Annotated in this window: 55 protein-coding genes, 1 CRISPR repeat array and 1 riboswitch (1 of these 57 cut by a window edge); of the genes, 31 read left to right on the top strand and 24 right to left on the bottom strand. The window is 62.5% G+C overall.

Going from position 1 to position 54594, the window contains the following annotated elements:
- A protein-coding gene (locus HMPREF2792_RS12340; RefSeq protein ID WP_070533973.1) for a type I polyketide synthase crosses the window boundary here: on the bottom strand, positions 1 to 2450 show its beginning. It extends 6463 nt beyond the left edge of the window; the window shows 2450 of its 8913 coding nt (coding positions 1-2450); the start codon lies at positions 2448 to 2450; its stop codon lies beyond the left edge, outside the window.
- 372 nt (positions 2451 to 2822) lie between these two features.
- Here HMPREF2792_RS12340 and HMPREF2792_RS12335 point away from each other — a divergent pair, with 372 nt between their 5' ends.
- A complete protein-coding gene (locus HMPREF2792_RS12335) occupies positions 2823 to 3749 on the top strand; it encodes a hypothetical protein (RefSeq protein WP_070533971.1) in 927 nt (308 codons plus the stop codon).
- On the opposite strand, the gene HMPREF2792_RS12330 is transcribed toward HMPREF2792_RS12335, so the two are convergent.
- Positions 3746 to 5485 (bottom strand): long-chain-fatty-acid--CoA ligase, encoded by a 1740-nt coding sequence (locus HMPREF2792_RS12330; RefSeq protein WP_070533969.1) that lies wholly within the window; start codon positions 5483 to 5485, stop codon positions 3746 to 3748. The genes HMPREF2792_RS12335 and HMPREF2792_RS12330 overlap by 4 nt on opposite strands.
- A 179-nt stretch (positions 5486 to 5664) precedes the next feature.
- Entirely contained in the window at positions 5665 to 7377 is a 1713-nt protein-coding gene (locus HMPREF2792_RS12325; protein ID WP_070533968.1) for a long-chain-fatty-acid--CoA ligase, read from the bottom strand.
- Positions 7378 to 7453: 76 nt separating this feature from the next.
- Here HMPREF2792_RS12325 and mshA point away from each other — a divergent pair, with 76 nt between their 5' ends.
- The 4 genes from mshA to HMPREF2792_RS12305 all read left to right on the top strand — a co-directional run bounded on the left by mshA (position 7454) and on the right by HMPREF2792_RS12305 (position 11592).
- Positions 7454 to 8719, top strand: a complete 1266-nt coding sequence (mshA, locus tag HMPREF2792_RS12320; RefSeq protein WP_070533967.1) for a D-inositol-3-phosphate glycosyltransferase — start codon at positions 7454 to 7456, stop codon at positions 8717 to 8719.
- Positions 8720 to 8808: 89 nt separating this feature from the next.
- Positions 8809 to 9558: a phosphoglyceromutase gene (locus HMPREF2792_RS12315; protein ID WP_070521289.1), complete on the top strand. Its 750-nt coding sequence runs from the start codon at positions 8809 to 8811 to the stop codon at positions 9556 to 9558.
- Positions 9559 to 9631: 73 nt separating this feature from the next.
- Positions 9632 to 10897, top strand: coding sequence for a sensor histidine kinase (locus tag HMPREF2792_RS12310; RefSeq protein WP_070521124.1), 1266 nt, complete (start codon positions 9632 to 9634; stop codon positions 10895 to 10897).
- A complete protein-coding gene (locus HMPREF2792_RS12305; protein WP_070521121.1) occupies positions 10894 to 11592 on the top strand; it encodes a response regulator transcription factor in 699 nt (232 codons plus the stop codon). The genes HMPREF2792_RS12310 and HMPREF2792_RS12305 overlap by 4 nt, the downstream gene beginning before the upstream one ends.
- Here HMPREF2792_RS12305 and HMPREF2792_RS12300 read toward each other — a convergent pair.
- Positions 11589 to 12470 carry a DUF3109 family protein gene (locus HMPREF2792_RS12300; RefSeq protein WP_070533966.1) on the bottom strand — a complete coding sequence of 294 codons (882 nt, stop codon included), beginning with the start codon at positions 12468 to 12470 and terminating at the stop codon, positions 11589 to 11591. The two genes, HMPREF2792_RS12305 and HMPREF2792_RS12300, sit on opposite strands and share 4 nt — an antisense overlap.
- Positions 12471 to 12503: 33 nt before the next feature.
- On the opposite strand from HMPREF2792_RS12300, the gene HMPREF2792_RS12295 reads away from it, so the two are divergent.
- The 5 genes from HMPREF2792_RS12295 (at position 12504) to HMPREF2792_RS12810 (ending at position 16020) form a co-directional block, all read left to right on the top strand.
- Positions 12504 to 13433, top strand: coding sequence for a Ppx/GppA family phosphatase (locus HMPREF2792_RS12295; RefSeq protein ID WP_083306442.1), 930 nt, complete (start codon positions 12504 to 12506; stop codon positions 13431 to 13433).
- Positions 13434 to 13442: 9 nt separating this feature from the next.
- On the top strand, positions 13443 to 14291 hold the full coding sequence (locus HMPREF2792_RS12290) for a hypothetical protein (protein ID WP_070521111.1): 849 nt from the start codon (positions 13443 to 13445) through the stop codon (positions 14289 to 14291).
- A gap of 202 nt (positions 14292 to 14493) precedes the next feature.
- Positions 14494 to 15285, top strand: a complete 792-nt coding sequence (gene proC, locus HMPREF2792_RS12285) for a pyrroline-5-carboxylate reductase (protein WP_070521108.1) — start codon at positions 14494 to 14496, stop codon at positions 15283 to 15285.
- A gap of 200 nt (positions 15286 to 15485) precedes the next feature.
- Entirely contained in the window at positions 15486 to 15674 is a 189-nt protein-coding gene (locus HMPREF2792_RS12280) for a helix-turn-helix domain-containing protein (protein WP_010189818.1), read from the top strand.
- 244 nt (positions 15675 to 15918) lie between these two features.
- Entirely contained in the window at positions 15919 to 16020 is a 102-nt protein-coding gene (locus tag HMPREF2792_RS12810) for a 30S ribosomal protein bS22 (protein WP_003855542.1), read from the top strand.
- Positions 16021 to 16158: 138 nt separating this feature from the next.
- On the opposite strand, the gene HMPREF2792_RS12275 is transcribed toward HMPREF2792_RS12810, so the two are convergent.
- Entirely contained in the window at positions 16159 to 17394 is a 1236-nt protein-coding gene (locus HMPREF2792_RS12275; RefSeq protein WP_083306441.1) for an HNH endonuclease signature motif containing protein, read from the bottom strand.
- A gap of 195 nt (positions 17395 to 17589) precedes the next feature.
- Between HMPREF2792_RS12275 and HMPREF2792_RS12270 the strand changes: the two genes are divergently transcribed.
- On the top strand, positions 17590 to 18168 hold the full coding sequence (locus HMPREF2792_RS12270; RefSeq protein ID WP_070521105.1) for an LURP-one-related/scramblase family protein: 579 nt from the start codon (positions 17590 to 17592) through the stop codon (positions 18166 to 18168).
- On the opposite strand, the gene HMPREF2792_RS12265 is transcribed toward HMPREF2792_RS12270, so the two are convergent.
- The gene (locus HMPREF2792_RS12265) at positions 18165 to 19220 is read right to left on the bottom strand and encodes an HAD-IB family hydrolase (protein WP_227485605.1); all 1056 of its coding nucleotides are present in this window, start codon (positions 19218 to 19220) and stop codon (positions 18165 to 18167) included. The two genes, HMPREF2792_RS12270 and HMPREF2792_RS12265, sit on opposite strands and share 4 nt — an antisense overlap.
- Positions 19221 to 19286: 66 nt before the next feature.
- On the opposite strand from HMPREF2792_RS12265, the gene HMPREF2792_RS12260 reads away from it, so the two are divergent.
- The 9 genes from HMPREF2792_RS12260 to HMPREF2792_RS12220 all read left to right on the top strand — a co-directional run bounded on the left by HMPREF2792_RS12260 (position 19287) and on the right by HMPREF2792_RS12220 (position 28488).
- Entirely contained in the window at positions 19287 to 19526 is a 240-nt protein-coding gene (locus HMPREF2792_RS12260; protein ID WP_070533963.1) for a glutaredoxin family protein, read from the top strand.
- A gap of 104 nt (positions 19527 to 19630) precedes the next feature.
- Positions 19631 to 21007, top strand: a complete 1377-nt coding sequence (locus HMPREF2792_RS12255; protein ID WP_070533960.1) for a glutamyl-tRNA reductase — start codon at positions 19631 to 19633, stop codon at positions 21005 to 21007.
- Positions 21008 to 21898, top strand: coding sequence for a hydroxymethylbilane synthase (hemC, locus tag HMPREF2792_RS12250; RefSeq protein ID WP_070533958.1), 891 nt, complete (start codon positions 21008 to 21010; stop codon positions 21896 to 21898). It begins immediately after the preceding gene.
- 178 nt (positions 21899 to 22076) lie between these two features.
- On the top strand, positions 22077 to 23783 hold the full coding sequence (locus HMPREF2792_RS12245) for a bifunctional uroporphyrinogen-III C-methyltransferase/uroporphyrinogen-III synthase (RefSeq protein ID WP_070533956.1): 1707 nt from the start codon (positions 22077 to 22079) through the stop codon (positions 23781 to 23783).
- A gap of 62 nt (positions 23784 to 23845) precedes the next feature.
- A complete protein-coding gene (gene hemB, locus HMPREF2792_RS12240) occupies positions 23846 to 24823 on the top strand; it encodes a porphobilinogen synthase (RefSeq protein ID WP_070521091.1) in 978 nt (325 codons plus the stop codon).
- A 10-nt stretch (positions 24824 to 24833) separates the two neighbouring features.
- On the top strand, positions 24834 to 25532 hold the full coding sequence (locus tag HMPREF2792_RS12235) for a hypothetical protein (protein ID WP_070533955.1): 699 nt from the start codon (positions 24834 to 24836) through the stop codon (positions 25530 to 25532).
- A complete protein-coding gene (locus tag HMPREF2792_RS12230; protein WP_070533949.1) occupies positions 25529 to 26026 on the top strand; it encodes a tellurium resistance protein TerC in 498 nt (165 codons plus the stop codon). The genes HMPREF2792_RS12235 and HMPREF2792_RS12230 overlap by 4 nt, the downstream gene beginning before the upstream one ends.
- A gap of 38 nt (positions 26027 to 26064) precedes the next feature.
- On the top strand, positions 26065 to 27105 hold the full coding sequence (hemE, locus tag HMPREF2792_RS12225; RefSeq protein ID WP_070533947.1) for a uroporphyrinogen decarboxylase: 1041 nt from the start codon (positions 26065 to 26067) through the stop codon (positions 27103 to 27105).
- Complete coding sequence (locus HMPREF2792_RS12220) at positions 27106 to 28488, top strand: protoporphyrinogen oxidase (RefSeq protein WP_070533944.1); 1383 nt, start codon at positions 27106 to 27108, stop codon at positions 28486 to 28488.
- A gap of 139 nt (positions 28489 to 28627) precedes the next feature.
- Here HMPREF2792_RS12220 and HMPREF2792_RS12215 read toward each other — a convergent pair whose 3' ends face one another.
- The 3 genes from HMPREF2792_RS12215 to HMPREF2792_RS12205 form a co-directional block, all read right to left on the bottom strand.
- A complete protein-coding gene (locus tag HMPREF2792_RS12215) occupies positions 28628 to 30247 on the bottom strand; it encodes an ATP-binding cassette domain-containing protein (RefSeq protein ID WP_070533941.1) in 1620 nt (539 codons plus the stop codon).
- Between the two features lie 84 nt (positions 30248 to 30331).
- On the bottom strand, positions 30332 to 31348 hold the full coding sequence (locus tag HMPREF2792_RS12210) for an ABC transporter permease (RefSeq protein WP_070533939.1): 1017 nt from the start codon (positions 31346 to 31348) through the stop codon (positions 30332 to 30334).
- On the bottom strand, positions 31348 to 31926 hold the full coding sequence (locus HMPREF2792_RS12205) for an ABC transporter ATP-binding protein (protein WP_070533938.1): 579 nt from the start codon (positions 31924 to 31926) through the stop codon (positions 31348 to 31350). Before HMPREF2792_RS12205 ends, HMPREF2792_RS12210 begins: the two co-directional genes overlap by 1 nt.
- A gap of 383 nt (positions 31927 to 32309) precedes the next feature.
- On the opposite strand from HMPREF2792_RS12205, the gene HMPREF2792_RS12200 reads away from it, so the two are divergent.
- On the top strand, positions 32310 to 32933 hold the full coding sequence (locus HMPREF2792_RS12200) for a Fic/DOC family protein (RefSeq protein ID WP_070533937.1): 624 nt from the start codon (positions 32310 to 32312) through the stop codon (positions 32931 to 32933).
- A 9-nt stretch (positions 32934 to 32942) separates the two neighbouring features.
- Here HMPREF2792_RS12200 and HMPREF2792_RS12195 read toward each other — a convergent pair whose 3' ends face one another.
- Complete coding sequence (locus HMPREF2792_RS12195; protein ID WP_070533936.1) at positions 32943 to 33782, bottom strand: NAD(P)-dependent oxidoreductase; 840 nt, start codon at positions 33780 to 33782, stop codon at positions 32943 to 32945.
- Between the two features lie 25 nt (positions 33783 to 33807).
- Positions 33808 to 33878: riboswitch (guanidine-III (ykkC-III) riboswitch) on the top strand.
- Positions 33879 to 33889: 11 nt separating this feature from the next.
- On the opposite strand from HMPREF2792_RS12195, the gene HMPREF2792_RS12190 reads away from it, so the two are divergent.
- Positions 33890 to 34204 (top strand): DMT family transporter, encoded by a 315-nt coding sequence (locus tag HMPREF2792_RS12190; protein ID WP_070521062.1) that lies wholly within the window; start codon positions 33890 to 33892, stop codon positions 34202 to 34204.
- 163 nt (positions 34205 to 34367) lie between these two features.
- On the opposite strand, the gene HMPREF2792_RS12185 is transcribed toward HMPREF2792_RS12190, so the two are convergent.
- The 4 genes from HMPREF2792_RS12185 to HMPREF2792_RS12170 all read right to left on the bottom strand — a co-directional run bounded on the left by HMPREF2792_RS12185 (position 34368) and on the right by HMPREF2792_RS12170 (position 38638).
- The gene (locus HMPREF2792_RS12185) at positions 34368 to 35663 is read right to left on the bottom strand and encodes an ABC transporter permease (protein ID WP_070521059.1); all 1296 of its coding nucleotides are present in this window, start codon (positions 35661 to 35663) and stop codon (positions 34368 to 34370) included.
- A complete protein-coding gene (locus HMPREF2792_RS12180) occupies positions 35660 to 36334 on the bottom strand; it encodes an ABC transporter ATP-binding protein (protein WP_070521058.1) in 675 nt (224 codons plus the stop codon). The genes HMPREF2792_RS12185 and HMPREF2792_RS12180 overlap by 4 nt, the downstream gene beginning before the upstream one ends.
- Positions 36331 to 37941: a permuted SH3 domain-containing protein gene (locus HMPREF2792_RS12175; RefSeq protein WP_070521055.1), complete on the bottom strand. Its 1611-nt coding sequence runs from the start codon at positions 37939 to 37941 to the stop codon at positions 36331 to 36333. Before HMPREF2792_RS12175 ends, HMPREF2792_RS12180 begins: the two co-directional genes overlap by 4 nt.
- 223 nt (positions 37942 to 38164) lie before the next feature.
- On the bottom strand, positions 38165 to 38638 hold the full coding sequence (locus tag HMPREF2792_RS12170; protein WP_070521052.1) for a hypothetical protein: 474 nt from the start codon (positions 38636 to 38638) through the stop codon (positions 38165 to 38167).
- A gap of 202 nt (positions 38639 to 38840) precedes the next feature.
- Here HMPREF2792_RS12170 and hemL point away from each other — a divergent pair, with 202 nt between their 5' ends.
- The 7 genes from hemL to HMPREF2792_RS12135 all read left to right on the top strand — a co-directional run bounded on the left by hemL (position 38841) and on the right by HMPREF2792_RS12135 (position 45285).
- The gene (gene hemL / locus HMPREF2792_RS12165) at positions 38841 to 40175 is read left to right on the top strand and encodes a glutamate-1-semialdehyde 2,1-aminomutase (protein WP_070533934.1); all 1335 of its coding nucleotides are present in this window, start codon (positions 38841 to 38843) and stop codon (positions 40173 to 40175) included.
- A gap of 33 nt (positions 40176 to 40208) precedes the next feature.
- Positions 40209 to 40817: a histidine phosphatase family protein gene (locus HMPREF2792_RS12160; protein ID WP_070533932.1), complete on the top strand. Its 609-nt coding sequence runs from the start codon at positions 40209 to 40211 to the stop codon at positions 40815 to 40817.
- Positions 40817 to 41422: a TlpA disulfide reductase family protein gene (locus HMPREF2792_RS12155; protein ID WP_070521042.1), complete on the top strand. Its 606-nt coding sequence runs from the start codon at positions 40817 to 40819 to the stop codon at positions 41420 to 41422. The genes HMPREF2792_RS12160 and HMPREF2792_RS12155 overlap by 1 nt, the downstream gene beginning before the upstream one ends.
- Positions 41419 to 42225: a cytochrome c biogenesis CcdA family protein gene (locus HMPREF2792_RS12150; RefSeq protein ID WP_070521038.1), complete on the top strand. Its 807-nt coding sequence runs from the start codon at positions 41419 to 41421 to the stop codon at positions 42223 to 42225. Before HMPREF2792_RS12155 ends, HMPREF2792_RS12150 begins: the two co-directional genes overlap by 4 nt.
- Before the next feature lie 12 nt (positions 42226 to 42237).
- Positions 42238 to 43869, top strand: a complete 1632-nt coding sequence (locus tag HMPREF2792_RS12145) for a cytochrome c biogenesis protein ResB (protein ID WP_070533930.1) — start codon at positions 42238 to 42240, stop codon at positions 43867 to 43869.
- Between the two features lie 141 nt (positions 43870 to 44010).
- Positions 44011 to 45027 (top strand): c-type cytochrome biogenesis protein CcsB, encoded by a 1017-nt coding sequence (ccsB, locus tag HMPREF2792_RS12140; RefSeq protein ID WP_070533928.1) that lies wholly within the window; start codon positions 44011 to 44013, stop codon positions 45025 to 45027.
- On the top strand, positions 45028 to 45285 hold the full coding sequence (locus HMPREF2792_RS12135; RefSeq protein WP_070533927.1) for a helix-turn-helix domain-containing protein: 258 nt from the start codon (positions 45028 to 45030) through the stop codon (positions 45283 to 45285).
- On the opposite strand, the gene HMPREF2792_RS12130 is transcribed toward HMPREF2792_RS12135, so the two are convergent.
- Positions 45282 to 45596, bottom strand: coding sequence for a hypothetical protein (locus HMPREF2792_RS12130; RefSeq protein ID WP_070521026.1), 315 nt, complete (start codon positions 45594 to 45596; stop codon positions 45282 to 45284). The two genes, HMPREF2792_RS12135 and HMPREF2792_RS12130, sit on opposite strands and share 4 nt — an antisense overlap.
- 43 nt (positions 45597 to 45639) lie before the next feature.
- On the opposite strand from HMPREF2792_RS12130, the gene HMPREF2792_RS12125 reads away from it, so the two are divergent.
- On the top strand, positions 45640 to 45981 hold the full coding sequence (locus HMPREF2792_RS12125; RefSeq protein ID WP_070533925.1) for a DUF4229 domain-containing protein: 342 nt from the start codon (positions 45640 to 45642) through the stop codon (positions 45979 to 45981).
- A gap of 8 nt (positions 45982 to 45989) precedes the next feature.
- Here HMPREF2792_RS12125 and HMPREF2792_RS12120 read toward each other — a convergent pair whose 3' ends face one another.
- Genes HMPREF2792_RS12120 through HMPREF2792_RS12100 form a run of 5 tightly spaced genes read right to left on the bottom strand, consistent with a single transcriptional unit; the run spans position 45990 to position 50218 of the window.
- A complete protein-coding gene (locus tag HMPREF2792_RS12120) occupies positions 45990 to 46874 on the bottom strand; it encodes a 1,4-dihydroxy-2-naphthoate polyprenyltransferase (protein ID WP_070534067.1) in 885 nt (294 codons plus the stop codon).
- Between the two features lie 5 nt (positions 46875 to 46879).
- Positions 46880 to 47734, bottom strand: a complete 855-nt coding sequence (locus HMPREF2792_RS12115; protein ID WP_010189755.1) for a metal ABC transporter permease — start codon at positions 47732 to 47734, stop codon at positions 46880 to 46882.
- Positions 47731 to 48585: a metal ABC transporter permease gene (locus HMPREF2792_RS12110; protein WP_010189752.1), complete on the bottom strand. Its 855-nt coding sequence runs from the start codon at positions 48583 to 48585 to the stop codon at positions 47731 to 47733. The genes HMPREF2792_RS12115 and HMPREF2792_RS12110 overlap by 4 nt, the downstream gene beginning before the upstream one ends.
- The gene (locus HMPREF2792_RS12105) at positions 48582 to 49292 is read right to left on the bottom strand and encodes a metal ABC transporter ATP-binding protein (protein ID WP_010189751.1); all 711 of its coding nucleotides are present in this window, start codon (positions 49290 to 49292) and stop codon (positions 48582 to 48584) included. The genes HMPREF2792_RS12110 and HMPREF2792_RS12105 overlap by 4 nt, the downstream gene beginning before the upstream one ends.
- Positions 49292 to 50218: a metal ABC transporter substrate-binding protein gene (locus HMPREF2792_RS12100; protein ID WP_070533922.1), complete on the bottom strand. Its 927-nt coding sequence runs from the start codon at positions 50216 to 50218 to the stop codon at positions 49292 to 49294. The genes HMPREF2792_RS12105 and HMPREF2792_RS12100 overlap by 1 nt, the downstream gene beginning before the upstream one ends.
- A 107-nt stretch (positions 50219 to 50325) precedes the next feature.
- Between HMPREF2792_RS12100 and HMPREF2792_RS12095 the strand changes: the two genes are divergently transcribed.
- On the top strand, positions 50326 to 51015 hold the full coding sequence (locus tag HMPREF2792_RS12095; RefSeq protein ID WP_046647781.1) for a metal-dependent transcriptional regulator: 690 nt from the start codon (positions 50326 to 50328) through the stop codon (positions 51013 to 51015).
- Here the strand turns inward: HMPREF2792_RS12095 and menE are convergent.
- The 4 genes from menE to HMPREF2792_RS12080 all read right to left on the bottom strand — a co-directional run bounded on the left by menE (position 51012) and on the right by HMPREF2792_RS12080 (position 54158).
- Complete coding sequence (gene menE, locus HMPREF2792_RS12090; protein ID WP_070533920.1) at positions 51012 to 52160, bottom strand: o-succinylbenzoate--CoA ligase; 1149 nt, start codon at positions 52158 to 52160, stop codon at positions 51012 to 51014. The two genes, HMPREF2792_RS12095 and menE, sit on opposite strands and share 4 nt — an antisense overlap.
- 11 nt (positions 52161 to 52171) lie before the next feature.
- A complete protein-coding gene (locus tag HMPREF2792_RS13210; RefSeq protein WP_010189743.1) occupies positions 52172 to 52333 on the bottom strand; it encodes a hypothetical protein in 162 nt (53 codons plus the stop codon).
- Between the two features lie 18 nt (positions 52334 to 52351).
- Positions 52352 to 53332 (bottom strand): 1,4-dihydroxy-2-naphthoyl-CoA synthase, encoded by a 981-nt coding sequence (locus HMPREF2792_RS12085; RefSeq protein WP_070533919.1) that lies wholly within the window; start codon positions 53330 to 53332, stop codon positions 52352 to 52354.
- A gap of 364 nt (positions 53333 to 53696) precedes the next feature.
- Positions 53697 to 54158 (bottom strand): DIP1984 family protein, encoded by a 462-nt coding sequence (locus HMPREF2792_RS12080; RefSeq protein ID WP_070516481.1) that lies wholly within the window; start codon positions 54156 to 54158, stop codon positions 53697 to 53699.
- A 151-nt stretch (positions 54159 to 54309) separates the two neighbouring features.
- Positions 54310 to 54594: direct repeats of the CRISPR family, unit length 29 nt; unit sequence GCTGGGGTTCAGTTCTCATTACCCCTGAT.

The following is a 54594-nucleotide window of genomic DNA, read 5'->3' as shown; positions in this document are numbered from 1 at the left end:
GCTACCGGGCCCGGGATGATGCGCACCTGGTCGGCGGTATAGCGTTCATCCTGGGCCTGCCACAACGTGTCCTTGCCAAACCAGCTCTTGAGGTCGCCATCGATGGCGGGCACCCACGGCATGGGCTTGACGTGCTTGTAGTGCAGCGAAATCCACCAGGCGGCATCGCGCGCGGAGACCTCGGTGGTACGTGCGGCGGGGTATTCAGCCAGCAGCTTAGCGACGGCCCGCGGGGCATCGTGGACGTCCTCAACGCTGGTGAAGAAGGTTTCAATCTGGCCGTGGTCCGCCGGGTTCAGGCGGGCTTCGACGCGGTGGAGGAGATCGAGGAAGCGGTCATCCCAGCTGGGATCCACGAACGGGTGGGCCAGCTCCACGAAGCGCTCCAGCCACTCGGCGTAGGTCATGGATTCCACATCGCCGAAGTAGGGTTTGCAGGTCTTGGCCAGGGCATCGATGATCTCCTGGCGGTGCGCCGGGTAGTCCTCGATGCTCAGGGAAGTAATCAGGCGCGAGGCCGCCGCGAAGGAATTATCCAGGTCGTGGATGTCCGCCAGCAGGTGGGACTGGGAGGACGCCACGCCATGCGCTCCGGTTCCGCGGCCGACCCAGCCATCATTGTCCTCTGGGGAAATGCCGGTGGTATTGACCAGCAGGTCCTTCACCGAATCGGTGGCCTTAGCTTCCTTGGTGGCCATGGCGACGGTGCCGATGAAGACGGCGTCGACAGGCATAGCGGGCAGGCCGTGCTTTATCGCCCACTCGCCGGTGAGGTAGGAGGTGGCGCGGTCCGGAGAGGCGATGCCGCCGCCGACTGCCAGGTAGACGTTGGGGTGCTGGCGGATTTCGGCGTAGGTATCCAGCAGCATGTCATCCAGGTTGACCCAGGAGTGGTGGCCGCCGGCGTGGCCGTCCTCGACCTGCATGATGATGCGGTCCTCCGGGTAGGCCGTGGCGATGGCCAGCACATCCCGGATCTGCTTTGCGGTACCGGGCTTGAAGGAGATGAAAGGGAAACCGTCGGCGTGGAGGCGGTCCAGCAGCTCGCCGGCTTCCTCTACCTCCGGAATACCGGCGGAGATGCACACGCCGTTGAAAGCCGCACCGGCCGCGCGGGCCTTGGGCACGATGCGCGCCTGGCCGAAGTGCAGGTTCCACAGGAAGCGGTCGAAGAACATGGTGTTGAACTGTGCCGTGCGTCCGGGGCGCAGGTGCTTTTCCATGGTGGCCAGGTGCGAGCGGAAGACCTCATCGGAGTACATGCCGCCGCCGGCCATCTCCGTCCAGTGTCCGGCGTTGGCCGCCGCGGCCACGATCTCTCCATCAGCAGACGTCGGCGTCATGCCGCCCAGCATGATGGGGGAGAGGCCCGTGAGGTCGGAGAAGCGGGTCTGGGTATAGGTGCGCCCGTTCGGGAGCTCGATGGTGCGCGGGGCGAAGTCGGCGTAGTTCAGAGCCTTGGGCAGTTCAGTGCCTGGTGTGGCCAGCGCATTGACCTCCTGCGGGGTGGCGGCCGAGATCACCGTGACACCCGTTCCCTCCACGACGCGGCGGGTGAGGGTGGTCAGCGCGCGGTCCAGGACAATGAGGTGCTCGGAGTTGAGTGCGGCCAGCGTGGCCGGCCAATCATGTTCGTTGACCAGGATGGCCTCGGCCTGCGCGCGGGCCTCATCCACGTCGAGGCCGCACTTCTGAGCCAGCGCCACGGTGCGCTCGGCCGCCATGGCCAGCACCGGGTTGTGGAAGGGAAGGGCCACGGGCAGCTCATCGAAACGAGGGCTGAGCTCATCGCCGCCGATGGTGCGCTTCTCCAGCTCGGCGTTGAAGCCCTTGACGGCCTCCTCGATGGCGGTGCGGGTGGCGGCCAGGTCCTCCGGGCTGCCGGAAAGTGCGAAGTGGCGGCGGCCGTTGACCACGGCGATGGCGGCGGTGCCGTGCAGATGCTCAGTGACGAAGCCGCGCTCCAGGCCACGGACAGACAGCATCTGGGAGCGCGGATCGGAGCCATTGACCGCACTGGCAGCGGTCCCCATCAGGATGGCCAGGGCGAGGGCGTGCGCCGGCTTGTCGACGGCCAACGCGCCCAAGCTTCCCTGCGAATGCCCAGCGCGCTCATCGATGTCGACGCCTAGGTCACGCAGCTGCTCGATGGCGGCAATCTGGCCCAGGACGATGCCCGGGATGGATACCGCAGGCAGCGAGTCGAGGGTAGTGGACTCGGTGGAACCAGCGATGAGCTGCTCGAGGCGCTCCAGCGCGCCGGGGCAGGTGGAGGCGATGGTGCGTGCGGCGGGGCCGGTGAGGCTGCGGGCTTGGGCGAGGGCCTCACGTAGGGATTCGGCAGTGGCGGCAGTCTGCGCGGCGGTGGCGATGAAACCTTGCCAATCGGAGCCTTGTCCGGCGAAAAGCACGGCCGGGCGGGGCATGGAATGCAGCATAGTTACAGGCATCTTTCCTCTTTTGAGCTGATGGGGAACGGTGTGATGAAGAGCTGCGGGCAGACTTAGTTAGCCCTACAGAACAATCATGATGAGCCACCGTAGTCGAAGCCCTTGCGCATAGGTGTCTCCCGCGCGGAAAATGTGAGGTTTTTCTCACGTTTGGGTTGTGGGGGTACTCGCCGCGTCTCCGCCGCGCGAAGTTGCGCAACCTTTTGTATTCTTGGCCTCACTGCAGCGGCTCGGGGAGGAGCAGGGGTGGCTCAGCATCGGTTCGCGCAGCATGAAAGAAAAGAAAAACAAGGGGGGACTATGTCTCAATCAGCAACCGAGAAAACAAACAAGACACCAGCTCGGCTCAGCAAAAGCCGAGTAATCAAAACTATGACCAAGCTGGCAGGCAAGCTTGAGGAGGATTCCTCAACCGGCTTGCCCACCATCAAGATTGCCGGCGGATTCTTAAGCATCGACGTCAACGAGGAGATGGGCGGCCTCTGCGTGCTCGGGTATTGGGGTGGCGCCGTGTGCTTCGATCCGGACCGGCAGCCTTTGCGCATGGAGGTCAACGATCTCAACGGCGGTGGAATCTCCGGCAACCTCGTGGCCGAGCCCTGTGGAAGCTCCGACATGCACACCCACTTGCGGATCTTTGCACCGCCTTATCTGCCGTCGACGGCCACGAATGCCCAGCTCAAGAGCATTATCGTGGGCTATGCGGCCGAAATGTCGGCGGTCTTCGCGCGCCTGGATGAGCAGTTTCCGGAAGAGCCCTCCAAGCCACGGAAGGGGTCTGGGCTTAAGCCGGTATCGCCCCACTATTTCAGCGAGGCCTATGGGGTTTCAGCGGTGGGGATGTGGCGAGTGTACGAGCGCGCCACGCGCCTGGCAATGATCGGCACGCCCGTTCACGTGGTGGACCACCGGAATGGGGTCGTGAGCATCCTCATCAATGAACACGCGATCACTATTGAATCCGCTCGTGATGGCTCCGGGGATATTGAACTCCGCCTCGTCACGCCCTCCGGCCGCTGTGCGTGCGACCTTGATGCGCTCGTGCGCTGGGCCGAGTTCATGAATGATGATCAATATGTCTACTCCGCGCGCATCGAGGTGGTAAACCTCGATGGCGGCGATGAGCAGGACCTCGTGCTGGTGACCACGGCCCGTATTCCCACGAAGTGGGGCTATACCGATGAGCAGCTGGACTGGCAGCTCAGTGCGTTGGTGAGCCAGCTTGTCGGAGCAGGTGAGGCCTTCTACCGAACCTTCAATCCCACGCGCGTGATGCGCTATATCGACCGGGCTGCCTAGGCCGGTGCTTGTTCTCCGAGCAGCTTCAAAAGGTCCTTCTGCACCTCGCGGCGGCGGACCTTCCCCAGTTGGTCGGAGGCCAGGTGCTCGAAGTGGTAGAAGGTGCGCGGCACCTTGTATCGGGTCAGGCGCTCGCGGCAGTAGTCCTTGAGTCCCTCCGGGTCGAGCACCGCGCCGTCCTCCAGGATGATGCAGGCCACGACGTCCTCGGATCCATCCGCACGCGGACGGCCAACGACGGCCACGTTGGTGACGTCTGGGTGCTGGCGGATCACGTCTTCCACCTCGGCTGGGTAAATGTTAAAGCCGCCGGTAATGATCATTTCCTTGATGCGGGAGACGATCTTGATGAAACCATCGGACTCCATAACTGCCATGTCGCCCGTGCGGTACCAGCCGTCGTGGAAAGCCTGCTCGGTGGCTTCCGGCATGTTGAAATAGCCCTTGAATACCTGCGGTCCGCGCACGAGGAGCTCGCCCGCGGTGCCATCCGGCTGGGTTTCATCGAGGTTGTCCGGGTTGCCGATGCGCACCTCAGTATCCGGGAAGGGGATGCCGATATAGCCGGGGCGGCGATTCTTGTTGAGTGGGTTCGCGGCCACGATCGGCGAGGTTTCCGTGAGCCCGTAGCCTTCTACGAGTAGGCCGCCGGTGACCGTTTCCCATTCCTCAACGATCTCCGCCGGTAGCGCCGCTGCGCCCGACAGGCTGTTCTCGATGCCGTGCAGATCGATGCCCCGTTCCTGGGCCGCTTCCATGACCTTGGCGTAGATCGTGGGCACGCCCGGCATCCAAGTAGGGCGGCGCTTCTTCATGATCTCGAGAAGAAGCGGCACCTTGGGAGCTGGGGTGAGGACGAGCTCACCGCCGATGTGCACGCCGAGGGCGGCGATAAGGGTGAGGCCGTAGACGTGGAAGAGGGGGAGGGCGGCGAGCATGCGCTCGGCCTTGTTGCCCAATTCGGGGACCCATGCTTCCGCCATCTTCATGTTGCAATACAGGTTGGAGTGGGTCAGCTCCGCGCCTTTGGGCCTGCCGGTGGTTCCGGATGTGTAGAGAATAAGTGCGGTGTCATTGAGATCGACCTTCGCATCCTCTAGCTTGTAGCCCTGCCCGCCGATGGCGCGCCCCGTGAGCACGTTCCACGGCACGGTATTGGGAGCGGCAACTGAGAGCTCCGCGCGCTTGTCCTTGATGAAGGGAAGCGGCAAGCGCAACAGCAGCTGCTTGCGGCGCGGCATGGCCTCGATCATGTTGACCGTAACAATCGTTTCGAGCGGTGTGGAATCACGCAGCTTCTCAAAGGTGGGGCTCGCCTTATCCCAGACCACGGCCACGCGGGCGGCGTGATCCTGGAAGAGGGGCTCGAGCTCAGCCGCGGTGTAGAGCGGGTTGTGCTCCACGACGGTCGCCCCCAGTTTCAGGATGGCGTAGAACACCGCCACGTGTTGGGGGCAGTTGGGCAGTGCTACGGCGACGCGATCACCAGGACGGATGCCAAAGGCCTTGAGGCCCGCTGCGGCGGCGCGCACGTGGGTATCGAGTTCGCGGTAGGTCATCTGGTGACCGAAGAACCACGTCGCCGGCCTGTCGCCGAATTCCTCCACGGTCTCTCGGTAGGAGTCCAAAAGCGTTTCGGTGCCGTAGTCCAGATTAGGTTTAGTCCACTCAGGGTAGTACTGGAGCCAGGCTTTCGTCTCAAAGGCGGAAGAGGCCTGAGCAGGGGCTTCGGTCATGTTCGCGAACTCCTTAGGTGGTCAAACTTGTTATGTGTGAAACAGTATAACTAATTTGTGACGGAAGTCTCGCAAATCTTTGCAAAGTTGCTTGCAGTAACGAAATCTTTTCGGGATAAATCAATAGCCCCGGTGATGTGCGTTTATCACGCAGGGATCGGTTCCGGGGCTATGGAGTGCTACTTCTCCGCTTTGAGGCGCTCGAGCAGATCCGCCTGAACCTCGCGGCGGCGAATCTTGCCCAGCTGGTCGGTGGCCAGCTTTTCGAAGTGGTAGAAGGTGCGCGGCACCTTGTAGCGGGTCAGGCGCTCGCGGCAGTAGTCCTTGAGGCCTTCGGGGTCGAGCGCGGCGCCGTCGTTAAGCACGATGCAGGCTACGACGTCCTCCGAACCGTCCGAACGCGGGCGACCCACCACGGCTGCCTCCGCCACGTCTGGGTGATCCAGCAGTGTTTCCTCAACCTCACCGGGGTAGACGTTGAATCCGCCGGTGATGATGATTTCCTTGATGCGGCTGACCAGGCGGATAAAGCCGTCTTCCTCCATCACGCCCATATCGCCGGTGCGGAACCAGCCATTGTGGAAGGCCTTCTCTGTGGCTTCCTCATCGCCGAAGTAGCCCTTAAAGATCTGCGGGCCGCGGGCCAGCACCTCACCTTCTTCGCCATCCGGCATGGTCTCATCAAGGTTGTCCGGGTTGGCAATGCGAATCTCGGTATCCGGGAAGGGGATGCCCACGTAGCCGGGGCGGCGGGCGTCACTCATCGGGTTACCCACGATGATGGGCGAACACTCCGTCAGGCCATAGCCCTCCACGAGCATGCCGCCGGTGTACTTCTCCCACTTCTCCACGGTATTGACCGGCAGGGTCGACGCTCCGGAGAAGGCCGCGCGCACGCCGTCCAGGGAGACGTCATCTTCTTCCGCCTTCGCCACGATGCGCTCGTACAGAGTCGGCACGCCCGGCACCCAGGTCGGGGTGTGCTTCTTCATGAGATCCATGATGAGCGGCATCTGCGGGCTCGGCAGCAGAACCAATTCGCTGGCGATGAGCGGCGCCAAGGTGGCGTTCATGGTCAGGCCGTAGGCGTGGAAGAAAGGGAGCGCAGCGAGCATGCGCTCCGGGGAATCGCCCAGGCCTGGGACCCAGTGCTTGCCCATGAGCAGGTTGGAGAAAAGGTTGCCGTGGGTCAGCTCCGCGCCCTTGGGGCTGCCGGTGGTGCCGGAGGTGTACAGGATGAGCGCGGTGGTGTCCTTGGTGACGTCCTCCGGGGTGAGGACGTCAGAACCATCGCCGCCAATGGCGTTGCCAACGAGGGACTCCCACGGCACCGTGTTCGGTGCCGGGGCGGTGAGCTGATCGCGCTTGGACTTCAGTGGCGGGATAGGCAGGCGCAGGGCCAAGCGCTGCGGAGTCGGCATCGCGTTGATCATGTTGATGGAGACGACGGTCTCCAGGGAGGTCGTCGGGCGCAGCTTCTCCAAGGTGGAGGCCGTCTTATCCCAGGAAATGGCGATGCGTGCGCCGTGGTTCTGGAACAGGCCCTCCAGCTCGTGGGCAGTGTAGAGAGGGTTGTGTAAAACCGCGATGGCGCCCAGCTTGAGCACGGCCCAGAAGGAGGCGATGAACTGCGGGCAGTTGGGGGCGACGATGGCTACGCGGTCCCCCGGGCGCACTCCGAAGGCGCGCAGGCCGGCGGCGGCGCGGCGGACCTGCTTGTCCAGCTCGGCGTAGGTTTGTGTGCGGCCGAAGAAGTAGGTTGCCGGCTTGTCGGGGTGGAGCGCGAGGTTGTTGTCGTAAACGTCGAGAAGCGTGGTGTCCCCGTATTCCAGGCTATGTGGTGTCCACTCTGGGTAGTACTGGAGCCACGCCTTGGACTCGTATGCCGACATCGATTCACCTTTCGGTCGCGTAGGTTAAGGTACGGGCCAGTATAACGCGGGTCGTTTCGGGATACACTGGGAAATTATGCGCATCGCGATGATTTCCATGCATACCTCGCCCCTTGAGCAGCCCGGTTCCGGGGATGCGGGCGGCATGAACGTCTACGTTCTCAATACTGCTCGCCAGCTCGCACGCCGCGGCGTGGAGGTCGATATTTTTACCCGCGCCACGCGCCCCAGCCAGGGTGAGGTGGTGGGCGTCGAGGAGCGCCTGCGCGTCATCAACATTGTGGCGGGGCCCTATGAGGGCTTGAGCAAGGAAGAGCTGCCCACCCAGTTGGCTGCGTTTACGGGCGGGATCTATAACTTCGCGCGCTGTTTTGAGGTGGACTATGACGTCATCCACTCTCACTATTGGCTCTCCGGTCAGGTGGGCTGGTTATTGCGCGATCTGTGGGACATCCCCCTCGTCCACACCGCGCACACGCTGGCCGCGGTGAAGAACGTGCACCGCACGCTCGATGACACCCCAGAGACTGAGGCGCGCCGCATTTGCGAACAGCAGCTGGTGGATAACGCTGACATCCTGGTGGTTAATACAGCCCAGGAGACCCGCGATCTGATCGAGCACTACGATGCATCGCCGGACAATATCGTTGTGGTCTCCCCGGGTGCGGACACGGATCTCTACACCCCGGGCACCGACCGCATGACGGAGCGTGCGCGCCGCCAGCTGGGTATCCCGCTGCACACCAAGGTGGTGGCGTTTGTGGGCCGCCTGCAAAAGTTCAAGGGCCCTGATGTGCTTATTCGCGCAACGGCGGAGCTGATGGAGCGCGATCCGGATCGCCGCCTGCGTGTGGTCGTCTGTGGTGGCGCCTCGGGGGCGAATTCCTCGCCGGATACTTACCACAATCTGGCTCGCGAGCTGGGGGTGGAGCGCGTCGTGCGCTTCCTGAGCCCGCGCCCGCCGCAGGAACTCGTAGCCATCTATCAGGCCGCGGATATTGTTGCGGTGCCCAGCTATAACGAGTCCTTCGGGCTGGTGGCCATGGAAGCGCAGGCCTCCGGAACGCCCGTGGTGGCGGCGGCCGTCGGTGGCTTGCCCATCGCCGTCGCGGATGGTGACACGGGCTTGCTCGTCCACTCCCATTCGGCGCAAGACTGGGCGGATGCGCTGGAGCAGTTGCTTGACGACGACCCCCGCCGCATCGCCATGGGCGAAGCCGCCGTCGATCACGCCCAGCAGTTCAGTTGGGCGGCGGCCGCCGCCCAGTTGGAGAACATCTACGCCGACGCGATGAGTATTGAGATTCCGGACTGCCACGCGCGCCGGGCAATCGGATACTAATCCCACATAAGCGGGCATAAACCCACAGTTAGGGGTGATGTGCTCGGGTTCACAGGCGGGCCGCCGAAAAACGTGGCATGCTGGTGTTTATGAGTAACGGAAAGCTGATTCTACTTCGACACGGACAGTCCGAATGGAACGAGTCCAACCAGTTCACCGGTTGGGTTGATGTCAACCTCACCGCCAAGGGTGAGGGTGAGGCCAAGCGTGGCGGCGAGCTGCTCAAGGAACAGGGCATTCTGCCGACTGTCGTGTATACCTCCCTCCTGCGCCGCGCCATCCGCACGGCCAACATTGCGCTTAATGCCGCAGACCGCCACTGGATTCCGGTCGTGCGCGATTGGCGCCTGAACGAGCGCCACTACGGCGCACTGCAGGGCCTCAACAAGGCCGAGACCAAGGACAAGTACGGCGAGGAACAGTTCATGGCATGGCGCCGCTCCTACGGCACCCCGCCGCCGGAGCTGGAGGACGGCGCCGAGTACTCCCAGGCCGGTGACCCGCGCTACGCCAACCTGGATCAGGTTCCGCGTACGGAGTGCCTGAAGGATGTCGTCGAGCGCTTCGTTCCTTACTTCGAGGAGGAGATCCTCCCGCGCGCCAAGAAGGGTGAGACCGTTCTCATCGCCGCACACGGTAACTCCCTGCGCGCGCTGGTCAAGCACCTGGATCAGATCTCCGATGAGGAGATCGCCGGCCTCAATATCCCGACGGGCATCCCGCTGGTCTACGAGATCGCTGAAGACGGTTCCGTGGTGAACCCGGGTGGCACCTACCTGGATCCGGAGGCTGCCGCTGCTGGTGCAGCCGCCGTGGCCGCGCAGGGTGGCAAGAAGTAGCCGAAAACCGCTACGTGCTGCGCACGAACCCCAAGGAGCCTATACTCCTTGGGGATTCTTTGTAGGGGCGTGAATGATTGTGGAACTGGTACTAGCTTTCCTGGCCGGCGTGGTGGCCTGCGGCCTGGCCATACCGGTGATCACCCGGGTCCGCGAGCGCCTGGTGCGCCGCCGCGTCCGTGATGCGGATGCGAACCAGGTCACCAGCGTTAGCCAGGTCTTGCACCTCGCCGTGTCCGGCTCTCCAGCCGGGATGGCCGTGCTCTCGCGCTCCAAAGAGATCATTTTTTCTAACCCTGCCTCCCATGAGATGTCGATGGTGCACGACCGGGCGGTGAACCCCGATCTGTGGAAGGTTGCGCAAGAGGTTTTCGAGGATAAAGAGACCCGAACGCTGGACCTTTCTATCCCGAAGCGGCGCACCGGAAATCGCGTGATTCAGGTGCGTGCGGTGGTCCAGCCGCTGACGCTGAACGACGATCGCTTCGTCATCGTCTACGGCACCGACGAGTCCGAGTCGGTGCGCATGGAATCCGCTCGCCGTGACTTCGTGGCCAACGTGTCCCACGAGCTGAAAACCCCGGTGGGTGGCATCGCGCTGCTGGCTGAGGCCCTCCTTGAGGACACCGGGAATCCCGAGCACGTCGAGTATTTCGGCAGCAAGGTGCAGAAGGAAGCGGCGCGCATGGCCGACATGGTCAGCGAGCTCATCTCCTTGTCTAAACTGCAGGGCGCGGAGGCGCTCCCGGAAATGGAGCCGCTCGACCTCGATGAGATCATCGATGAGGCCATTACCCGCAACCAGCTTGCCGCCGATTCCCACCACAATCAGCTCACCCGCGGTGATTCCGAGGGGGTCCAGGTCATGGGGGACAAGTCCCTCTTGGTCACGGCGATCTCCAACCTCATCTCAAATGCCATCCACTATTCGCCGGATGAGATGCCGGTGTCGGTTACACAGAAGGTCGTCGGCGGAAAGGTCGTCCACATCCGCGTCACCGACCGTGGCATCGGCATTGCTCCAGAAGACCAGAAGCGGGTCTTTGAGCGCTTCTTCCGCGTGGATAAGGCGCGGTCCCGGCAGACCGGTGGAACCGGCCTTGGTCTGGCCATTGTGAAGCATGTCGTGGCTAATCACGGCGGCAATATCAAACTGTGGTCACGCCCCGGAACTGGCTCGACGTTCACAATCGAGCTCCCTATCTACGCGGAAGAAAAGCCAGCAGATAATCTTATTCATCGGGATAATATAGAAGACGGGGCTGTCAGCTCCGCCGCCCCTGGTTTACAGCGCGCCGTGGCGCGCGTAGCCGCTCGTCGAAAGGATAAAGCGCAATGACCACCATCCTCATCGTTGAAGATGAAGAGTCGCTGGCCGATCCCCTCGCCTTCCTCCTCCGAAAGGAGGGATTCGACGTTCTCCTCGCCCCGGACGGGCCCAGCGCGCTAGAACAGTTCGCAGCGAACCACGTGGACATCGTCTTGCTGGACCTCATGCTGCCGGGTATGTCCGGAACGGACGTGTGCAAGCAACTGCGCGCGACATCCTCCGTGCCGGTGATCATGGTGACCGCGCGCGACTCTGAAATTGACAAGGTCGTGGGGCTAGAGCTGGGCGCAGATGATTACGTAACCAAGCCCTATTCCTCTCGCGAACTCATCGCCCGCATCCGCGCGGTGCTGCGCCGCGGTAACGATGCCTCTTCCGATCACGGTGAGGAGGAGCCCGACGAGCAGATTCTGGAAGGCGGCCGCGTGCGCATGGACGTGGAGCGCCACACCGTGCTTGTCGCCGGCGAGCCGGTTTCCATGCCGCTCAAGGAGTTTGATCTCCTCGAGTACCTGCTGCGCAACTCTGGGCGCGTGCTGACCCGCGGTCAGCTCATCGACCGTATTTGGGGCGCGGACTACGTGGGTGACACAAAGACTCTCGACGTCCACGTCAAGCGCCTCCGCTCCAAGATCGAGGCCGAGCCTTCCCACCCGCAGCAGCTCGTGACGGTGCGCGGCCTGGGATACAAGTTCGAGGCTTAAGCGCCAGGGTCCGCTGGGTGCCGCGGGAACTCGACTCCGGAGCGCGCCCGGGCCTCGCAGTGCTTGGCCAGGATTTCGTAGCACTCCTCGCCGAGTAGCGCGATCAGCTCGGTCTTCTGCGACTTCCACAGCGGTTCTTCCGCGGTGTGGCACGAGGGATCGGCCGAGCAATACCAATCGAAGTCCTCGCCGCCGTTGCCCCATCCGCGGCGGTCGTACTCACCGATGGTGGTGCGTAGGATTTCCTCCCCGTCGGGGCGCTCCTCATAGTCTTCGTGCCGGCGAATCGGCAGCTGCCAGCACACTTCGGGCTTGACCACGGTGAGCTCTTCCCCCGCGTCGAGCGCCCACTGATGGATAGCGCAACCCGCGCCCGTGGGCCAGCCGGCGCGGTTGGCGAAGATGCAGGCGCCGGCGACAAGCGGCGTCTTCAGCGCCGGTTCCGGCTCGCCATCATCGCCGTCGAGTTCATCCCACTCCAGCCACGGTTCCAGCTCCTCGGGTTCACCGTGCTTCAGGAACTCATCTACCCCCTCTGGGCGGTGCTGCCAGAAACGTGCGGGCATGCGGGCGACGGCGTCGCGAAGCTGCTCTCGATCCGTCTCATCGGCCATGTATGCGCCGTGCACGCAGCAGCCGACGTCGGGCTGTTGCTTATCGATGCCGTGGCACCTCTCCGTCCCAAACTGGCAGGCATAGTGCGATTCGAGCCAGGTCAGGTCGATGGAAAAGACGTGGAGTGGATCGTGCGGATCCGTAAATTCGAACCACTCTCTGGGGAAGTCGGGGGCCTTTTCGCGGCCGGCGATAATGGAAGCCGCCGCGGGGGAGGAGGCCGGAAAACCCAGGTAAACTTCTTTTGATTTCGGGCGATTCACACCTACCCACGGTAGACCTACTACTGTAGAGGCGTGCGATTAGGTGTATTAGACGTCGGAAGTAATACCGTCCACCTCGTTGCGGTCGATGCCGCAACCGGTGGGCGGCCTTCGCCGATGAGCGATTGGAAAACCCCGCTGCGTCTGGTGGAACAGCTAGACAAAGACGGCAACATCCATGAGAAGGGCATGAAGAAGCTCATCTCCGCCGTGGGTGAAGCCGCTGAGTTGGGCAACAAGCTGGGCTGTGACGAGTTCATTGCCTTTGCTACTTCTGCCGTGCGCTCGGCCACTAATTCGGCCAAGGTTCTCGACGAAGTTGAGAAACAAACCGGCGTCCGCCTCGAGATCTTGTCGGGCGAGGAGGAAGCTCGGTTGACCTTCCTGGCCGCTCGCCGTTGGTATGGCTGGTCCGCTGGCCGCATTACCAACCTCGACATCGGTGGTGGCTCGCTGGAGCTGTCCACCGGTACCGACGAGCATCCGGAAATGGCTTTCTCCCTCGATTTGGGAGCGGGCCGTCTGACTCACAACTGGTTCGATACCGACCCGCCAGAAAAATCCAAGGTGAACCTGCTGCGGGATTACATCGATGCGGAACTGGCCGGCGTCGCCGATAAAATGCGCGCGCTGGGCCCTGCCGGGTTGGCCGTGGGTACCTCGAAAACCTTCCGCACGCTGGCTCGATTGACCGGTGCTGCACCGTCTTCGGCGGGCCCCTATGTGAAACGCACGCTCACTGCACCGGGCCTGCGTCAGCTGATTTCCTTCATTTCCCGTATGACTGCAGCTGACAGGGCGGACCTTGAGGGTGTAAGTTCTACCCGATCGCATCAGATCGTCGCCGGCGCTTTAGTGGCGGAGGCGAGCATGCGTGCCCTGGGAATCGAAAAGTTGGAGATCTGCCCCTGGGCTCTCCGAGAAGGTGTCATTTTGCGCCGTACCGATAAGGGACTGGAATAGGAAAGAAACGTGGCTGACAAGAAACAGTTGACAGTTGCGGAGCTGCTGGCCCGTAACGCGAAGGACCGATCTGGCGAGGAGAAGAGCTCGCGCCGCCATCGCCGGAGCCTTGACGAAGGCGGCATCTCGGTTGCGGAGCTGACCGGCAATCTCGAAAAGGTCAAGGCAACTCCGGCGGAGGCTAAGCACTCGAGTGTCTCCATCGATGAGCCGGCCCCGGTTATTCCTGCGCCGAAGAAGGAGAAGAAGGAGAAGCCTCAGCAAGAGACACCTCAGCAGGAGGCCCCGCAGAAGGACGCTGATAAGTCTCACTCCGCCGCCCCTGCGGAGAAGCCAACCGAATCTGAGTCCAAGCCTTCCCAGCCCTCTGACGAGGACACGCGCGTAATCCAGAAGGTCAAGGACGAGCCCAAGAAGGCTGAAGACAAGGCCCAGTCAAAGGTCGAGTCAAAGGCTGAGCTGAAGACCGAGGAAAAGGTTGAGCCAAAGGCCAACGACAAAGTCGATGACAAGGCCGAGGATGACACCTTTACCACGGGTGAACTCGAGGCAGTCGACCATGATGTTGAAGAGTACGACGAGGACTATGACGAGGAGGACGAGGGCAAGCTCAACCCCTTCGCCGTCGTCCTGCTCGCCCTCGTGGGCATCGTGCTCGGCGCCATCGTGTTCAAGGGCTTTGAGATTCTCTGGGACCGCTTTGACCGCTTGGTCGTCGTGGTACTCGGTGTTGTTGTCACCGGCGTCATCGTCGGAATCGTCCACGCACTCCGCACGAGCCGCGACGGTTTGTCCATGTTCCTCGCAGCCGTGGCCGGTCTCGTGCTGACCTTTGGCCCGCTGCTCGTGGTGATGTAAGCACCAGCCCAAAAGGCATCTTCTCAAAGGCATCTGCCAGAAGGTATCTTTGCCCCTGAAAACGCCATCTATCCTGCTGTAAATGGCATCTTCAGGGCAGAAAACGCCTTCTGGCAGATGCCTTTTGCATGTGTGAGGATAGCGTGCGAGCAGCCCTGTTGATTGGTGGCCGCGTCCTGGCCTTTCTGGCACCCTGGAAAGCATGACAAAAATTGCAGTACTTGGTGGAGGACAAATCGGCGAAGCCCTCGTTTCTGGGCTGGTGCATGCGGGCTATGATGCCGCGGACATCGTGGTGACCAACCGCCGCACTGAGCGCGGCGAGGAGCTGAAGAGCGCGTACGGCGTCAGCGTCACGAGCGTTAACCCCGCGGCTATCGACGGCGCCGACTACATCTTCGCCTGCGTGAAGCCTTATGCCATCGTGGAGCTTCTTGAGGGCCTCGACATCCCACAGACGGCCGTGGTTGTGTCCATGGCAGCCGGCTTAACTCTCGAGACCCTGGAGAAGGCCGCTGGGGAGGGCGTGCCGGTCGTCCGCGTCATGCCGAACACCCCCATGTTGGTGGGCAAGGGTATGTGCACCTGCGCGGGCGGCACCCACGTGACGGAGGAGCATCTCGACGGCGTGGTCAAGCTCCTGGAGGCTGTCGGCGAGGTTGCTGTCATTGAGGAGAAGCACATCGATGCTGCTACCGCTCTAGCCGGCTCCGCGCCCGCCTACTACTTCCTAGTCACGGAGGCGCTGATCGACGCCGGCGTGCAGCTCGGCCTCACCCGCGATGTTGCCGAGAAGCTAGCCACCCGCACCGCACAAGGCGCCGGAACGATGCTGGCTGAATCCGGCAAGGATCCGGTTGCTTTGCGCGCAGGGGTGACCTCCCCGGGGGGAACCACTGCCGCCGCTCTTCGCGAGCTCGAGGAGTCTGGCCTGCGGGGTGCGTTCTTCCGAGCCGCTGAAGCCTGCACCCAGCGTGCGCAGGAACTTGCCTAAAACTTCCCGTCGCCCTGGGAGCCCTGTGGCACGTGTTGCCACACGGGCTTGAAGGGCAGCAGCGGTGCGAAAGAGGAAAAAATTAGCTCTTGGGTCGCATTAGTCACAGGTTTCACGCTAAGCTGGCAGGAGCGCGTGCGTGATAGTCCTGTGGGAGGGGAAGCCTACAGCGCGTCACGTGCTGAAGGGTTAAATAAACTATGACGAATGAAGATAAGGGAACTTTCCTGACCATCGCCGAAGTTGCGGAGATCATGCGTGTCTCCAAGATGACGGTCTACAGGTTGGTTCATGCAGGTGACATGCCGGCCGTGCGCGTGGGACGCTCGTTCCGCGTTCACGAATCCGCCGTCAAGGAATACCTTGAGGCTTCCGTATACGGAGCCTAGCGTTCACCTCTTTCTGGCAGCGCCCACCACTGCGGACCCCTCGCGGTCCACGGCGGTGGGCGCTGCCCTTAGTTTTGGTGCTGGGCAGGCCGCTAGGTAAGATAGTGAACATTCGTTTCGGCACTGGCATGCCTGCGTCTCCCTGTTTCGCGGGGACCGCCTCGAGTGCACCGTGGGTGGTTTTGTTCCAGGCGTTGCCGGCCGGGTTACGTACGTACTGATACCGAAAGTGAGGAAACCTGCTATGGGTTCTGTCATCAAGAAGCGCCGCAAGCGCATGTCCAAGAAGAAGCACCGCAAGATGCTGCGCCGCACCCGCGTTCAGCGTCGTAAGCTGGGCAAGTAAAGCTTCGCCTGCAACTCCCCGCATGGTCCTTTTTAGGATCGTGGCGGGGAGTTTCTGCTATCTATTCTCCTTTCTATCCGTCATTTCAGACGACCTCTCCGTCGTTTCACACGACGTCGTTTTAGACGACGGAGCCGCTTAGAACGGAATGTCTTCCTGCGGTGCGCTTGGAGTGTGGGGTTCCTTGGCAGCGGCCTGCGCTTCCTTAGCTTCCTGCTGGACAGCTTCCTCTTGGGCGCGCTCGCGGGTGGCCGTGATTTTCTGGGCTACCGTCTGTGCCCAACGCTTCGCTTTCTTTGCCAGCGGGCCGGTCGGCTCCGTCGTTGCCCACGTCCCATCCTCGTAGAGCCACACCATATCCCCGGTGTGTGGGTCCATGATGTAGTGCGCGCGCCCATCAGTCTTCATATTGTGATGGTGTTGGCACAGGCTGGCCAGGTTGCGCGGGTGCGTGGCGCCGCCGTCGGCATAGTTGATGCGGTGGTCCATCTGGCATAGGTAGGCGGGCCGGTTGCAGCCCGGTGCGCGGCAGGTGCCATCGCGGCCTTCCACATATTTGCGGATGAGCTCTGAAGCTATGTAGCTGGCTGATTCCGGCGGCTGGGAGGACAGGTCGCGCGTGCGTGTGGCGGGCATGTCCTGCGATGTCCATCCGTACCCTTGGATGAAGGTGGGAGCGTTGTCGATATCACTGGCTTGGTAGGTGTGCAGAATGATGGTCGCGGGCGGAGAGATGCTGCCGGCGATGAGCTTCTTTAGGGCATCAGCCTGCGAGAGCCCGTTCTCCTTCGCTGCCTGTTTGATGTAGCCATCCAGAATCATCCCCGTGGCACTGTCCGTATTGAGCTCAAGGATGCCGCGCTTGCCAGTATCGGTAAAAGTATAAGAGTCCTTCTTCGGCGAATCGCGGAAGGTAAAAGCTTTATTGATGCTCTTGCAAATATCGCGCACCTTGCGCCCAATCTGCGCCGGTGTAGGGAAGACCTGATTCGGGGAGGTGGGGGTGAAGTAATCGACCAGGGCATCGTCGATAAGCGCGAGCGTTTCCGGAGGTAGCTTGCCGAGCTTCGTCAGGGTGCGGTCGATGGTGATGAGTGCCTTCATGTCCAACAGAAACTGACTGTCCTGCAGGGCCTTGACCTGCGGTAGCTCCGTGAGGCGGTGCACGGCCAGGCAGCATTCACTCACGGTGTAGTCACCGACGCCAAGCTTGGCGACGAGCCTCTGGCACGCAACATCAAAATCCTCATCGAGCTCTGGCATGGCAGCTACCCAAGAGCGATAGTCCGCGCGGCGGGCGGCGCTGCGCTCCACGGCGAGGGCGCAGTCAGGGTTCATATGGGAAAAGTAGGCGGTTTGAGTGGCGGTGTTCACGGTGTCCCCCAGGTTTATGGTGTCGCTTGTATGTTCTACGCGCACTATAAAACACGCCCCGGACATCTACTATGACCTGGGGAATGTAGGTATTTCCTCGAGGTATTTGAGACATACAAGCGCCCTCTTTGCATCAGTGGGGAGTATTGTCTTCCGGCCCCACAGGCGTCCGCTGCGTACGTATGATGGCGAACTATGTTGCCTAGACTCTTGACCCTTGACAACCTGGTTATCTCACAGACAAAGTCCTTCATGCAGGATCAGTTCCTGATCGCCGATGAACAAGGCGTGCCCGTGGGCACCATCGTGCAGTCGTCGAGCATGAAGGACATGTTCTTCAATGCCTCCCGCAGCCTCGAGGTTGCCTTCACGGATGAGCAGGGCAATCCGCAGCAACCGCTCATGGTGATCAAGGATCCGCCGAACTTCGTGCGGGATACATATGAGGTGTATTTGCCGGGCGTCGAGAAGCCCATGGCAGTGGTGACCAAGAAGTTCTCCCTGCTAAAGACGCGCCTGACCTTGGAGATGGAAGGCTTCCCAGAGATTGAAATTGAAGGCGATGTCTGGGATTGGAATATCACGATTACCAGCCAGGGTCAGCCGCTGGCGGAGGTCCGCAACGAATGGTCAGGCGTGGGACGGTTCCTAGCCGGGAAGAATACCTACAAACTCAGCATCGCGCCGGGGCTCGACCCGCAGCAGCATGCGGGGCTCATCGGTGCGGTCATGTGCATGGATATGCTGCGCACCAAGCAGCAGAACAGTAGCTAGCGGCGCACCATGCGCCAGCTTCCATAGGAAAAGAGCGCGGTGGCCAGCGCCGGGAGGCCATAGGTGCGCACGGCCTTGCGCACGGAGCGGTAGTCGCGGATGAGCCAGCCTTTTTCCTCCGCGATATCGCGCAGCTTGGAATCCGGGTTAATGGCCACGGGGGTTCCCACCATGGAGAGCATCGGGACGTCGTTGGAGCTGTCGGAGTAGGCGGTGCAGCGCTCAAGGTCGAGGTTCTCCAAGGTAGCCAGTGCTGCCACGGCGTGCTTCTTGCCCGAGCCGTGGAGGATATCGCCCACGAGGCGGCCGGTGAAGCGGCCATCTTTTACTTCCGCCACGGTGCCGAGCGCGCCCGTGAAACCGAAACGCTGCGCCAGAATCTGCGCTAGCTGCACGGGGGTTGCGGTAACCAGCCATACCTGCTGGCCGGCATCGAGGTGCATCTGCGCCAGCTGTTTTGTGCCCGGGTAGGCCTTGCGTGCCATGGATTGGTCCACGATGCTCTCGCACAGGGCCACCATCTCATCCACCGAGCGGCCCTTGACGAACTCGAGCGCCTGCACGCGCCCGGCGGCTACGTCCGCGGCATTCTCCGAACCGGAGACGCGGAATTTGAGCTGCTTCCATGCGATGGGAAGGATCTCAGAAAGCTTGAAGTAGCGGCGGCGCGCAAGCCCCAGCGCGAAGGCTACGAGCGAGGAGCCTTGGATCAACGTGTTATCCACGTCGAAGAAGGCGGCGGCGCCAACGTCCTGGGGGATGTCCGGGTCGGGCTCAGTGATGGAGCGCGAACCCGCCGATTCGAAGGAGCCCCGGACGGAATCCACGCCAGAGGAAAACGCATCCAGGTCAATGCCAAAGAGATGTTCCACCGCCGCAGCTGCCGACGCCTCACCTGCCGCCCGCTGGTGCTCTTCACCCAGCGGGGCAAAGGCCTGTTGCTCCAAGAAGTTACGTAGGTTTCCCCTGCTTGCGGTCCAGTTGGCAAGGAACTCGCGGGGAGAATCGGGCATACCGGGAGGCAGGGGGAGGGGCACGCGTTCAGCTTTCATAGGGCGGGCAGACTAACGTGTCCATAGTAAACCGCAAACCGTTCTACGTCCTATCGAGGAGTTTCTATGTCCCACGTCGTCGAACTGATGGTGCGTACTACGTGTGGCTCCTGCGCGCGAGTGCTCGAGCAGATTACTCCGGTGGTTCAGCAGGCTGGTGCGGAGCTTAACGTGCGCACGGTGGATGAGGATGCGGAGCTGGCCATGGAATATGGTGATCGCGTCCCCGTTGTAGTGATTGATGGGGAGGAATTCTCCTGTTGGGAAGTGGACAATGAGGAGCTCGCGCAGGCGCTGGCGCAGTAGTTTTCTTTGGCGTTCCCGCGAGTTTCGGAAACAAGCAGAAGGCTAGTAGTCTTTTGGATGATCTATGTCATCCAAAGGGATGATAAACAACTGGAGGGTAGTGCATGAGTGTGCTCGTCGTGGGCATGTCGCATCAGTCGGCGCCGGTGGCGCTGCTGGAAAAGCTGAGCATGGACGAGACCGTGCAGAACCATACGTGCCGGGCCATGGTGTCGGCGGGTTCGCTGAGCGAGGCGATGATTATCTCCACGTGCAACCGCCTGGAGGTCTACACCGTTACCAATTCCTTCCACACAGGCGTGCAGGATGTCGTGCGCAACCTCGCTGAAGTTTCCGGCGTGGGGGAGGAGGAACTGCGCTCCTACCTTTATGTTCGCTATGCCGACGCCGCCGCTGAGCACCTCATGATGGTGGCCTCGGGCTTGGACTCGATGGTGGTAGGTGAGCAGCAAATCATCGGCCAAGTCCGTACCGCCTATCAGTTCGCTGTCGAGCAGGGAACCGTCGGGCCGCGTATCCACGCGCTGGCCCAGTCCGCGCTGCGCACCGGCAAGCGGGTGCATTCCGAAACCGAGATCGATGAGGCGGGATCCTCCATGGTCTCTTTCGCTTTCGATCAGGCCCTGAGCCGCATGGGCACGGAGGATCTCGACGGCAAGCGCGTGCTGATCTTGGGGGCGGGTGCAATGGCCTCGCTAGCGGCAACCCACGCGGGGCGCTTGGGAGCACACCTGGTTATTGCGAACCGCACCCTGGCTCGCGCCCAGCGCGTGGCGGAACATGCCCATGAAGCGGGCGTCTATGCGGACGTCGTTGAGTTCGCGCACCGCGCCCAGGCTTTGCACGATGTGGACATGGCGATTTCTGCCACGGGCGCCCAGGATTTCACCATTTCAGCGGCCGACGTCGAGCGTTACCACGTGGCCGACCGCGAGCTCATGCTCGTGGATCTCTCCTTGCCGCGCGATATCGATGATGCGGTAGCAGATGTCGAGGGGGTCGACCTCGTTAACATCGAGAGGCTGAGTAATTCTTTGCAGGCGGCCGATACTGACCTTGCCGCCGGCACCAGCCCCCACGCGCAGGCGCGGCGCATCGTCAATGAAGAGCTGGAAGCCTATGCTTTCGAGCAGCGCGTCCGCGACGTCGTCCCGGCGGTATCGGCGCTGCGCAAGCGGGCTGCGAACCTGGTTCAGTGCGAGGTAGCGCGGCTGGAGCAGAAGCACCCAGAGTTGGATGAGCGCCAGATGGGAGACATCAACCGTGCTCTCAAGCGCGTTGCAGATAAGCTGCTCCATGAGCCCACGGTTCGTGCGAAGAAGCTCGCAGCCAACTCCGGAACGGTGAGCCACGAGACCGCGCTGCAGGAACTCTTTGGGCTCCAGCTGGAGGGCAGCGGTGTGGCCATTGACGTGGCGGAGCTGCCGGATGCCGCGCAGATGGAAGCCGCGGAAAGCACTAAGGAAGAAAAGGACGCATAGATGTTGACGATCGGCACCCGAGGATCCCTCCTGGCCACCACGCAGTCGGGGCACGTGCAGGAGTGGCTGCAGCAGGCAGGCTATGAGGCAGAGCTGCACATCGTCACCACGCAGGGGGATGTCAACATGGCGCCCGTGGAGCGCATCGGCGTGGGCGTATTTACGCAGGCCCTGCGTGAGGCCGTTGCCCGCGGCGAGTGCGAGATCGCGGTGCACTCCTTCAAGGATCTGCCCACGGCTGCCGACGAACGCTTCGACCTTGTGGTTCCGCAGCGCCAGGACATCCGCGAAGCGCTTATCGCCCGCGATGGCCTGACCCTCAAGGAGCTGCCGGAGGGCGCACGCGTAGGTACCTCCGCGCCGCGCCGCATCAGCCAGTTGCGGGCGCTGCGCCCGGACCTTGACATTCGCCCACTTCGAGGCAATATCGATACCCGCATGGGCAAGGTCACCGGTGGCGAGCTCGACGCCGTCCTCCTGGCCTACGCCGGCCTCGTGCGCGCGGGCTATGCCGATCGCGCCACCGAGGTCTTCGACCCGGAGGTTTTCATGCCCGCCCCGGCACAGGGCGCGCTGGCCATCGAGGCAGTGAAGGGAACGGAGGCTGCACAGGCCATTGCCCTGCTTGCCGACGCCCCCGCCACCGCCGCCACCCGCGCCGAGCGCACCGTGCTCTCCCGGCTAGAAGCCGGCTGCACCGCGCCGGTTGCCGCGGTCTCTCACTGGGAAGGCGAGCAACTGGTCGTGCGCGGCGGAGTCTTCGCCCTCGATGGTTCTCGTCAGCTCATCGCTCAGGCCCAGGGCGAGGCCAGCGAGGCAGAAGAATTGGGGCGCGCGGTCTCCAAGGAGCTCTTCGCGCAGGGAGCTGCAGACCTCCTGGCAGCGGAGTAATCGCACGTAATTTTTGCTTTGGGGCCTTTTCCTTTAGTGTGTATCTAGCACACAATCATTGAGAGCAATGATTTAGGCCCCCTTAACTCGCGAGTGAGGGGCTTTCTTGTCTCCATTTCCCGCGCCCGCCACGCGTGGCGCCGGGGCACTCGGAATCCACAAACTAGAAAAGAACCTTATGAGCAATGCCGTGCCGGATACCCAGCCTGAGCTGGGTAAGTCTGATCTGGGCAAAGTCGTCTTCGTCGGTGCCGGCCCAGGTAACCCCGACCTGCTGACCGTTCGCGCCCGCGAGGTTCTGGAGACGACCGCCAACGTTGTGACCGACGCCGCCGTTTCACAAGGCGTGCGCGACATGGTGGCGCAGCAAGTGCCGGTTCCGCAGGAGCTTCTCGACGCCGCCGAGGAAGAGTACGAGCGTATCTGCGCCGCCGCAAAGGAAGCGGGCGCGCGCCGCAAGCCGCCACGCCCAGCCCCGCCGACGGCGGCGGTGTTTGAGGAGGTCGAGGGGGACGTCGTCAAGCAACTGCGTGCAGCACTCGAGCGCGCAGAGGGCCACGACGTGATCCGCCTGGTCACCGGAAACCCGCTCAACCGCGAGTCCATCAAGGCGGAAATCACCGCCGTGGCCAATGCGGGCATGGAATTCCAGGTGGTCCCGGGCATGTCCCTGCCTTCGACGGTTCCGTCTTTTGCAGGTATTGCTCTCGGTGCGACCTATACCGAGGCCGACATCACCGAAGGTGCGGATTGGGACGCGCTGGCCTCTGCGACGCAGCCGCTGGTTTTGCAGGCCACGGCAGATGACCTGCCGGTGATTTCCGCCGAGCTGGTGGAGCGCGGGATGCCCGCGGAGACGGAAGCCTACGTCACCGTCCACGGAACCACCCGTCTGCAGCGCACCCACGAGACCACTCTGGGCACGCTGGGCAAGCTCGACGCTGAGCTGCCGGGCGAGCTCGTCGTCACGCTGGGCCGCAGCTTTGATGATCGCTCGAAGTACTCCTGGTGGGAGAACCGTTCGCTCTATGGCTGGCGCGTGCTCGTGCCGCGCACGAAGGAGCAGGCCGCGGCGATGAGCGCCCGCCTGGCTGGCCACGGTGCCATTCCGCAGTCGGTGCCCACTATCTCCGTGGAACCGCCGCGCAACCCGGCGCAGATGGATCGCGCCATCAAGGGCATCGTCGAAGGCCGCTACAAGTGGGTCGTGTTCACCTCCGTCAATGCGGTGAGCGCGGTGTGGAAGAAGATTGCGGAACTCGGCCTCGATGCCCGCGACTTCGCCGGTGTGCACCTGGCGGCGGTGGGGCAGAAGACCGCCGATGCGATTCGCGCCAAGGGCATGGTCCCGGAGCTTCTGCCGCCGGCGAGGAAGCAGAATGCCGAGGGCCTCGTGGAGGTCTTCCCCAACTACGTTGAGGACATCGACGCCGTGGGCCGCGTGTTGCTGCCGCGCGCCGATATCGCCGGCGAGACTCTGGTGAACGGCCTGTTGGACTTGGGCTGGGAAGTCGATGACGTGGTGGCCTACCGCCCCGTGCGCGCGGCCCCGCCGGCGGCGGAGATCCGCGACATGATCAAGTCCGGTGGCTTCGATGCGGTGGCCTTTACCTCGCCGTCGACGGTGCGCAACCTCGTCGGCATCGCCGGCAAGCCCCATGCCCGGACCATCATCGCGTGCATCGGCCCCTCCACCAAGGCGGCGGCCGAGGAGGTGGGGCTGCGCGTGGACGTGGTCCCGGAGGTTGCGGATGTGCCGACGCTTGTCGACGCCCTCGCTGACCACGTCGCCGCCCTCCGCGCCGCCGGCAACCTGCCTGCTCCGCGCAAGAAGCGCCGCTCGCGCAAGAAGTCGGCGTCGACCACAGCTGGGAAGGCAGATTAGGGGCGACTAGAGTCGAGAAAGTACTTTTGATTTTCTCGTAGCTCAAAGGAGAGTTTTTACTCATGAGCATTGCTCGCCGCCCCCGCCGCCTGCGTCAGAACCCGGCTTTTAGGGACTTGGTTGCGGAAACGTCGCTGCGCCCCTCTGACCTCATCCTCCCGATGTTCGTCGTCGATGGTCTGGATGAAGCCCGCGAGATCCCCTCCATGCCGGGCGTGGCGCAGCACAGCTTGGATTCCCTCAAGCGCGCCGCCCACGAGGCACTTGACGCCGGCGTGACCTGCGTTGACCTTTTCGGTGTGCCGCGTGAGGAAGACAAGGATGCAACCGGCTCCGTGGCTTGGGACCCGCAGGGCATTCTCAACGTCGCGATTGCCGAGCTGCGCAAAGAGTTCGGCGATGACCTCATCGTGATGGCGGATACCTGCCTCGATGAGTTCACCTCGCACGGTCACTGCGGTGTGATCGATGACAAGGGCCGCGTGCTCAACGATGAAACCGTCGAGCTCTACCAGGACATGGCCCGCTCCCAGGCCCGCGCCGGTGCGCACATGGTCAGCCCCTCCGGCATGATGGACGGCCAGATTGCCGCCATCCGTGAGGCCCTCGACGAGGCCGGCCACGAGGACGTTGCCATCATGGCCTATTCCGCCAAGTACGCCTCCGCCTTCTTCGGCCCCTTCCGCGATGCCGTCGGTTCCTCCCTGGAGGGCGACCGCCGCACCTACCAGCAGGATCCGCGCAACTTCCGCGAGTCCATGCTGGAGGTGGACCTGGACATCGAGGAAGGTGCGGACATCGTCATGGTTAAGCCAGGCCTCCCGTACCTCGACGTGTTGGCCGGTGCCGTGGAGCGCTCCTCCGTGCCGGTAGCCGTGTACCAGGTGTCCGGCGAGTATGCGATGATTCAGGCAGCCGCCCAGAACGGGTGGATCGATGGTGAGGCCGTTATGCTGGAGTCCTTGACCGCGTTCAAGCGCGCGGGCGCGGACCAGATCCTGACGTACTTCGCCACGGACGCCGCCCGCTTGCTCAAGTAAAAGGAGAATCGTGACGTTCAGCCCGAACACGGCTTCGTCGGCGCAGAAGCCGGCGAAGCAGGACAAGGAGCCGGATAAGGAGAAGGCCACTCGCACCGAAGCCGTTTCCCTCATGCTCAAGGTGTGGGCCGTTGCCTTGCTGTTTGAGGTGGTGCACCTAGTCCTGAGCATCGTGCTGACCCTTCTGAACCGGGACGAGCTCTTTGCCCAGGCCCGCACCACCGCGGAGTCCGCAGCGGAAAAGTCTGGGCAGGACGTCAGCGATGCCCTCGTGCAACTCGTGGGCTATGGCTCGGTGGCGTTCAGCTCGCTGATATCGCTCGCCATCGTCGTCCTGCTGGGCATCATGCTGGGCTTGATCCACAAGAACTCCTCGGCGGCCGGCACCGGCCGGCGCCTGTGGTTCGCCTTCTCCCTCTACTTCGCCTTCCGCGTGCTCATCGTCTTCATGAGCAGCCCCGCCGGGGCGAGCGTTCCGGACTGGCTGTTCGTTCTTGATGGCGGCGTGCAGATCCTCGTCGGCGTGGCCGCCGTCATGGGCTTGATCTTCTCCTCCAAGGAAGAAGTTCTTGAGTACACCGGCGAGATGGAACAGATGCGCCAGATGCGCAAGGAGATGGAAGAGCAGCGCCGCCAGGAAAACCTGGAGGAGCGCGAGAAGAAAAACAAGGACAAGGAGAAAGAAAGAGACAAGGACGGCAAGCGATGAATGACCGCCCCGGCCCCGCGGACTATAATCGCCGTCCGCGCCGCCCTAAGAAGCAGGGCGAGCAGGATTTTTCAACTTGGTCTTCCCAGCTGCGCATCTCCTATTGGGTCTTTGTGGTTGCCGCCGTTGTGATGTTGACCGCCGGAATGGTGGGGCTCTTTGGCTCCTATGGCTCGGTGACGAACCCCGAACTCAGCCCAGAGCAGGTGGGCTATATCCGTTTCAATACGCGCTTTGCTGCCATTTCGCATGTGGTGAGCGCTGTCATCATTGCGGCGTGCTCCGCGCAGTTAGCAAACGGTTCGGTGTGGGCGCGCCGCATCATTACCGGGGTTTCCGCCTATGCCATGTTCGTCAGCATTGCGGCGCTGATTGCCGGCGTGGGCGGGCTGCTCTTGTTGCTCATTCCGATGGCGCTCATGGTGGGAATCTTCTTCCTCTTTCATCCAGACTCGACGGCGTTCATTAAGGCCCGTCGGGCGCAGAATTCCTGATTGGCGCCCACTCCAACTTTTGATTCATAATGGACGGTATGTCTCGTCTGTCTGCCGCGCCGCTTATTGAGGCCGCTTCCGGCCGCACCCCGTCCCGTCCGCCCGTCTGGTTCATGCGCCAGGCGGGGCGTTCTTTGCCGGAGTACCGCAAGGTCCGTGAGGGAATCAGCATGCTGGATTCCTGCTTCATGCCGGAGCTGCTGGCGGAGATTACCCTGCAGCCAGTGCGCCGCCACGACGTCGACGCGGCCATCTTGTTCAGCGATATCGTCGTCCCGCTCAAGGCCGCGGGCGTCGGCGTGGAAATCGTCCCCGGACGCGGCCCAGTCATGGATGCGCCCGTGCGCAGCAAGGAGGACGTGGCGAACCTGCCTATCCTCGACGTCGACGTGCCCGAGGTGCGCCAGGGCATCGAGATCATTCTGAACGAGCTCACCGACAAGCAGGCACTCATCGGTTTTGTCGGTGCGCCTTTCACTTTGGCCAGCTACCTCATTGAGGGTGGCCCCTCGAAGAATCATGAGCGCACCAAGGCCTTGATGCATTCCGAGCCGGACACCTGGCACCAGCTCATGGAGCGCCTGACCCCGACGATCATCTCTTTCCTCCAGCTTCAGCTGGAAGCGGGCATCGATGCGATGCAGCTCTTTGATTCCTGGGCGGGCTACCTCAACGAGCGCGACTACCGCGAGTTTGTTCTGCCCTATTCAACGCAGATCCTTAAAGCCGCGGAGGGCCGCGTGCCGCGCATTCACTTCGGCGTGGGAACCGGCGAGTTGCTCGGCGCGATGTCGGAGGCCGGTTCGGAGGTCATGGGCGTGGACTACCGCGTGAGCATGGATGCCGCCGCGGCACGCGTCGATGCAGACATCCTGCAGGGCAACCTTGATCCAGCCTTGCTCTTTGCCGGCGAGGAGGCGGTGCGCCAGGGCGTGCACACCATCAAGGCAGAGGTCGCCCGCGCAAGGGAGCGTGGCGACGTGAAGGGACACATCTGGAACCTCGGCCACGGGGTTCTGCCGACTACCGACGCCGACGCCATCACCCGCGCCGTCGCCATCATCCACGAGGAGGGATAAATGAAAATCGCGATCATTGGTGCTGGACTGGCGGGACTCACCGCCGCGTGGGAACTCAAGCACAACACTGAGGGCTCCCATGAGGTTTATGTTTTCGAGGCGGCCGATCGCATCGGCGGCAAGCTGCACACCGTGGCTTTCAACGGCGGCCCCACGGACATGGGCGCGGAGGCCTTCATCCGCCGCCGCCAAGATGCCGTGGACTTCTTCACGGAGCTGGGCTTGGAGGATTCCTTCGTGGAACCCAACAGTCAGCTGCGCCCCCGCGTGTATACCGGCGGCGAGCTGCACTTCTTGCCACAGGGCGGTGTCATGGGTATTCTTTCCGCGCCGCAGGACTTCTTCTCCGCTGCCACCAATGAGCGCATCACCAACGAGCAGCCCTTTGAGTGGGAAGTCGGCGGGGATGTCTCCGTGGGCAAGCTCGTGCGCCAGCAATACGGCGATGACGTGGTGGACCACGTGGTCTCCGCGCTCCTCGGCGGTGTGTACTCCTGTACGGCCGATGACCTGGGCCTCCGCGCCACGGTTCCGCACCTAGCGGCCACGCTGGACTCGCTGGCGAAAGAGGGCCCGGTAACCCTGTCGGCGGCAATCAAACAGATCGAGTCCGGCCGCAGCCCGGCCGAAGGCTCCGTCTTCGGCACCTTCAAGGGTGGCTACGCCGAGCTCTACGAAGCCCTGGCTGAGAAGTCCGGCGCGCAGATCCACCTGGACACCTTCGTCTCGGGCGTGACGCGTAAGGGTGATGCCTTTGAGGTCAAGGGCGCGCCGGGGGATATCGGCCCCTTCGACCGCGTGCTCTTTGCCACCCCGGCTCCGACGACCGCGCGCCTGCTCAAGGCCGTGGCTCCGGAGGCCGCCCAGGAGTTGTCTTCTGTCCAGCTGGCCTCCTCTGTAGTCGTCGGCTTCAACTTCGCCTCCGCCACGGACCCGGAGGGCAACTCCCTTCCGGAGGCCACCGGCATTCTCGTCGCCTCTGACGAGCCCGGCGTGCGCGCCAAGGCTTTCACGCTCTCATCCAATAAGTGGCCGCACCTGAACGAGCGCGAAGGCTTCCTCGTGCGCGCCTCCTTCGGCCGCTTCGGCGATGACGCCCTCGTGCGCGCGGAGGAGGATGACCTGGTGGACTATGCCCTTGATGACCTGCAGAAGATCACCGGCTTCGACGGCCGCGCCGCCGGCGTGGAGGAGATCTACACGCAGCGCTGGTTCGGCGGCATCCCCCGCTATGACGAAAAGCACCTGGCCACCGTCGCTGCAGTGCGCGCCGCGCTTGCCGACGTCCCCGGTATCGCCACCGCCGGCGCTTGGGCCGATGGAGTCGGCGTGCCCGCCGTCATCGCCGGCGCCCGCGCTGCCGCGCAGGCGCTCGTCAGCTAGCTCGCTGTCCCTCCTTGTGGCGCCTCACAAAGGGCGCCTCACAAGGGGCGTCCCGCAAAAGGCGTCTGATAAAAGGTATCTTTGGGTGTAAAAACGCCATCTGCAATGCGCAAAAGGCGTTTTGGGCCGTGAAAACGCCTTATGACTGATGCCTTTTGTCAGATGCCTTCAGCTGGTCGATGGAGTTACGTAGTCGCTCTGCATTGCGAGGGGAACGCAGAAGGTATTCCGTTTCACGGAGCGAGTTGTAGTCATCCATGGAAACGGTCGTTGTGAGGTTGAGCTGCTCGCACACGTGCTCGTCGTGGCTGACCAGGATGAATGCCCCGCGGTAGCTCGTGAGCACCTCAATCAGCCAATCGGTGGTGGGGATATCGAGGTTGTTTGTCGGTTCGTCGAGAAGTAGAAAGCGCGGTGCCGGATCGCTGAGCAAGACGCGGGCGATTTCGACGCGGAAGCGCTCGCCACCAGAAAGCTGGCCCACTGGCTGGTGGATCTTGTCGTTGATAAAGAGCATTTGGGCCAGCTGGTCGCGCAGGAACTGCGGGTCCGCGTTGGGGTTGGCCTCCCGCACGATGTCGAGCACCGACTTCTCCTCAGGCAGGACGATGCGTTGGCGGATGTATCCGCAGGGCAGCGCGTACTCGACGTCGCCGCGGGCGATGCGGTTGAGGAAGGTGGTCTTGCCGCTGCCGTTGGGCCCGGCGAGGCGAACACGCTCAGGGCCAGTAATGCTGAGCAGATCGCTGACCAGCACGCGGGTGCCCACGGGCAGCTCAGTGCCGGGGAGGTCGATGTGGACATGGGTGTCGTCGCGAAGCGCGCGCTGTGCCTTGTCATGAGCCGACAGGGCGGCAGCCACTGCATCGTTGGCCTGTTGAGAACGCCCAGCGGCCGAGCGCTCAGAACGGTTCTTGTCCAAGCCCATGGCCATGCCGGGTTTGCGCTTCGAGGCGGCGAAGTTCTTGCCGCGGCGGGCATCGCGCGCAATGCGGGTCTGCATGGCGGCGCGCTCGCGGATTTGTTTGCGGTGTTCGGCCTTGGTCTCTCGGACCTTGGCCTGCGCGGAATCCTGCTCGGCATCAATCGCTGCGCGGTAGGAGGAGTAGTTTCCCTCGAACTCGCGAAGTGTTCCGTGGTAGAGCTCCGCAATGCTATCCGCGTGCGCGAGGAGCTCGCGGTCGTGTGAGACGACGAGAACCGGCATCGGCGCGGTGCGAATGAGCTCGAGCAGGCGCTGGCGTGATGAGGAGTCCAGGTTGTTGGTGGGCTCGTCGAGGATGAGGAAATCCGGCTTGCGGAAGAATGCGGCGGTCAGTGCCACGGTCACCGCTTCACCACCCGACAGTGTTCCGATAGTGCGCTCTAAGGGGAAGGGGATACCCGCAGCGTCGAGAGCTGCTTCAATACGTTCTGCTAAGTCCCACTGCTCACCAACAGTGGCGGCGAGCTCTTCCGAGTATTCGCCAGCCTCAATGCGGGCAATGGCGTTGAGGACTTCGGTCGCGCCAAAGACATCGGCGATGGTGCTAGACGTATGGAGGCCTAAATCCTGGTCGACATAGAGGACTGAGCCCGCGGATACCGTTCCCGAAGTCGGGGCAATGAGGCCTGCAAGTACCTTGGCTAGCGTTGATTTTCCGGAACCATTCGCACCGACCAAGCCCGTGAAGTGCGAGGAAAACGTGCCGGTGAGCTCCGTGAAACAGGGGGTGCCGTCGGGCCAGGTGACGGTGAGATGAGAAAAAGAAATAGGCATGAAGAAATCCACCTTCGAGTAAGTCGCGTAAAAAGTGTGACGTCGAATTAGGAAAAAATCTTCATGCCCGAAAGACTAGCCCGGCTAATACCCCAGCGCAAGGGCCGCCACACCAAGACCGAGGGCGCCGCGGGCAATGTAGTGCAGCACCTCGGGGGAGAAGGAGACACCGAAGCCGCCGCTGTCCAGCATGGACATGCTGTCTACCTGTGCCGGGCGGGAACGCTTAAACGACGCCCAGCTAAGACCGGCGATGATGAGCACCACTGCGATGGCGGAGAGCTTCCACACCAAGAGGAGGACACCAGCACCAAGGAGCGCCGTGCCCACTGAAGCGATAAGGGGAAGGCCCCAGTCGGGCCATGCATCGTCGCTGACGCGGCCGAAGGAGGCAGCGCGCCCAACCGCCGCGCCGACGATGCTCCACGCGGACATGAATCCGACGATAGCCAGCGCCCCGAGCTGTGGGGCGAACCCCAACGTCAAGCCGAGGGCTGCGAGCGCACCGACGCCGATGTACCACCGTCGTCCCAGACGACGGAAGAAGAGACCCGTCAACGTGGAGGGCGCATGGGTGCGACGAGGAATCCAGGCGGACTGGCTCGCAATGGCATCAGAGGTGACCTCCGAATCAAGCAGACCAAGGCCGGATCCACCGACCAGGCGCGTATGCCCAGCGCTGAGAAGCGAAGCCAGCGTGAACGAGCGCCACCCCACGACGAAACGCAGGGCCGGGACTGTCAGCGCGAACCACGGGGATAGCCCGGTGGACACGCAGATGCCGAGACCTAAGACCCCGAACCCGATCAGCTGCGTCCATGTGATCCAGTCGGTACCGCGGAGTTTGCCGCGTGGGCGATCAACGTACACCCAACGTTCCCGGGAGAGCGCCCGTAGGGGATAAAGAGTCTCGGCGAACACGATGAGAGCGAGCAGTCCCACGATGCCGGCAATAGGAGCGACACCAGTCAGCGTGATGCGCGCCGGGATGATAGGCACGACGGCGCTGACTTCTTGCCATCCTGTGTAGCCGAAGCCGATGACGATACCGGCGAGGATGAGATACCAAATGCCATCACCTAGCCGGGATAGCGTGCGCATCACAGCTGCACCACCTCGTCGCAGGCCTGGGTGATCGTGTCGGAATGCGTGGCCACGACGATGCAGCGATTCTCCTCGTCGGCTAGGTAGCGCAATTCGCTTGCGAGGAACTCAGTCCAGGTGGCGTCGAGGTGGCGCTCGGGCTCGTCGATAAGCACTGCGCGCGCCGGCTGGTACAGCTGTGCGGCCAGGAACACGCGCTGGCGCTGGCCTGAGGACAGGCGCGAGGCGGGGTGAGGGAGGAGAGGCTCAAGCGCCCAGAGTTCGCAGAGCTTGGCGACGTCCACCCCTGTCGCCTTTCCTATCAAGTCCAGGTGCTCGCCCACGGTGAGGTCGGGGAGGAAAACCGGCTCAGCCACCGTAAGTACAGCACCCGGTTGCTCCTTCGTGCCGACGGGATGGCCGTCGCACTCCACTGAGCCTTCGAGAGGCGCAAGCTCACCGCCGAGCGTGGCTAGCAACGTGGATTTACCTGAACCGTTGGGCCCAGCGAGGCCATAGATGCGGCCTGGGGCGAAGTCCTTCTCAAGATGTCCAAGGGGCGTGGAATGCCCATAATCGGCGTCGATGGAAAGCATTGCTGGGCGGCGTGCTCCTTACATTGGGCGGCTAGACAATAGTTAAAACTTATTTATGAAGTTTAGCAAAATGCACGCCCCGAACGTTCTTTTCGAGGTGGGAAACACCCTTGGGATTGGTGTCATGAGCTGCTAAAATGAGAGAAAATGTAGTTGAAAACTCGGGAGGATAGCAATGTCGGAGCCTGTTCAAATTGAAAGCAGTAGTAGCGACCGTGATCCGTTAGCGTTGAGCGATGCTGCGTTGCGTCTAGCAGGCCACGATGTGACTGATGAGTACGTGCGCCAGCTGGGCCGCGAGGTGGCTGCAGGGACATTATCTGCCGACGAAGCTATCGCTCGTGTTCGGCGAGCTTCGCTGAAATAGAGCGCGGGGGAGAAACATGAGCGGGGGCTGGGAGAGCTATTTCATTCCAGGGACCAAGGTTCTGAAGAATCGCTTGGGGTTAGATGACGCAGAAGAACTACGGATCTTGGAAGAAAAGCTTGTATTTCTTCGGATAACCGAGTTGGAGTCGGCACCTGTGGAAGGTGCTTTTGACTACGCGCACTTCAAGGCTATACATCGACATCTTTTTCAGGATGTGTATGACTGGGCGGGTGAAGAGCGGACTGCCCCTACAGACCAGTTCATGATTAAGGCTGGGCATGCCTACTATCCGGCGGGGCCGGAAATGACGAAGGCAGCAGAGAAGCTGTTTGCGGGGCTGGCGAAGGATGATTTTCTGCGTGGCCTAGAGATTGATGAGTTTGTGACCAAGCTGGCGGAGCTGTGGGGCGAGCTCAATGTGGTGCATAGTTTTAGGGAAGGCAATACCCGTACGCAGACGGTGTTCTTTGATGCGCTGGTTACGGCGGCAGGATACCAACTTAATGTGGAGCGGCTAGCGAGTGATAGCCGCGTACGCGCGGAGTTTATTGCCGCGCGCTTTCACAGCCAGGACACGGGGGATAACGCGCAGCTGGAGGAGGTGCTGCGCGGGCTCGTCGGAAAGCGCAGTGCCTAGCTCTCGAGGCTAGCCCTTGTTGCGGAAGACGAAGATGGAGGAGAAGTCCTGGTCGCCGTGGCCCATGGCCTGCTGTTCCTCAAAGCGCTCGATGGCGGCGGCCACTGCAGGCAGCGGCTTGTTGGCGGTCATCTCCATGAGCTTGGCGTCCTTGCACAGGGCATCCACGGTGAAGTCACCCGGAGTGGTGTTGCGCTCGCCGGTGATGAACGGGCCCTTCATGTTCTTCATGAAGGCCAGGCCGGTGATGTCGAGCATCTCGAGGATGACCTCGGAATCGAGGCCCTCGGACTCGCCGAGGTGGAGTGCTTCCAGCACGCCCTCCGCGGTAACGGCAAGTGCTAGGTTGGCCAGGAGCTTGCCAATCGCCGCGGTGGCGGCGGACTCCACGCCGATGAGCTTGTTCTCATCGGCCCACGGCTCGGCGATGGTCATGGCGAGCTCGCGGCGGTCGTCGTCAGGCGTGCCCACGTAAACGCCGAGCTTGCCTTCGCGTGCTGGGCCTAGCGAGCCGACGACGGGCGCGTGGACATAAGAGTCGACCGCGGCAGCGAATTCGCGGGCGGCATCGGGGGAGACGGTCGTGGTATCGATCCAGGTCACGCCCTCCGGGATGAGGTTGGCGTCAATGACTCGCTCACGGATGTCATCGGGGCCAAAGAGCGAGGTAATGATGACCTCTGCGCCCTCTACGGCGGCGGTGGGCGAATCGGCGAGGGTAGCGCCGGACTCGACCAGCGGCTGCGCGCGCTCGGCGGTGCGGTTCCAAACGGTGAGCTCATGGTTCTTGAGGAGGTGTCGGGCGAGCTCAGTGCCCATGCGGCCAGTACCTAGGAATGCAATCTTCATGCCGCCCAGTGTGCCATTATTGTGGGCAGGCTCGCCGCGATTTATGCGAGCCCCGGACGAGGGAGCCGTACCCGGTGACGCGACAAGACGGCCAGAAAGGGCTGGCCATGTCGTGGTTTGTGTTGATTTTCTCCGGCGCCTTTGAGGCTGTGTGGGCAGCGGCGCTGGATAAGTCGGAGGGCTTTAGCCGCCTGTGGCCCTCGGTGATCTTTTTCGTGGCCTGCGCCATTTCGATGGGCGGGTTGGGCTGGGCCATGAAGTCTATCCCCGTGGGCACGGCCTACGCGGTGTGGGCCGGTGTGGGCGCGGTGGTCACCGTCATTTACTCCTTCGTCGCCGGGCACGAGGCGGCAACCGTGTGGAAGGTGCTGTTCCTGGCCATGATCATTGGTGGGATCGTGGGCCTGAAGGTGGTGCATTAGGAGGCGTCGTCGTTTGAAACGACGAAGGAGAATCGATAGTTCGGTGAGTGGATGCCTATGTACTTGCGTAGTAGGCTTCTGGATATCAAGCCGCAAGGCAAATAGGCTCTGGCCCCAGCATCGCTGGGGCTATCTTTTTGTTCCGGTTCGGCTGAACGCTTTGCTATTCGTAGCGCAGCGCCTCAATCGGGTCCAGCTTCGCGGCCTTTCCGGCAGGGTAGTAGCCGAAGAAGAGGCCAATAGCCAGCGAGAAGAGCAGCGAGAGGATGACCGCCCACAGCGGCGGCGCTACGAGTGAGCCGATGGCGGCCGCACCCGCCATGCCGGCTGCGGTGCCGATGGCGATGCCGATGAGACCGCCGATGAGGCAGACCACGATGGCCTCCGTGATGAACTGGATGCGGATATCACGGCGGCGTGCGCCAAGCGCTTTGCGGATGCCAATCTCACGGGTGCGCTCCGTGACGGTGATGAGCATAATGTTCATCACGCCGATGCCACCGACGAGCAGCGAGATGCCGCCGATGGCCGCGAGTACCAGGCTCATCGTGGTGAAGATCTGGTTCAAGGACGCGAGGTCATCGCTGAAGTCAGATACCTTGACCATGTAGTCGGGGTTGTCTTTGTAGTAGCTATCGAAGACGCGCTGCAGGTTGCTGGCTACCGCGGCCTTATCCAAGTCCGGGTTGCCGCGAACGGTGACCTCGCTGAAGGCGGTGCCAGCACCCGGGGAATCGGAGAACTCGGCCTCGAGCGGGTAGGGAACGAAGGCGGTTTGGCTGGGGCCACCGCCCACCAAAGGCCCGGTTTGCGGTTCCTCAAAAACGCCGACAACGGCGAGCTCAAGGGGAGAGGCCTCCTGGCTTTCAAAGCTCACGTATTGGCCAATGGCGTCTTCAGGAGCGCCGAAAAGCTTGGTGGCGGTTTCCTTATCCAGCATGGTCACTGCCCGGCTGGAATCGATATCATCCTCGCTGAGGAAGCGTCCGGCCACGATGGAATAGGAGGAGCCGGAGACATAGTCCGGGTTGGTCGGGCGGACCAGGAGGTTGGCAGTCTCCTCCCCGGATTCGCCCTCGACCACGAGGGCGCCGGAATAAGAGCTGTACTCGCCGATATTGATGCCGGCGATCTGATCTCCCAAGACCTCCTTGGCGCGGTCCAACATGTCCGGGGTGAGCATGGAGGACTCGTCTTCGACGAAGCCGCCGCCCATGAAGGGATCATCGGCTTCTTCCTCTTCGCCCTCCTCAGGGCGCTCCTTGACCTGAACGGTGAAGTTATTAGCACCCACCTTATCCAAATCCTTTTGCACGGAAGACTGCAAGGAGTGGCCGAGCGTGACGATGGCGATGACCGCGGCGATGCCGATGATGACGCCCAACAGAGTCAACGCCGAGCGCATCTTGTTGGTGCGCAGGCTGGTCAGCGCCATCTTGGTGGATTCAGCAAAATTCATGACAACACCCCGTCCTTCATCGTGACGGTGCGGCTGCATTCATCAGCCAATTCCGGGTTGTGGGTAATGAACAAAATGGTCTTTCCATGCGTGCGGTGCAGTTCGTGGAAGAGGTCCATGACCATGCGGCCGGTCTGCGAATCCAGCGCGCCGGTGGGCTCGTCCGCTAGGAGAATCTCCGGCTGGTTGGCCAAGGCGCGGGCCACCGCCACGCGCTGCTTCTGACCACCGGAGAGCTCATTGGGCAGGTGGTTCATGCGGTCGGACATACCGACCATCTCCAAAAGCTCTTGCGCGCGCTGGGTGCGCTCGTGAGCCGAAACGCCCGCATAGACCATGGGCATCTCCACGTTCTTCAGCGCGGACATGCGGCCGATCAGGTTGAAATTCTGGAAGATGAAACCGATTTTTTGGCCGCGGAAGGAGGCCAGTTTGTCGTCGCCAAGCGCCAGCGCATCCACCCCAGCCAGCTGGTACTCGCCGGAGGTGGGGCGGTCGAGCAAGCCGATGATGTTCATGAGCGTGGACTTGCCGGAGCCGGACTGGCCCACGACGGCCACGAACTCGCCCTCCTCCACGCTGAAGTCGAGGCCGGGGATGACAGTCAGCTCGCTGTCGAGGCCCTCGTTGAAGCGTTTGACGATTCCCCGCATCTCAATGAGGCGGCTCATGCGTTCTCTTCCGCAGCATCGGATCCATCGACGGAGGCGGACATGCCGACCATGTCCTTGTGCGTATCCGCCTGGCTGATGACGGTCTCGCCTTCCTTGAGGCCGGAGGCGATGGCGGCGGAGAAATCAGATTCGCTGGCGATCTTCACCTCGCGCGCCTGGATAGTGCCGTTGTCGACGACCAGGACGTTCTTCTTGCCGTCTTCTTCATAGATGGCGGAGAGCGGCACGGTGATGGCGTTCTTGTCCTTCTCCGTAATGATCTTCACCTTGGTGGTGGAACCAAGGCGCAGGCCCTCGCGGTTGCCATCGACGCGGATGTGCACGGGGAACTCAGGCTTGGTGGAACCAGATGGTTTTCCGGAGCCGCCACCTGCACCGGCTTCTACCTCAGGTTGTTCGGCCGTAGGGGAGATGAAGGTGACCTTGCCTTTGTACTCTTTGCCGGGGCTCGACGGCGAGGTGAACGTGACTTCATCGCCGACCTTGATGCGGGCGATGTCACCCTCCTTGACCGTGGACTTCACCAACAGTGAGGAATCATCCGCCACGGTGAGGATGGGGCCTTCGGCGGGCATGCCGGCTTCACCACTGACGGAGGTGACAACGCCAGCCAGAGGGGAGCGCAGGTCGGCCTGGGAGAGCGTGTACTCCAGAGGCCCATTCTCCTTGGCGTTGCTGGCGCTTGCCGACGCCGCCGTCTCCACCGCATGGTTCACCGCTTGGGACTGGGAGGCGATTTGGTGTTCGATGGCCAGGTTGCTGGCCTGCAGTGCACGCTCGGCATCGGAGACGGCCTGGTAGGAAGCGGCGGTGGCGCGCTGCTGTTCGCCGAGCTCGCGGTCGATGCCACGGAGGAGGCGGCCATAGGATTCCTCGGATTCCTTCAATTGGCGCTCGGAGTCTTGCACAGCTTCATCGGAGTCCAGGTAGCTTAAGAAAGCGCTGGCGGTGTTGATGCCGGAAGGGTCCTCGGTGGCGGTGCCGATGGAGGCCAGCGCGGACTGGAAGGACTTGGACTCGGCATCGCGCACCCCGGAGCGCGCCTGCTCGACGGCCGCGCGGGCTTCGGCAACCTCGGGGCGGTCGCCCTTGGTAGCGAGGGCATCGTCGAGCTTGCGCTGCGCCTCGGCGTACTCGGTCTGCGCCGAATTCACGGCGGACTGGGCGCTATTGACCTCCGGGTTGAGGCCCTGGTCGAGGGAATCCTGAAGCTGGCGCAGCTGAAGCTGGGCGTCCTCGATCTGGTGGACGGCCTCGAGCTTGCCTGCCTCTTGGGAGGTGCGCTGGGCTTCGAGCTCGCGCTCGGTTTCGGTGGTGTCCATGCGGCCGAGCAGCTGCTGGGCCTCGACGCGGTCACCCACCTTCGCGTCTAGGGACTGGATGGGTCCGGTCAGTGAGCTCGTCAGAGAAATCTCGCGCTCGGCGGAGACGGTGCCGGTGGCGGAGACGGAACTGATGAGGTCTTCCTTGGCGGTTGTCGTGACATCGCTAGCGGTGAGCTGAATGTCGGAGGAGCCGCTGGTTAGTGCGTACATTCCACCACCGCCTGCGAGGAGAACCGCAGCGATAGCGCCGGCGGTGATGCCGAGAGCTTTCTTGTTCATGAGTCCCTTACTGTCAGGTAAACGCCGTCATTGAAAATCGGGTTCAGCTTAACTCCCGGCTATGCTTCCTGTCATGTACAGCGGGGGAATATAGGAGGTAGATCAGGGTCTACCCTTAGATGGTGTGAGGCCATGAGGATTGGCGACGTTTCGATCAACTAAGGGTCCGAAAATGGGCGTTTTTCTGCCACTATTTGATCGAAACGTACTTGGTATCCGCCTTTTAGAAGGGCACATCGATGCGTATATCCTCCGCGCGCGGCAGCGGGGGAAGTGTCGGTATGCGGTCGAGGCCGGCTTGGACTTCTGGCGGGATGGGGATGGACGTGGGCACCCGCGGGGGCTCGGGCAGTTCCAGCTTGGGCTTGGGCCGCTGCGGTGGGGCCGGACGGGGTGCGGGCGCCGGGGCGGGGAGGGTGACGGTTTCTACTTCGATGCGTGGCGCGGGGGCCTCGACGGTCGTGGGTGCGGGCGCGGGCGCCTCGGTTTCAGATTCCGGTTCGGCCGGGGCGGGCGAGATAGAGGTGGTGTCGCCAAAGCGGTTGACCGGCTGGGGCAGGGCATTCGGCTGCCAGGACGTTGGTTGGGCCGAGGTGGTAGGGCTGGGTTCGGTTCGCGGAGCGGTTTCTGCCTGAGTGGCAGCGCAGGCAGACAGTGGAAGGCAGGCAAGAATGACAAGAAAACGGCGCGATGCCATGGGAATCCCCCTTAAGTAGTGCCTCTCCACAGCGCACCCCAGCGCTTAAATAAGGAAAGGCAGAATCAACAGTGTGCTGCCAGCATAGCGCCACAGTAGCGGGCGCGCAGCGCGAGCGATTGCTGCCGCTTAGGAGGCAGTGGAGGGAGGACGGAAGGACACAAGGGGACTCAAACTTTTGTATAGGGCTAAAACCGATACAATGTGGGCTATGCCTAACTCCAGCCAGCGAAATCAGCAGAATACGTCCCAGTCCGCCGAGTGGTTCGAGCGCGCCACGAAGGTCACCCCGGGTGGCGTGAATTCCCCGGTCCGCGCCTTCGGATCCGTGGGTGGCCAAGCCCGCGTCATCGCCCGTGGCGAGGGCTCGCGCCTCTGGGACATCGACGGCAACGAGTACGTCGACCTGGTTAGTTCCTATGGCCCGATGATCCACGGCAACGCCCACCCGGCCATCGTGGAGGCAGTCCAGAAGGCGGCTGCCGATGGCCTCTCCTTCGGCGCGCCCACCGAGGGCGAGACGCTGCTGGCGGAGCACATCGTCAAGCGCACCGCCGTGGAGCAAGTGCGCCTGGTCAACTCCGGTACCGAGGCCACCATGTCCGCCGTGCGCCTGGCCCGCGGTTTCACCGGCCGCGCCAAGGTCCTGAAGTTTGAGGGCTGCTACCACGGCCACGTGGATGCGCTGTTGGCGTCGGCTGGCTCCGGCGTGGCCACCTTCGCACTGCCGGATTCCCCGGGTGTAACGGGCGCCTCGGCCGCGGACACCATCGTCGTCCCGTACAACGATCTCGACGCCGTCCGAGAGGCCTTCGCCGCGCACCCGGGAGAGATTGCCTGCATCATCGCCGAAGCTGCGGCTGGCAACATGGGCACCGTGGCCCCGGAGGAGGGCTTCAACGCGGCACTCAAGGAGATCGCGCATGCCGACGGCGCCCTGCTTATCCTCGACGAAGTCATGACCGGTTTCCGTACCTCCTACAAGGGCTGGTTCGGCGTCGATGGGGTAGCGGGTGACCTGGTGACCTTCGGCAAGGTGGTCTCCGGTGGCCTGCCGGCAGCGGCTTTCGGCGGCCGCGCCGACGTCATGGCTTCCCTCGCCCCGGCTGGCCCCGTCTACCAGGCGGGCACGCTGTCCGGTAACCCGGTGGCGATGGCCTCCGGTCTGGCTTCTCTGGAGCTGGCCAACGAAGAGCTGTACCCGCGCCTGCACTCCAATGCGGATCGCCTGACCGGCCTCATCACCGAGGCACTGAGCGCCGCCGGAGTGGCACACCACATCCAGCGCGCGGAGACGATGTTCTCCATCCGCTTCGCCGAGGGCCAGGGCTGCAACTTCGCCGATATGCAGGCCGCCGATACCTGGCGCTTCGCACCCTTCTTCCACGCACTGCTGGAGGGCGGCGTGTACGTCCCGCCGTCAGCCTTTGAGACCTGGTTTGTGTCTGATGCGCTCACGGACAATGATTTTGAGGTAATCGAGGCAGCTCTCAAGCCTGCCGCCAAGGCCGCTGCCAGCGCGCAGCGCCCGCAGTAAAACCAACCATGTTGAGGGGATAGACACAGGCATATGTCCACCACCATCGTCCACTTCGTCCGCCACGGCGAGGTTTATAACCCGGATAAGATCCTCTACGGGCGCATCCCGGGCTACCACCTGTCCTCCCGTGGGCATTCCATGGCCGCGCGCACGTCGAAAGCCTTCGAAGGCCATGACGTGACCTACCTGGCGGCCTCGCCGCTGCAGCGCGCGCAGGAAACCGCGCTGCCGATTGCACAGGTAACGGGCTTGGAGGTGGACGTCGATAAGGGCGTCATCGAATCCGGCAACCGCTTCGAGGGCCTGCGCACCAAGGGCTGGAACTCGCAGCTGTGGAACCCGCAGCGCTGGCCGCTCATGGTCAACCCGCTTGAGCCCTCGTGGGGCGAGCCTTTCGAGGAGATCGCCGCGCGCATGATGGACGCCGCCGAGCGCGCCCGTGCCAAGGCCGAGGGACACGAGGCCATCATGGTTTCCCATCAGCTACCCATCGTCATGGTGCAGCGCACCGTGTTGGGCAAGCGCCTGGCCCACGCGCCGTGGGACCGCACGTGCGCGCTGGCTTCGGTGACTTCGCTGGTCTACCGTGACCGCGAGATCATCGATATCTTCTACTCCGAACCGGCGCAGGACATCTAATGGGACGCAGAACTATCCGCGCCGCCGCGGCCGGTGTCCTTGCTGTGTTTGCCTTGGCTGGCTGCTCGCAAAGCGAGGAAAACGCGCAGAACGCCGTGGCTTCCGGCGGCACCTTCGAGTTCATCTCGCCCGGCGGGCAGACCACCATCCGCTATGCGGAGGAAGACCGCAAGCCGCTCAAGGATTTCTCCGGTGAGGACCTGCGGGATGAGTCCACGACGATCAAGCTTTCGGATTTCAAAGACCAGATCGTCGTCCTCAACTCCTGGGGTCAGTGGTGCGCGCCGTGCCGCTCCGAATCGGATGACCTCCAGGCCATCCACGCGGAGCTGCAAAAGCGCAAGGTAGGCACCGTACTGGGTATTAACGTCAAGGACTTCAACCCGGAGATTTCCCGGGACTTCCTCACCGATAACGGCCTGGAGTACCCGTCCATCTACGACCCGCCGTTTAAGACGGCCGCAGCGCTCGGCGGCGTGCCCACCTCCGTGGTGCCCACCACCATCGTGTTGGACAAGCAGCACCGCCCGGCCGCGGTCTTCCTCACGGAGATCACGGAGCAGGACGTCCTCGACGTCGTGGACGAGCTGGAGAAAGAACAGTGATCCTAGCCGCTGACGGAATCGGGCAGAGCTTTGCCGACGCCGCCGCGGCCGGCCCGCTGCTGCTAGGAATCCTCGCCGCAGCCGCCGCCGGGCTGGTATCTTTCGCCTCACCCTGCGTGGTGCCGCTGGTGCCCGGCTACATCTCCTACCTGGCCTCCGTGGTCGGCGGTGAGGTCACCCACGACGAGGAGCTCGGGGTCGGCGTGGGCAAGCGTCGGCAGTGGGCCGTCGTCGGCGCCGCAGCACTCTTCGTGCTGGGCTTTACCGTCATCTTCGTGCTGGCCACGGTTTCGGTCTTCGGCGCCATCTCGGCGCTGCGGCTCAACGCGGACACCCTTATGCGCGTCGGCGGTATCATCACCATCCTCATGGGCGTGGTCTTTATGGGTGTGGTGCCGGTGCTGCAGAAGGACACGCGCATGGCGCCGAGGCGCTGGACCACGTGGCTGGGCGCGCCGCTGCTCGGCGGCGTGTTTGCCCTGGGCTGGACGCCGTGCCTGGGGCCCACGCTGGCCGCCATCTTGTCCGTCTCCGCCGGCACCGCGGGCATGACTGCGGTGCGCGGCACGCTGCTCATCGTCGGCTACTGCCTGGGGCTGGGCCTGCCCTTCCTGCTCGTGGCACTGGGCTCTGTTAAGGCCATGCGCACCATTTCGTGGATGCGCACGCACTCCCGCGCCATCCAGATTGCCGGGGGCATCGCCATGATCCTCGTCGGCCTGGCGCTGCTGACCGGGCTGTGGGGAGATTTCATCAACGCCATCCGCCAGTGGACCGTGTCCTATGGCGCGACGCTGCTGTAAAGGAGATTTTTCGTGAGATATATCCGCAAGGCCTGGCACTGGCTGACCAGCATGCGCACCGCGCTGGCGCTGCTCTTCCTGCTGGCCATCGCCGCCATTCCGGGTTCGCTTCTGCCGCAGCGCTCGCTCAATGAATCCAACGTCAATGACTTCATTGAGACCAACGGCAAGGTTGCGGAAATCTACGACAAGCTGCAGCTTTTCGACGTCTTCTCCTCCGTCTGGTTCCAGGCCATCTACGTCCTGCTCATGATTTCTCTGGTGGGCTGCATCATCCCGCGCTCCTGGGATCACTACAAGGCCTACCGCACACCGCCGACGCGCGCGCCGAAGTATCTGGAAAAGATGCCGCTCAATGCCACCGGGCATTCGGAAAAGTCCCCGGAGGAGATCGCCGCGGCAACCAAGACCATGCTGAAGAAGTGGCGCGTAAGCGAGGTTTCCCCGGAGAAGGACCGCGCGGGTGCCCAGTCCTTCTCGGCGGAGCGCGGCTATGCCCGTGAGCTGTGCAACCTCATCTTCCACATCGCGCTCGTGGCCATCCTGCTCACCATGGCAGCCGGGCGCTTGGTGCATTATGAGGGCCAGGTCATCGTGGTGACGGAGAAGAACTCCCAGGGTCAGACCCAAGAGCAGCCGCAGTCCACGGAGTTCTGTAATACCTCAACCTCCGTCTATGACTCCTTCCGCGCAGGCCCGCTTTTCGACGGCACGGGTCTCCACCCCTTCTGTTTTAAGGCCCACGACTTCACCGCGGACTACCTGCCTAATGGCCAGGCGGAGATGTTCACCTCCGATGTGTCCTATGCCGCCGGCGATGATATCTTCACGGACCCGGAGACCTGGGAGGATTACAAGCTGCAGGTCAACCACCCGCTGCGCATTGATAACAACCGCGTCTACCTGCAGGGCCATGGTTTTGCGCCGACGATGACGGTGGAGTGGCCCAACGGCGAAAAGCGCACGCAGACCATCCAGTTCCAGCCCAATGACACCACGTTCTTCCTCTCCTCGGGCGTGATGCGTTTCGATCCGCCGTCGGGCATGTACCCGGACCTGTTTGAGCGCCGCCAGAACCAGATCGCTATCCAGGGCCTGTTTGCGCCGACCGCCGAGTGGTCCGGTGAGAACGGTAAGCTGCTGCAATCTTCCTACCCGGCGATGCTGGATCCGGCGGTGGCTATCGATATCTACCGCGGCGATGCCGGCCTGGACACGGGCAAGCCGCAGTCCTTCTTCTCCCTCGATTCCAGCCTGGTCCACTCGGGCCAGCTGCAAAAGATCGACCGCGTCAACCTGACCCAGGGTGAATCGGTCACGCTGGACGACGGCACCAAGGTCACCTTCGACGGTGCCTCCGAGTTTGCGAACTACCAGGTGTCCTATGACCCCTTCCAGGGTTGGGTGCTGGTATCTGCTCTCGTGATGTTGGTTTCGCTCGTCGGCTCCCTGGTGATCAAGCGACGCCGCGTCTGGGTGCGCATCCGCCCGGGTGCCAACGGCGGTACCGATATCGAGATGGGCGGGCTTGCCCGCACCGACCGCGCGGGCTGGTCTGAGGAGTTCCATAAGCTGCACCGCGAGCTTTTGGAATTGCCGGATCCCGATGACGTGGAGGAGGACGAACTCTACTCCGCCGACTAAAGGCGCGGACCGTATCCTTCAAAAGTTGGATACAGCTGGGAAAAGGGGGTAGCCTTATGGGCACCATAAATCTCTCCGTTCATGCAGCCTCGTGCGTGGCGCACGGGGTAGGCACGATTGTGAAGGCAAGGTTTCCCACTCATGCAGGTTGATCAGAATCTGTCCAACTTCTCAGACATCGCGGTGCAAACCGCGTTCGTCGTATATGCGCTCGCCTTGGTGCTGTCCCTGGTGTACTACGGCCGGATGCAGAGCATCATTGAGGCCATGCGCGCCCGTACCGCAGCTGCACCGCAGCAGCGTGAGCTCGCCACCGTGGGCGCTTCGGCAGATGGCGCCGTGCTTGGCGACGTTCCCCCAACGGCCAGCACCGCAGACGATGATTTGGCGAAGAAGCAGGAGAACGCCGACAAGCTCGGCGGCATGACGCAGATGCTGCTGTGGCTGGGCATCGCCCTGCACTTGGCGGCCATCGTGCTGCGTGGTTTGGCTACCGGCCGCTTCCCATTTGGCAACCTCTACGAGTACATGCTCATGGTGACCGCCGGCGCGATGGTGGTGGCGACCATCGCCATGCAGCGCAAGGAGTGGCGCACCCTGTGGCCGTGGCTGCTCACGCCAATCCTGGCGCTGATGTTCTACGGCTCCACCAAGCTCTATGCGGAATCCGCTCCGGTGGTTCCGGCACTCCAGTCACACTGGCTGCCCATCCACGTCACCGTGGTTTCGCTGGGCGCATCCATCGGCGTGGTCTCCGGTATCGCTTCTTTGCTCAGCGTGCTGCGTGAGTTCCAGCCGAAGCGAGGCGAGTCCGGTTTCTTCGGCGCGCTTGCCCGCCCGCTTCCTTCAGCTAAGAAGCTGGACCGCCTGGCCTACCGCTTGGGCGTAGTGGCGCTGCCGACCTTGGGCCTGGGCATCGTGCTGGGTGCTATTTGGGCCGAGTCCGCGTGGGGCCGCTACTGGGGTTGGGACCCGAAGGAGACCGTGTCCTTCGCCACCTGGATCCTCTACGCTGCCTACCTGCACGCTCGCGCCACGCCGGCCTTCCGTAAGGCCGCGCCGTACATCAACATCGCGGCGATGCTGCTCATGGTGTTCAACCTGTTCTTCATCAACATGGTTGTCTCCGGCCTGCACTCCTACGCGGGGCTGAACTAAATGGCGGATATCCATAAGCCGCGGCACAAGCCCGGCAAACCGGCGGGCGATAACCCTCAGCTCATCGCCCTTGGTGAGGGCTTTGCGCAGCGCCGTCGCGAGCTGGGCATCCTGCAACAGGACCTGGCTGGGAAGGCCGGGATTTCGCGCTCCACGCTGCATACTATTGAGCACGGTGGCTCTGGCGTGCGCTGGGAAAAGGTCGTTGCGGTGGCCGAGGCCCTCGGCCTCGAGATGACCTTCGTGCCGAAGGACTAGGCTTCTTTCCCCTTAGAGTCTTTGCCTTCAATGTCCTTGTCCTCGGGGGCCTTGGGCTCCTGCTGCCCCTGTGAGCGCCGCCGGCGTTCTTCCTCTTTGCGCTGGGCCTCCCGCTCCTTGGCGCGGCGCTCCTTGAAGCGCTGCTTCTCTAGGTTCCACAGGAATTCCTCGTCATCATCGGGGCCCTTGATTGCCGGGCGCTGCGGCTGCTGCGCCTGCTGCACCTTCTTATTCCAACTCGACGGACCAAAAGCCTTCCAGACGAGGACTGCCGCGAGGACAAACAAGAGTAGTAGTATCAATCGACCCATGCGTTGTATTCTACGGAATGCCCGCGAAGCAAAAGTGAGAATTATGAGCCAGACAGAAAACACCACCAACGCCTCCCAGAACCCCGACCCGCCCCAGCCGGACCCCGCGCTCAAGCGCCGCTCCCGCGTCGCTTTGTGGAAGTATGGCGCGGCCCGTGTGGTGCTGTTTATCGTGTTGACTGTAGTGATTCAGCTACTGGCGATGGCGGTGCTCCAGACCTTTCCGCTGCTGGTTTCCGCGCTGCTGGCGTTGTTCGTGGCGCTGCCACTGTCCATGCTGCTCTTTTCCACGTGGCGCGTGGAAGCAACCCAATCCCTGGCGGAGTACTCCGCGCAGCGCAAGGCCCACAAGAAGTGGGTCCAGGAGGAGCTGGCTGGCCGCTAAATCAGAGGCTAAACCAGAGCCAGCGCTACTGCGTTGACAACCGCCCATACCAGCATCGCGCGGCCAGTCATACCGAGCACCGGGATGAGTTTGGGTCCGCGCGCACCGCGGTTGACGGTGCGGATAGCGCCCAGTGCGAGGGGGAAGTAGAGCAGGGAGGCCAGCGCTGCCCAGGAATCGAAGGCCAAGCCCACGGTGAGCAACACCGGGAGCAGCAACAGGGTCATGAATAGCGTGCGGGACTTCTTATCACCCAGGCGCACAGCCAGGGTGATCTTGCCGGTGGCCTCATCGGAGGGGATGTCCCGGATGTTATTGGCCAGGTTTACCGCCGCACTCATACCGCCGATACCCACGGCTAAGGCAAGGCCTGTCCACGTGATGCGGCCGGCCTGTGTGTACTCGGTACCTAGGACCGCGACGAGCCCGAAGAACACGAAAACGGCGATTTCTCCGAACCCGCGGTAGCCGTAGGGATTCTTGCCACCGGTGTAAAACCAGGCGCCGGCGATACACACAGCGCCGACGAGGATGAACCAAGCCGCGTTGGCAGCCAGGGAGAGCGAAATGCCCGCGATAGCCGCCACGCCGAAGCAAGCGAAAGCAGCGAACTTGACGTGCTGCGGCTTGGCCAGTCCGCCCCCGGTAAGCCGCTGGGGGCCGGTGCGGTCATCATCGGTGCCGCGGATGCCATCGGAGTAATCGTTGGCGTAATTCACGCCGATGATAAGCGCCCAGGCCACGATGAGCGCCAGCAACGCCCGGCCCCAGTGCAGGCCGTGGGCCGCGGCAGCGGCACCGGTACCAGCGATAACGGGAGCAAAGGCATTGGCCCAGGTGTGCGGGCGAGCACCCTGGAGCCAATCGGCAGGAGTGGCGGAATAGGCAGACATGCTCACTATTGTGCCACTGGTGTGGTGTGCTGCGGCAATGAGCTGGTGCGTTGGCGAAAGCGGTAGATGATGAGCACTGCAACGAAAATAACGGCATTGGTGACTGTCATTGCGGCAGAGGTAGCCGCGTCAAGGACATAGGCAACCCAAAATCCCACGACCGCGCTGATCGCGGCAACGCCACAGGCGGTCAACACCAGCGTGGGCACGCGCTGAGTAAGCAGCCGCGCGGTCATCGTCGGGAATACCATGAGAGCGATGACCAGCATGGCACCGGCAGCGTGAAAGGCGGCGGTGGCGGTGCAGGCAACCACGGTCATAAATATGATGTGAAGAACGCGCGTGGGCACCCCGCGTGCGGCACAAAAATCGGCGTCAAAAGTCGTGGCGGATAAACGCGGCAGTGTAAGGGCGAGGAAGAGAGCATTGATACCCAGCACTGCGGCCATGATGTAGCAATAGTTGGGATTGGAGAAGGCCGCGAGGTTGAGATCACCGACGAGAACGGCGTGGACATCAAGGTGCACGTGGCTCATGTGCGTAGAAATCAGGATGACTCCGGCGGCAAACAGGGCGGGAAAGACCAATCCGAGGGCGGAATCAGCAGTCACCAGCGGGCTGCGCTGTAGTGCGTCAGTTCCCAACGCCACCACCAAGGCGCCAGCGGCCGCGGTAACGAGCAAGATGGGTGAATCTAGATCTGCGGTAAAGAGGTAGCCGACGGCAATTCCGGGAAGGACGGCATGGCCGATGCCGTCGATAAGCATGGCCTGGCCTTTGAGGACAACAAAGGTGCCGGGGATAGCACAGGCCAAGGCCGTCAGAACGGCAAGGAGACAAGCGGTCGCGGCGAGGGTCATGAGGCTAGCTTTCTACTGGTGAGGCTGATAGTGACGAGCGCCGCCTGAGCCAGGACGATGACCGGACCGGTGGGCAGCGGGCCGTGCGCAATGGAGACATAGCAGCCGAGAGCAGCGGTGGCCGCGCCGAAGAACCCGGAGAGCGCGATGAAAGGTAGCAAGCGCGTGGTCCAGGGGCGGGCAGCGGCGGCAGGGCTGATGACCACGGCGACCATGAGCACTACGCCGACGACTTTGACGCCGAGCACCGTGATGGCGGTGAGGGCGAAGAAACTAGCCGCGTTGAGGAACGAGGTGCGGATGCCGGCTACCTGGGCAAAACTTGAATCAAAAGTGACTGCGGCCTGCCGGGTGTGAATGAGGAAAAGAAAAAGCAGCACGCAGCCACCGATGATGAGTGTGGACCGTACATCCGCGCGAGTGAGCGTGGAGGCATTTCCCAGCAAATAATCCTGGATTCCGGCCTTGCCAGGCAATGGTCGGCGGGAAATATACTGCATGAGCAGCATTCCCACCGAGAAAAATGTGGTTAGCGTGGCCGCCATCGCAGTGGTTTGCCCCAGGGGAGTTAACCGCGGGATGAGGTGAATGCACCCCACCGCGAGGGTTCCGGTGAGCAGGGCGCCGCAAGAAAGAAGCCAGACATTTCGCCCGTCCCAGCCAATGGCGGTGGCCACGAGGAAGGCGGTGAGCAGTCCAGGCAGGGAAGAATGCGAGATGGCATCGGCCAGCAGGCTGGTGCGGCGAACATATACCAGTGGGCCTAGCGCGCCAGCGCAGCCACCGATGAGCACGGTGCCCAGGAGTGCCTGGGTATAGGTGTAGTTCTGAAGAAGCTCGAGTGGGTTCATGATGGCAGGGAAAACATGTCGGCAATGGCGGACTCGGTAAGTACCTGCTCGGTGGGGCCAGCAGCAATGAGCCGGCCGTGGCCGACCATGAGGACCTCATCGCAAAAGTCGGCGACCTCCGCCAGGTTGTGATGCACCAGCAGGATGGTCACGCCGTTCTCGCGCAGTTCCTTGAGTACATCCATGATGGCGCGCTGACTCGCGGCATCGACACCAGCGAAGGGCTCGTCGAGGATGATGAATTCCGGCTCGCTAACGAGCGTGCGCGCCAACAACACGCGCTGGCGCTGACCACCAGACAGGGCGGAAATCGGCAGCTGCGCGTGTGCCTGCATTCCGGTGCGGGAAAGCGCGGCGTGAGCGGCGTCTTTGTCAGCGCGGCTGGGCCACTGCCACCAGCGCAGCCCGGCGGTGCGGCCCATCAGGGCGATGTCGAAGGCGGTGGCAGGGTAATTCCAGTCGATATCCGCATGTTGTGGCATATATCCGAGACGCTGCCGAAAATGTGCCAGATCGACGCCATCGAAGGTCATCGACCCGCAGGCTAGAGGCGGAAGGAGCCCTACCAGCGTGCGGACCAGAGTAGACTTTCCCGACCCGTTCGCACCCACCAGCCCGGTGATAGTCGCGGGGGTGAGGGTGAAGGAGGCGTCGTGAAGCACCGGCGTGCGGGGATAGCCGGCGGTGAGGTTTCCTACGCTGAGCATTAGCTTAGTGCTTTCGCCACGGCGCTAGCGTTATGTTCGAAGGCTCCGAGGTAGGTATCGGTTGGGGCTTCCGGGCCGAGGGTATCGGCAAAGAGCTCTTCATCCGAGATGGTGACTGTCCAGTTGCGGGTTTCTACGGCTTCCTTGAGAGAAGTGATGGCCTGTGGGTTCGCCTGGTTATCTTGGAAGATAACGGGGACCTTCTTCTCCGCGATCGTATCCGCGAGCTCGGAGATCTCAGTGGCGGACTTGGTGGCTTCGGTGGTCACGAAGTCGGTGGCTTGGACTTCAAAGTCGAAGGTCTTGCCGAAGTAGTTGAAGGCGTCATGGCCGGTGATGAGGACGCGCGGGGAGGCGTTTTCGAGTTCCTTAGCCGCTTTGTCATGCGCGGCTGCAATCTTGTCTTCATAAGCATCGGCAGCCGCGGCATAGTCTTCGGCATTGTCAGAGTCGATTTCGCCGAGTTTGGTGCCGATGTGATCGACGACCTGGCTCCACAGCTCGGGGCTATTCCAGATGTGCGGGTCGTAGAGTTTTTCGCCCTTGTCACCTTGCTCGGGCCACGGCAGAAGGTCAGCAGTATCGAGCTGTTCGCCGACAGCTAGCTGCTTCTCACCGAGGGAGGAGAGCTGGTCCACCATTTGCGCCTCGAGGTGAAGGCCATTCCAGAGGACGAGGTCGGCGTCCTGCATCTTTTCAATATCGCGCGTGGTGGGCTGGTAGGTGTGCGGATCGCCGCCGGGACCGACCATGGTGGTGATGTCGGCGTCCGGGGCGATATTGGCGGCCGCATCAGCCAAGTAACCAGTCGTGGCGAAGATCGTCAGATTGTCGTCCTGGGCTTCGGCGGAGTCGCTGCTGGTGCAGGCAGTCAGCGCGGTGGCAGCCACGAGGGAAGCGAGGGGAAGCGCAATAAGTTTCTTCACGGGAAACTTCTCTTATTAAAAGTGAATGTCGATGTTCAATAGATTGAACTTGAAAGAGCATAAGACCTGAAACCTTTGGAAGCAATAGGCTGAACTACGATGGGGGTATGCACATCAGTGAGCTGCCCGAACGCACCCAGGATTACCTCAAGATCCTCTGGACCTATGAGGAGAAAGAGGGCGCTAATACCGCGATGCCGCTGGGGGACCTAGCTAAAGCGGCGGGGCAGAAGCTGCCCACCACGTCGGAGGCGGTCAAGCGCCTGGCCGCGAAGGGGCTGGTGGAACACGAACGCTACTTCGGTGTTCGGCTTGTTGAGGAAGGCCGGCGGCTGGCTGTGGCAATGGTGCGCCGGCATCGGCTCCTGGAAACCTTCCTCGTGCGCACTCTGGGCTATACCTGGGATGAGGTGCACGATGAGGCAGAAATGCTAGAGCACGCGACGTCCGACAGGCTCGTTGAACGTCTTGATTCTTTCCTGGGCAACCCCGCCCGCGATCCGCATGGTGATCCCATACCTGCCCCGGATGGCACTGCCGAGCCGGTCTCGCGCATTACGCTTATCGACGTCCCCGCGCAGACCCCCGTCACCGTGGAGCAGGTCACTGACGCTGATGGCGAATTTTTGCGCTACCTGGATAAATATGGAGTGCGGCCGGGAGTAGAATTGACCGTCGTTGCCCCTTCGGTTGCGGGTGTGCTCGAGGTTGCCGTCGATGAAGGTTCACACTTCCCCCTCGGGGAATCCGCTGCGCGCGGCATTGCCGTACGCAGCTTTGGCGAAGCGGAGGCTTAGCTGTCCCACATGCGGGCGACGGCGAGGCGGTCAACCTTGCCGGGACCGGTGGTGGGGAGCTGGGCCAGGCGCTTGAAGTCCTTGGGGATTTGCCACCGGGGAAGGCCACTATCGTCGAGAGCCACAAGGATATCGCCGACATCCGCCCATCCGGTATAGGCAGCGACGATCATCTGTCCCAAGCGTGGGTGGGGGATGCCGACCACGCACACGCCGTCCACTCCCGGCACGCGAAGGATGTGCTGCTCGAGCTGCTCTGGGTGGAGCTTGAGCCCGCCGGTGTTCAGGATGTTGTCGAGGCGCCCGGTGACGGTGAGGTGGCCGTCGTGAAGCGCGCCGGCGTCGGAGGTAGCAAACCACGAGGTACCGGACTCATCGACCATGAAGGCATCTGAGTCCACGTTTCGATAGCCCTGCGCAATCATGGGCCCGCCAAGGTAAATGCGCCCCTCGTCGCCGATGCGAACAAGAGCGCGATCGAGGGGACGGCCGTTGTAGACGCAGCCGCCGGAAGTCTCTGAGGAACCGTAGGTGGTGACGATATTGATGCGCAGCTTTTTCGCAGAGTCCAATAGTTGCGGGTGGGTGGCAGCACCTCCGACGAGGATGGCATCAAAGGTGCGCAGGGCCTCGATTCCTTCTAGCGAATCCATGGCCTTGGCTAGCTGCATCGGGGTCAGGCCCGTGTATGAGCGATCCCCAGTGGCGGCCAGCTCGTGCGCGGCGCGGGCGAAACTGGGGATGGAAAAACCTTCCGACAGGTCAAGGCAGAGCGGCTCCACGCCCGCGACGAGGGAGCGCACCAATACCTGGATGCCCGCGATATGGGAGGCGGGCATGGCTAGTAGCCACTGACCGGTGCCGCCTAAAGTCCGGTGCGTGGCATCGGCGCTGGAGACCAAGTTGGCGGCCGTGAGTTGCGCGCCTTTCGGCGTGCCCGTGGACCCGGAGGTGGCCACGACCAGCGCGATGGAGGAATCAATAGGTTCTCCTGCGCGCATGTGGTTGCGCAGGAGCTGCGCGCGGGTGCGGTCCTCTGCAGGGGCGGGCAGGAAGGTGGCTTGTCCTGCGATGGCCGCTTCCAGATCAGGGAGGATGGCGGCGGGGTCATGTGGATTGACAGGCAGAGGGGAGAGGATGGTCACGGTTAGCTAGGTTACCGCCCGCGGTGTTCGTAAGGGTTGATGAGCTCATCCTCCTGATCGAAGGGGCGCTCACCGTCCCTCTGAGCCTGCTGGATGCGGCGCAACATCCACACTCGCGACGCAATGACGGCAATGAGCGCGATGGCCGCGAGGGCAATGGCAAAGTACAGCACTTCGGCTTCTCCTTGGGACTAGTAGTAGTACGGGAACTCATCCCAGTTGGGCTCGCGCTTTTCCAGGAAGGATTCCTTGCCCTCGACGGCTTCGTCGGTCATATAAGCCAAGCGGGTGGCTTCGCCGGCGAAGACCTGCTGGCCCATGAGGCCATCATCGGTGAGGTTGAAGGCGAACTTGAGCATGCGCTGGGCGGTGGGGGACTTCATGTTGATCTCGCGTCCCATCTGGATGGCGGCGTCCTCCAGCTCGGCGTGGTTAACTACCTCGTTGACGGCACCCATCTCGTACATGCGCTGCGCGTCGTAGGTGCGTCCCAAGAAAAAGATCTCGCGGGCGTACTTCTGGCCCACCATCTTGGCCAGGTAGGCCGAGCCATAGCCGGCGTCGAAAGAGCCGACGTCGGCGTCGGTCTGCTTGAAGCGGGCTTCCTGGCGGGAGGCAATGGTCATATCGCACACCACGTGCAGGGAGTGCCCGCCGCCGGCGGCCCAGCCGTTAACCACGGCGATGACCACCTTGGGCATGGTGCGGATGAGGCGCTGGACCTCCAGGATGTGCAGGCGGCCGCCCTCAACTTTTTCGCGGGCGGTGTCGACGGTGGATTCGTCGGCAGTCGCGTCATCGTGCGCGTGCTCGGTGGCGTAGCGGTACCCGGAGCGGCCGCGAATGCGCTGGTCACCGCCGGAGCAAAACGCCCAGCCGCCGTCCTTTTGGGAGGGCCCGTTGCCGGTCAGCAACACCGTGCCAACATCTGGCGTGCGGCGCGCGTGGTCCAGCGCGCGGTAGAGCTCATCCACCGTGTGCGGGCGAAACGCATTGCGCACCTCGGGGCGGTCGAAGGCGATGCGGACGATGCCGTCCTTGCGCTGTGGCTTTGGGCCGTCGCTGATGAGCCGGTGATAGGTGATATCCGTCAGGGCCTCAAAGCCCTCGACGGGGCGCCAGAGTTCCGGCTTGAACGGATTATCGGTGCTGTAATTCTTCTGCTCGCTCATGGCACACCAGCTTAATTGGAAAGCAGTGCGCCGGAAGTATAGTCCCCATTCCCAACCCTCACCCACACTCTCCGCCCAGCGCGGCGGTGATAAACAATAAACAATACTGCGGGATTATCCCCGTCAATGTGCACGTGTACTCCGTACCAGCGCGGTACACCATACAGTGGGACGGAATCGAACCTCCCTGCCTTCTTGCGCTACGAAGGCGCCTGAGAAGCACTGGGCTTTTCCCTGCCCAGTAAGGGTTGCGCTCGCTGCGAAGAGTGTGGGCTACCGTCGTGTGCGGCTCAGCGCACACGACATGACTAAATGTCGAACGACATGACGTGCCGCAAGAATGCGGCACAACTAGCGGCAGTCGCTATTTAGTTATCAGTTCCGTATTCCAGTTCAGCTGCTGGATGCGGGTATCCAGTTCGCGGTACTGGCGGGCCAGATCATCGGCGCGCTCGCGCAGCTTCGGCACGGGCACGGTGGCCACGAACTTGATCTCGGAGCGGGAGTAGCGGTCGTGGCGCGCACCTGCGCGCTCTGCCAACCCCTGGTAGATGCGGCGCTTGCGCAGCAGTCCATCACGCAGTGCGAGTGCCTCCATCAGCGAGATCTCCTCGTCGAACGGGGTGGCCGTGTTCGTGGCGTTGATGGCGATGACAAGCTCGTCGATGCGCTTGGTCACGCCCTCGAGTTCACGGAGGAGATCCGTCGGGTTCTCATCCGGTTCATCGCCTTCCTGTATGCGGACGGTTGCCGCAAGCCGGTCACTCAGCGAGTTGAGGCGCTCCTGCGCCTGAGCGCGCTCGGCCAAGGCTTCAGCAAGTAGCATGATTCCTCCTTAAGAAGTTAGAAGAATTAAGCTAGGGCTACGGCGCTTCGCTGTCAATAGATGATGAGATCAATTTCAGAGTCTTTGCGACAATTCGACTTTCCGCGTCCCTGGAAATCCTTCACTAAGCTATTGATAGCAGTGTAGTGAGGCTGTGGTTCAGTTCTCAATACCCCTGATAGACTTCAACCCTTCTGTCTGCCGTACAATTGCCCGCTGGGGTTCAGTTCTCATTACCCCTGATAGACTTCTCTTGGTGCACCACACCACCAAGTCCGCGCTGGGGTTCAGTTCTCATTACCCCTGATAGACTTCCGGTGGTTCACAGGGCGTGAAATGTGAAGCTGGGGTTCAGTTCTCATTACCCCTGATAGCCTTCTCGGCAGGAGCCTTGACGGCGGACGCGCGCTGGGGTTCAGTTCTCATTACCCCTGAT

It is taken from the genome of Corynebacterium sp. HMSC068H04 (assembly GCF_001811255.1).
Classification (GTDB): domain Bacteria; phylum Actinomycetota; class Actinomycetes; order Mycobacteriales; family Mycobacteriaceae; genus Corynebacterium; species Corynebacterium hesseae.
The sequence above is the reverse complement of the archived record's forward strand: the minus strand, read 5'-3'. Positions and strand labels throughout refer to the sequence as shown.

What these genes read in the sequence shown, in the direction of transcription:
- HMPREF2792_RS12335 (WP_070533971.1), top strand. Translation starts at nt 2,823, where the DNA reads ATGACCAAGCTGGCAGGCAAGCTTGAGGAGGATTCCTCAACCGGCTTG.
- HMPREF2792_RS12330 (WP_070533969.1), bottom strand. Translation starts at nt 5,485, where the DNA reads ATGACCGAAGCCCCTGCTCAGGCCTCTTCCGCCTTTGAGACGAAAGCC.
- HMPREF2792_RS12325 (WP_070533968.1), bottom strand. Translation starts at nt 7,377, where the DNA reads ATGTCGGCATACGAGTCCAAGGCGTGGCTCCAGTACTACCCAGAGTGG.
- mshA (WP_070533967.1), top strand. Translation starts at nt 7,454, where the DNA reads ATGCGCATCGCGATGATTTCCATGCATACCTCGCCCCTTGAGCAGCCC.
- HMPREF2792_RS12315 (WP_070521289.1), top strand. Translation starts at nt 8,809, where the DNA reads ATGAGTAACGGAAAGCTGATTCTACTTCGACACGGACAGTCCGAATGG.
- HMPREF2792_RS12310 (WP_070521124.1), top strand. Translation starts at nt 9,632, where the DNA reads ATGATTGTGGAACTGGTACTAGCTTTCCTGGCCGGCGTGGTGGCCTGC.
- HMPREF2792_RS12305 (WP_070521121.1), top strand. Translation starts at nt 10,894, where the DNA reads ATGACCACCATCCTCATCGTTGAAGATGAAGAGTCGCTGGCCGATCCC.
- proC (WP_070521108.1), top strand. Translation starts at nt 14,494, where the DNA reads ATGACAAAAATTGCAGTACTTGGTGGAGGACAAATCGGCGAAGCCCTC.
- HMPREF2792_RS12280 (WP_010189818.1), top strand. Translation starts at nt 15,486, where the DNA reads ATGACGAATGAAGATAAGGGAACTTTCCTGACCATCGCCGAAGTTGCG.
- HMPREF2792_RS12810 (WP_003855542.1), top strand. Translation starts at nt 15,919, where the DNA reads ATGGGTTCTGTCATCAAGAAGCGCCGCAAGCGCATGTCCAAGAAGAAG.
- HMPREF2792_RS12270 (WP_070521105.1), top strand. Translation starts at nt 17,590, where the DNA reads ATGTTGCCTAGACTCTTGACCCTTGACAACCTGGTTATCTCACAGACA.
- HMPREF2792_RS12265 (WP_227485605.1), bottom strand. Translation starts at nt 19,220, where the DNA reads ATGAAAGCTGAACGCGTGCCCCTCCCCCTGCCTCCCGGTATGCCCGAT.
- HMPREF2792_RS12260 (WP_070533963.1), top strand. Translation starts at nt 19,287, where the DNA reads ATGTCCCACGTCGTCGAACTGATGGTGCGTACTACGTGTGGCTCCTGC.
- HMPREF2792_RS12255 (WP_070533960.1), top strand. Translation starts at nt 19,631, where the DNA reads ATGAGTGTGCTCGTCGTGGGCATGTCGCATCAGTCGGCGCCGGTGGCG.
- hemC (WP_070533958.1), top strand. Translation starts at nt 21,008, where the DNA reads ATGTTGACGATCGGCACCCGAGGATCCCTCCTGGCCACCACGCAGTCG.
- HMPREF2792_RS12245 (WP_070533956.1), top strand. Translation starts at nt 22,077, where the DNA reads ATGAGCAATGCCGTGCCGGATACCCAGCCTGAGCTGGGTAAGTCTGAT.
- hemB (WP_070521091.1), top strand. Translation starts at nt 23,846, where the DNA reads ATGAGCATTGCTCGCCGCCCCCGCCGCCTGCGTCAGAACCCGGCTTTT.
- HMPREF2792_RS12230 (WP_070533949.1), top strand. Translation starts at nt 25,529, where the DNA reads ATGAATGACCGCCCCGGCCCCGCGGACTATAATCGCCGTCCGCGCCGC.
- hemE (WP_070533947.1), top strand. Translation starts at nt 26,065, where the DNA reads ATGTCTCGTCTGTCTGCCGCGCCGCTTATTGAGGCCGCTTCCGGCCGC.
- HMPREF2792_RS12220 (WP_070533944.1), top strand. Translation starts at nt 27,106, where the DNA reads ATGAAAATCGCGATCATTGGTGCTGGACTGGCGGGACTCACCGCCGCG.
- HMPREF2792_RS12215 (WP_070533941.1), bottom strand. Translation starts at nt 30,247, where the DNA reads ATGCCTATTTCTTTTTCTCATCTCACCGTCACCTGGCCCGACGGCACC.
- HMPREF2792_RS12210 (WP_070533939.1), bottom strand. Translation starts at nt 31,348, where the DNA reads ATGCGCACGCTATCCCGGCTAGGTGATGGCATTTGGTATCTCATCCTC.
- HMPREF2792_RS12205 (WP_070533938.1), bottom strand. Translation starts at nt 31,926, where the DNA reads ATGCTTTCCATCGACGCCGATTATGGGCATTCCACGCCCCTTGGACAT.
- HMPREF2792_RS12200 (WP_070533937.1), top strand. Translation starts at nt 32,310, where the DNA reads ATGAGCGGGGGCTGGGAGAGCTATTTCATTCCAGGGACCAAGGTTCTG.
- HMPREF2792_RS12195 (WP_070533936.1), bottom strand. Translation starts at nt 33,782, where the DNA reads ATGAAGATTGCATTCCTAGGTACTGGCCGCATGGGCACTGAGCTCGCC.
- HMPREF2792_RS12190 (WP_070521062.1), top strand. Translation starts at nt 33,890, where the DNA reads ATGTCGTGGTTTGTGTTGATTTTCTCCGGCGCCTTTGAGGCTGTGTGG.
- HMPREF2792_RS12185 (WP_070521059.1), bottom strand. Translation starts at nt 35,663, where the DNA reads ATGAATTTTGCTGAATCCACCAAGATGGCGCTGACCAGCCTGCGCACC.
- HMPREF2792_RS12180 (WP_070521058.1), bottom strand. Translation starts at nt 36,334, where the DNA reads ATGAGCCGCCTCATTGAGATGCGGGGAATCGTCAAACGCTTCAACGAG.
- HMPREF2792_RS12175 (WP_070521055.1), bottom strand. Translation starts at nt 37,941, where the DNA reads ATGAACAAGAAAGCTCTCGGCATCACCGCCGGCGCTATCGCTGCGGTT.
- HMPREF2792_RS12170 (WP_070521052.1), bottom strand. Translation starts at nt 38,638, where the DNA reads ATGGCATCGCGCCGTTTTCTTGTCATTCTTGCCTGCCTTCCACTGTCT.
- hemL (WP_070533934.1), top strand. Translation starts at nt 38,841, where the DNA reads ATGTGGGCTATGCCTAACTCCAGCCAGCGAAATCAGCAGAATACGTCC.
- HMPREF2792_RS12160 (WP_070533932.1), top strand. Translation starts at nt 40,209, where the DNA reads ATGTCCACCACCATCGTCCACTTCGTCCGCCACGGCGAGGTTTATAAC.
- HMPREF2792_RS12155 (WP_070521042.1), top strand. Translation starts at nt 40,817, where the DNA reads ATGGGACGCAGAACTATCCGCGCCGCCGCGGCCGGTGTCCTTGCTGTG.
- ccsB (WP_070533928.1), top strand. Translation starts at nt 44,011, where the DNA reads ATGCAGGTTGATCAGAATCTGTCCAACTTCTCAGACATCGCGGTGCAA.
- HMPREF2792_RS12135 (WP_070533927.1), top strand. Translation starts at nt 45,028, where the DNA reads ATGGCGGATATCCATAAGCCGCGGCACAAGCCCGGCAAACCGGCGGGC.
- HMPREF2792_RS12130 (WP_070521026.1), bottom strand. Translation starts at nt 45,596, where the DNA reads ATGGGTCGATTGATACTACTACTCTTGTTTGTCCTCGCGGCAGTCCTC.
- HMPREF2792_RS12125 (WP_070533925.1), top strand. Translation starts at nt 45,640, where the DNA reads ATGAGCCAGACAGAAAACACCACCAACGCCTCCCAGAACCCCGACCCG.
- HMPREF2792_RS12120 (WP_070534067.1), bottom strand. Translation starts at nt 46,874, where the DNA reads ATGTCTGCCTATTCCGCCACTCCTGCCGATTGGCTCCAGGGTGCTCGC.
- HMPREF2792_RS12115 (WP_010189755.1), bottom strand. Translation starts at nt 47,734, where the DNA reads ATGACCCTCGCCGCGACCGCTTGTCTCCTTGCCGTTCTGACGGCCTTG.
- HMPREF2792_RS12110 (WP_010189752.1), bottom strand. Translation starts at nt 48,585, where the DNA reads ATGAACCCACTCGAGCTTCTTCAGAACTACACCTATACCCAGGCACTC.
- HMPREF2792_RS12105 (WP_010189751.1), bottom strand. Translation starts at nt 49,292, where the DNA reads ATGCTCAGCGTAGGAAACCTCACCGCCGGCTATCCCCGCACGCCGGTG.
- HMPREF2792_RS12095 (WP_046647781.1), top strand. Translation starts at nt 50,326, where the DNA reads ATGCACATCAGTGAGCTGCCCGAACGCACCCAGGATTACCTCAAGATC.
- HMPREF2792_RS12085 (WP_070533919.1), bottom strand. Translation starts at nt 53,332, where the DNA reads ATGAGCGAGCAGAAGAATTACAGCACCGATAATCCGTTCAAGCCGGAA.
- HMPREF2792_RS12080 (WP_070516481.1), bottom strand. Translation starts at nt 54,158, where the DNA reads ATGCTACTTGCTGAAGCCTTGGCCGAGCGCGCTCAGGCGCAGGAGCGC.